Genomic DNA, 57,671 nt, shown 5'->3' on the forward strand with positions numbered 1-57,671 from the left:
TCATGCATGAAGATTTCATGATCGGTTCTGCTGACCTTGATATCGATGGTGTAAAAGAAGACGGCACTACTGTGGCAGTCTTCCGCCAGGGAGCATGGGCATTCGAGTTCAACTGATCAAACCAAATGGAAAATAGAATCCAGCTTTTGGCTGTTCCTGGCTTCCTCATAGGAAGCAAAGGGGCAGCCTTTTTGCCGTATGCGCTCAGGTACAGTGTAAATGGTGAAGTCATCCATTGTAAGGCCTGTGTTTACTTCCTCCCAGAATAACGGAGTGCTGACAGTGCCGCTAGTGCGTATGCGCGCGGTGTAGGGAACCGGTAACGTTTTCCCCTTTCCGAACTGGACATAGTCGATATACAGGCGCTCATGACGATTCTTTTTCATCCTTTCGATTGTAAACAGGTCAGGATGCTGCTGGACAAGTAATCTTGCCAGCGCTTCGGTGAACGTGCCTGCTTGTTCATAACTGAGTTGATTGTCTGGCAAAGGAATGTACAGCTGCAGTCCTTTACTGCCGGAAGTCTTGATGAATGCAGTCAGCTGCATCTGATCTAACCAGACTTTAAGTAGATTTGCAGCCTTGATTGCCAAAGGAAGCGCATCGTCCGCCGGCGGATCAAGGTCGATGGCGATTTCCCGCGGGGAGTCACTGCCGATTTGATGAAAAGGTGCATGGAACTCAATACTCCCATGGTTGGCAAACCAGATCAGAGTCTGCAGATCCGGACATTGCAGCGCCTTCGTATCAGGAATGAAGGAGGGTGCATAATCGGGTCTGTGTTTCTGATAAAAGAAATCTGCTTCGATTCCATCGGGGCAGCGGATAATTGTCATTTCCCGGTTTATCATATGGGGCAGCATGAATGGTGCAACTGTCCGGATATAAAGCAGATAGCGCAATTTATCAATTTGTGCCTTTTGCCAGTAAAGCTTATCCAGCTTGCTTAATTCAACTGTTTCCGGAAACTGGGCCAAATCTATGACTGCTTGCTTTGTCGTACAATCATCTGCTGCTGCAGAAGGCGATAAACGATGGAATCTCGGTTCGCGCAGTTCCTCATCGGCCTGGCCAAGACAATTAATTTTGGCACAAACCGCAGGTGGGAGAATCAGGAGATTATCGGCTGATTTCCCGTTTTCTCTAAAAAAAGCAGTAAGTGTATTCCGCTCTGCCTCTTCCATCCCGTGCTTACATTTCCCGATTGGTACGAAATGACCGCTCTCATCTGCTAACTGGGCATGGAAATAATCATTTTCCTTATCGTACGCTGTCAGCACTGCTGTGATCGTCCGCCAATTCTTTATTTTGTACCAATCATGATGCTGTTTGCCAGCCTTGTAGGTACTGGATGCCCGCTTAGCGATGATACCCTCGCCTTGATGGAGGATGACAGATTCCAATAGTGCTCCTGGTTCTTCATGATAGTCCACGTATTTTATCGCTGCCGGATGCCCCTCGAATGAATGGATGAGTTCTTGCAATGCTTGTTTACGGGAAGTAAGTCGTCGTTTTTCTTGTTTTTTGCCAGCATCGATAAGCAAATCGAACGCCATCAGCACAGCAGGGCGTGCAGCTGCGGTCATTCCGATACGATCAGTCGATTTCATTCGTCCGCGAGTTTGAAGCAGACCGAAGTCACCACTTAATGCGTTTTTCGGAACAATCAACTCCCCATCGATGGAAAAAGGAATATGTGGCTCCACTACATGTTTTTGCTGTTCACAGTAAGTGATGATTTCCGGGAATTGGGTGGTTAAATCAATGCCATTCTTGCTTGTCAGCATCACACTATCTTTGGTAACGTTGAGGACAGCCCGGAAACCGTCATATTTCACTTCATATATCCATTCTTTTCCTACAGGATAGGTATCCTGATAGATCGGTTTCATCACTTGCATTGACATTCCCTCCTTTCTCTCTAGTTTGAAGCATCATGCCGGAATTAAACATCGGATAGACGTACAAACTAGACAAAAAGGAGTGAACAGTCGATGCATACGATGTGGAAGGGAACAATCAGCTTCGGACTCGTGAATATTCCCGTGAAAATGCATGCTGCCACGGAAAATAAAGATGTGAAACTGCGGCAGCTTCATAAAGAGTGCAACACACCGGTCAAATATGAAAAAGTATGTCCGCATTGTGAGAAGGAATTGCAGACAGAAGATATTGTCAAAGCTTATGAGTACACGAAGAATAAATTTGTCGTACTGGATCAGGAAGAACTGCAAGCTTTGCAGAAGGAGCAGGAAGACAAAGCGGTGGAAATCGTTGACTTTGTCAGCTTGGAGGAAATCGATCCCATTTACTTCGAACGCTGCTATTATTTGTCTCCGAATGAAGGCGGGACAAAAGCATACAGTTTATTGCGAAAAGCACTCGAGGAGACGGGGAAAATCGGTGTTGCATCGATGATCATCCGTTCCAAGCAGCAGCTCGCCGTCATCCGTGTGTACCAAAATGTGCTGGTCGTTGAGACGATCCATTACCCGGATGAGGTTCGGAGTGTAGCCGATGTGCCGAATATCCCAGCGGAGGACAGCACTAATGAAAAAGAGCTCAACACAGCTAAGCTGCTCATCGAGCAGCTGACAGCTACCTTTGATCCAGAAAAATATAATGATGAATATCGGGAAGCCTTGCTCGATCTAATACAGGCAAAACGCGATCATGAAGACGTCCATATCCCGACAGCGAAGAAACAGCCGAGCAATGTTACCAATTTGATGGATGCTTTGCAGGCATCGCTGGATAAAGCGAAAAAAGATAAGCCGGCAGCGAAGAAGACGACCAAGAGAAAAACTTCGACACGGGCTAAAAAGAAGCCGGAAGCTGGATAATCCTGCCCGTCATTTTACACATGTATTTCGTATATGACAGTCCTTTGACAGCCTGCTAACAAGTCGATGAAGAAAAGACGTAAGCTATGGCGTTTCTGCTTTTGGCTCCTTACTATGGAGGAATACATCCTGCAGAAGGAAGCGATAGTATGAAACGCGATGCATATTTTGACAATGCAAGACTGCTTATGATTACGTTTGTCGTTTTCGGGCATTTGATACAGCCATACCAGGACATGTTGTTCCTGCAAGTGAGCTATACTTGGATATATACCTTTCATATGCCTGTTTTCATCTTCCTGGCTGGCTTTTTTGCCAAGGGAGCCTGTAAGAGAGCTGCCATTGAAAAACTGGCGAAAAAGCTGCTTTTACCATTTGTATTTTTCCAAGTCATTTACACGATTTACTACTATACCATCGGAAAAGAGGATTGGTTGGCGTCCATCCTTGTACCGCAATGGGCACTATGGTTTTTGCTGAGCTTGTTCTGCTGGCATATGCTGCTTATTCCATTCAAGAAAATCAAGCCTGCACTGGGTATTCCACTTGCTGTTTTTGTCGGTTTACTAGCTGGGTATTGTAATGAGATCGGAGCAGTATTAAGCCTTTCCCGGACATTCGTGTTCTTTCCATTTTTCCTGATTGGCTATTGGGTGACAAAAGAACAGTTGAGTGTGCTGCGACGTCTGCCGATTCGGATAGTGGGGGGAGTATTAATCCTGACAGTGATCTTCTTGCTATGTATGTATCCTGATATTCCGGCAGATTGGCTGTTTGGATCGAAATCCTATACTATGCTCGGCGCTGGCGAGAGTGGCGGCATGATCCGTTTGCTTGTTTATCTCTTCTCCGGGCTCATGATGCTAAGTATATTGGCACTAGTGCCAAGCAAAGAGATGCCTTTTACAAAGTATGGGCAGCGGACATTGTATGTTTATCTATTGCACGGATTTTTCATCCAGTGGATTCGAGTGGATGATTTATTCGAGGTAAGCAATAGTCTCGATATAGCAGGACTAATGATAGTCACTTTTGGCATTGTACTAATCCTCTCCCAGCGCTGGATGCTGCGATTATGGAAACCATTAATTGAGTTGAAAAGCCCATAAAAAAACCGCACAGGTTATATCCTGTGCGGCTCTTTTAACTTGGGCGTGCGTCGCGGAATTGTTTCGGCGTCATCGACGTATAGAATTTGAATTGAGCGGTAAAGTAACTTTGGTTGCAGAAATTGAATTTCTTGGCCAAGTCAGCAATGGACTGATTTGTATGAAGCAGGAAATACTTGGATTCCTCGATCTTTTTCTGGTTGATGAACTGAACGGTGGACACGCCGACTTCTTTTTTGAATAGATGGGAAAGGTAGCTCGGGTTCACGTTGCAATGGGAACTGATTGCCTGTAAGCTCAGATCCTCCAGGATGTGTGATTGGATGTATGCAATTGCTTCATTGATGATATTGGAGTATTGTGTAGCCCGGCTTTTGTTCAGTCCTTCGATGAAACGGACAAGCATATCATATTCCAAGTCGGTAAGCTCCTGCTCTGTCTGACAATTCTCGATTTCCAGCATGTACGTCATATTCAGACTGGAAGCTACTTCCTGGGAAGCGCCGCCCCTAAGGATGGCACGTGTGTATAACGTACAGATGCTGATCAATTGGTTTTTGGCGGATCGTAGCGGTTGAAAGGCATACTTCGGGCGTTCAGAAGTGGAAAGGCTTTCAATTATCGATATTGCCCCATTCAGATCTCCATCCTGTACAGCATCCATCAGCTGGTTCTCAAGCAGGTAGGAAGGGTACAAAAACTGTTTGTTTGACTTCATATCTTCACTGGAACGTTTCTCAGGCAGAACAGCATTTTTAGATATGGTAGACATACTATACCTCCGTTAAGGAATATTGGTTTTATCATCAGTCTTATATATCAATATTGTAAGCGTTTTCCGAGAAAAAATAAACTGTTTTAATAAAAAATATTTATAAAACATTTATTTTAACGTTTTTCGACACGTTGGCAGGTTAATAGACAAGCAGGAGAAAGACTAGCTATAATGGGAATAGCAAGAAAGAAGGCAATTGTCTGAAAAAAAGAGGTGTGCGCATGCGTGTCAGATCCACCCGGCGTATTCTGGCTATTGTTTGGATGGTCATCCGGTTCATGGTGCAGATATATTGGTTTTATTTGCTGCATAGCCGTGTATGGGATGAACAGGATAAACAGGAATGGGAAGCACTGCTTACGAAGCAGGCAAGGGAGTATCGAAAGACTGCTGAAAAGAAGGGCGGATTACTGGTCAAGTTAGGGCAGTTTCTCAGCTCTCGTGCAGATTTACTGCCAAAGGTATTCATCCGGGAAATGGAAGGTCTTGTGGATAAGGTAAAGCCGACGCCGTTTACATATTCGGAGGCGATTTTACGAGAGGAACTTGGCAGCTATTATGAGACAGAGATTAAGGATCTGAACCCTCAGCCGATTGCTTCTGCCTCTATTGGCGATGTGTATGAGGCACGGCTGAAGAACGGAAAGAAAATAGCGGTGAAAGTCCAGCGTCATAATGTCAGGCAAATTTTTCACATGGATTTCAAAGCGCTGCGGATCATCTTTTTCCTGCTCCGCAAGCTCACCAGTATCGGCAAAAAATCGGATATGAAGGCATTGTATGCCGAAGTGGTGACGATCATCAGCAGGGAATTGGACTTTCGCAAAGAACTGGAGCATGCGGATTATTTCAGGAAACGCTACAAAGGGAACCCGGATATCAAAATGCCGGATTATTATCCAGAGCTCTGTACCGGGAGAGTGCTGGTAATGGATTGGGTGGATGGCAGGAAGGTGACGGACACGGATTATCTCGATGCACAGAAGATTCCTCGTGAGCAAGTGGCCAGAGCACTTTTTCAGTTCTTCTCCGATCAGTTTCTCAACAGCGGAATGTTTCATGCCGATCCCCACGCGGGGAATATCATGGTACAGCCAGATGGAAAGATAGTATTGCTCGATTTCGGGATGGTGGGTGAGATCAAAGCAACAGACACTGACTATTTAAGGGAGGCTATCCAAGGGATTGTTCTGGATGACTATGAAGCAGTTATCCAGGCACTCTACAAAATGGAATTCCTGCTCCCATCCGCAGATTCAGAGAAGGTGAAACGAATCATCCGGAAGACGGTGGATTTATATAAAGGCGGACAGCTTGATGTGGGAGACACGGACTCATTCCTTCAATTGATGGAAGAGCTGCAGGTGATCGTGAAAGAGCAGCCGATCCAGCTGCCGGCTGATTTCGCTTTCCTAGGTCGGGCAGTATCCTTGGCGATTGGTTTGGTTGCGATCATTTATCCGCAGGCTGATTTGGTCGAATGGGGCAAGCCTGTCATCCTCCGCTGGATGAGGGGATCGAAAAAACATAGTTCCATCTATACTGGTATTCTCACAAACTCCCTCCGGCCTTTCTTATCTATGCCCAGGGCAGTCGTTGATTGGCTCACGGATGGAGAGAAGCAGCGGAGCTGGGAGCGGGATAGGCAAAAGAACCAGCTGCTGCATCAATTTTATTTCTTTTATACGGTGCTGCTGCTCATGCTGACAGCAGGATCTGCATACACTGGCATCCATGGAATCATCCAGCATACATTATGGTTGATCCTCGTCGGATTCATCCTGATGTTCCTATTTTTGGGATTGGGCTTAATTCTATTCATCAAGCATGTTCTGATGCTAAGATCCATAAATAAGACTAGGAGGTTATGAAAAATGGCGGATTTATTACGTAAAGGATTTCTTTTAGGTGTTGGTGCTGCTTTGGCCGGGAAAGAGAAATTGGATGCAAAACTGAAAGAACTCGTGGCAAAGGGAGAGATTACGCCGCAGCAAGCGAAGGATTTGGTTCAGCGTTTTGTGGAAAAAGGAGAAGCGAAATCCAATGAGTGGAGCGAGAAAAATCAGGGGAACATGCAAAAAAAAGCGAGTGATCTGGGACTTGCGACAAAAGCAGATGTTGATGCCCTGAAGCAGCGAATCAGTCATTTGGAGCTTCGGCTGCAAAATAAGGAAGATTAATGGATTATGTATTAAATGATTAATTTGTCGTGAATATTTTGAAAATTTGTTGTCAAGCTATCCATTCTCCTTTAGAATGATGGAAGAGGCTATAATCAGAGGAGGTAATTAGCAATGATCAGCTTTTTATCTTTTGTCGACCAAGTGGAACAAGATTTGAAACGCCCTTCCACAGCCACGGAATATGATTTTTTGCAATGGATGCATGAACAATATGTCGCCGAACAATCGGATATACTGAAACAAGCGCAGTAACAGAACCAAGTCCCGCCAGAATTGGCGGGCTTTTTTATTTTTGCGCTAGGGAGGAAGAGCTTGGACATTGTTGTGGATTAATCTTTTTCCTCCATATCTGATATAATGCAGGTAGTTGCAAAACGATGGAGGTGTTCGGCTTGTTAAGTGAAGAAGCAGTGCTGCGGCATATGAAAGAGGAACTGGAGCGGGCATTGGGCATGGATGATGTCCAGAAGCAGCGGGAGCATGTTCGGGCGGTCCGTTCGATGTGTGACCTGTTTTTGCAAAGTGAGCAACCAGTCAAGATACAGACGCCCAAACAGACAGCGTCACAAACTGGACCGTCAGCGGCGGAATGGGCAGCGATGACAGGGGAATGGCCAGCCCAGCAGCAGCCCAAGAAGGCATTTGAGGACGATGATGACGAATCGAACGGCAAATCCTTGTTCGATTTTTGATATAAAGGAGCAGAAAAATGAAAGCATTACTTATAATTGCAGCTATCAGTGGTTTCCTTACTGTAGGTCTTGGAGCATTCGGGGCGCACGGACTGGAAGGAAGGTTGACGGAGAAGGCAATCGCCACTTGGGAAAAAGCGGTCCTATACCAGATGTTCCATACACTGGCGCTAATCGGGATAGCATTGCTTTTGCAAAAAATCCAAGCGGGAAGTTTGATGACTGCCGGCGGTTTCTTCATCGCAGGTATCTTGTTATTTTCTGGAACGCTTTATATATACGCTGTCAGTGGTATTACGGTTTTTGCCTTGATCACTCCAGTAGGCGGTGTCGCATTCTTGATTGGCTGGGCGCTGCTCGGTTATTCCGCAATCAAATATCTATAAAGGAAAAACCTCTGCCGCAGCAGAGGTTTTTTCATCGTGGAGGGTATGTGGCCAAGCCGCCCGGATTTCCGATAGGGTAATTATAATTGAGCGGTTCATCGAATGTGACATAATCAAGATAGACCATCAACAATAAGTAGCGGCGGTTATTCTCCGGATCACGCAGGATAAGGTGATCACGTCCGGCAGCTTCGACCGTGCCTTTGAAGATCTTTGCGTTCCAGCGGTCATTGTTTTCGAATGTCATATAGACAGTGGCCAGCTTGCCGCGGTTCAGGCGCAGGATGTTCTCGATGTATGACTGCTCGGTCGGAAGCCCAGGACCTGCACCACCGCCTGGAAATCCACCACCTTGAACTTGTGACGGAACCTGCTGTTGTTGCTGAGGGTAAAACGGCTGATTTTGCTGGCGGTTTGGATAGCTGTAATTCGGGACTTGCGGATAAGCATATGGCTGGCCCTGTTCTTGGTACTGCGGGGTACTCGGAGTCGGATTCTGGTTCTCTTGATTCGGGTTCTTACTCATTTTCATTCCCCTTTCCTGTACATTCACTTAGAAGACACTTGGCAGGCTGGCTGCAGGGGTGAAGAAAATCTTTGTAATTGCTTGTGCTCTTTATCAGCCCGAACTGAACTGATTCTTCTCCTGACAAATGCCATTGCCTAACCTTATGTCAAAGGAACTCATGCCTGTTCTTTGACATGATATGTGACCGGAAAGTAGGGTAGAACAAAAGATATAAAAAAGCTGGACCGACCGGGTCCAGCTTGCATCAAATATGGAAGTAGTCGGAGGCTGCTTCTATTGTCAGGATATTTCCGAAATAGAAGTCGCCGAATTCACCATAGCGTGCGCTTACTTCATCGAAACGCATTTCATAAACCAGCTTCTTGATTGGCAGCGGATCGTGGGCAAACAGCGTGACGCCCCACTCCCAATCGTCGAATCCGAACGAACCTGTGATGATCTGTTTGATTTGACCAGCATATTTACGGCCGGTTTTGCTGTGCTCGTACATCAGTTTTGAACGAGCATCTTTTTCAAGTGAATACCAGTTGTCTTCATTCATCCGGCGCTTATCCATCGGGTAAAAGCACATATAATCCCAGCGCGGCAAGATTGGTTTCAGGCGTGCCTGAACTTCTGGCTTCTGTTCGATATCGACGCCGGGCTTGCTCATATATTTGGAAAGCTCGACGACTGATAGGTAAGAAAAGCTCTTTGTCATGTAGGAAGCTAATTTCGTTTTGTCGAAAGTCGTTTCGATCTCTTGTAGTTCATCCATTGTCGGTCGCATGATCATGAACATCACATCTGCTTTGTGACCGATAATCTTGTAGGCAAGCTGACTGCCTTTATTTGCTTCTTCCACTTGTTCCATATTCGAAAGCCAGTTCTGGAATTCCTCGATTGCCGCTTGGCGCTCATCAACGGATGCCAGTTTCCAGCTTGTCCAATCCATTACTCGAAAATCATGCAGGCAATACCAGCCGTCCATGGTTTCTACTGCTTCTGCCATGCCTAAACACTCCTTTTTCGTTCACATTTTGTATAGTGTAACACAAACGACATCATACCATGCCTGTCGTTGCTTGCTAATCGCATCTCTATTATAACAACTATCCAGCACACTTAACGTGTATACTTTGACAGAAATGGGAACATCTAAAGGGTTGATTATTTTAATTTAAAAAATCAGTGAAAGCTTATATGACTTTAAAAGTAAAACAAAAAGATTTACTATAGAAATGCAGACATATTCTAGGAGGGTTTTAGGATGAGTGATTTATTTCAAACATTGCGGGAAAAAGTGACAGGTCAGAATAAACGTATCGTCTTGCCGGAAGGATTGGACGAGCGCATTTTGGAAGCAGCTGGAAAGCTTGCACAAGAGGGAATTATTGCGCCAGTTTTAATTGGCAACAAAGAGCAAGTGGAGCAAAAAGCAAAAGAACTGTCCATCAATCTACATGGTGCAACCATTGTCGACCCCGATACTTACGAAAAATTCGATGAGCTTGTCGCTGCGTTCGTGGAACGCCGCAAAGGCAAAGCAACAGAAGAAGATGCAAAGAAATTACTAAAAGACGAAAACTACTTCGGTACGATGCTTGTTTACACAGGCGAAGCAGACGGTCTTGTCAGCGGTGCAGCACACTCCACTGCTGATACAGTACGCCCAGCATTGCAAATCATCAAAACGAAGCCAGGATACAAGAAAACTTCCGGTGCATTCGTGATGGTGAGGGATGATGAGCGTTATGTATTTGGAGATTGTGCTATCAACATCGCACCTGACAGCCAGGACCTTGCAGAGATTGCCGTAGCAAGCGCAGAGACAGCGGCTATGTTCGGTATCGATCCGAAGGTTGCCTTGCTTAGCTTCTCTACAAAAGGTTCTGCCAAATCTCCAGAGACAGAAAAAGTAGCAGATGCGTTGACGATTGCAAAAGAGAAAAACCCTAATCTAGTCGTTGATGGTGAATTCCAATTCGATGCTGCTTTCGTACCGTCCGTAGCTGCGAAAAAAGCACCAGACGCTGTGTTGAAAGGTGATGCGAATGTTTTCGTATTCCCTAGCCTTGAAGCTGGTAACATCGGTTATAAGATTGCGCAGCGCCTAGGCAACTTCGATGCTGTCGGTCCGATCCTGCAAGGTCTGAACGCACCAGTGAATGACCTATCCCGTGGCTGTGATGCAGATGATGTGTACAAGCTTACATTGATTACAGCTGCCCAGTCCGTAGAATAAGTGAAATTTTTAAAGGCGCCTTTACTTGGAAAAAAAGGCGTCTTTTTGTTTGTTTTGTCTTTATTTTCGGATTATAGTAGAATAGCTTTGTTTACATGCAAAAGGAGTGAGTATTGTTGGGCAAGGATATCCGCTATTCATCCGAAGTAACAGATCAGTTTGTGAAGCATGCCATCGATTACGTAGGGGCAGGAGTGGTAATCACAGACCCCTCACTTCCTGATAATCCGATTATTTATACAAACAAAGGTTTTGAAAAACTTACTGGATATCCCACAGAAGAAATCCTTGGTCTTAATTGCCGATTTCTTCAGGGTGAAGATACAGATAGGGACGATGTCTCCATCGTCCGTAATGCGATTAGAAATGAAGAAGCTGTCGTGGTGGAGCTGAAGAATTACCGGAAGAACGGCGAAATGTTCTGGAATGAGCTCGAGCTTTATCCGATTTATCTGGAAAGTGAGCAGAAGACATTTTTCGTCGGCGTCCAAAAAGATGTGACAGAGCGAAAGCAGAATGAAGAGCTGGTGTCGCATTATCTGGAGGAAGTATCCCGCTTATCCACACCGATTGTTCCCATCACGGATACGACCTCCATTTTGCCGCTGATTGGTGATGTGGATGATCGCAGACTGAATCAAATACTGGAACGAGTCGGGGAGCATGTCCAGAAGACGGGAGAGCGGAATTTCCTTCTTGATCTGCAGGGTATCAGCCGTTTTCATAGCGGGGTTCATCATGGCGTACTCCGGCTATATCAACTGCTAGATATGATGGGAACCCGCCTGATCGTTACCGGCTTTCATCCGAAGATGGCTATGGAAAGTGTACAACAAGCCGATTTCAGTGACCAAAACATCAAGTTTTATTCGACAGTGAAACAGGCATTATCCTTTTTGGAGAAAGAAAACCGCTGAACCGATACCCGGTCAGCGGTTTTTGTTTAGGAAATTTTCATTGCGTGAGCGCATCAGTTTCATTCGTTCCTGCTGCAGCTCGGCTTCCCGTACCGTCATTTCGCCAGTTGGAATGATGTGCGTGATGGAAGCTAGTCCGTCGACGATTCGCTTACAAACCTGCTCGCTAGAAAGCGGGACATGGAGCAATTCCTCCAATGATGCCATCGTTTCCGGCACTACTTCGGGAAATGTAAAGCGAGTTTCTGCATCCTTTTTGGCCCTTTCATAAAAGCCCCGGACGATTTCGGCACGTGCAGCGCCACTGCCATCCACACATAGATAAATTTGTACAGCAGAACCGTCTTTGACACGACGCTGGGAAATACCAGCGAATTTCCGGCCGTCTATACTCAGATCATAGGTGCCGGGACAATAGGAACCTTCTACCTCGAACGCTTCGATTTTATCAGTAAGGTCACGGAATATATATTGGATGAAGGCAACCATCGCTTGGTAGCCGTCATGGATCCCGATGTGTTTGGCATCAGGAAAGATGAAGGACAGATTGACAACACCTTTATCCAGCAAAACAGCAAGACCGCCAGAGTTCCGGACGACGGCTTTATAGCCTTTATCCCGCAGATATGCGACTCCTTCATCGATGTAAGGCAATCGCGAATCCGGGATGCCGAGCATGATTGTACGATCATGGATCCACAATCTTGCAGTCGGCGGAACAAGAGTTTCGCCAACAGAAATAGCCAGTGCGTCATCAATCGCGAAGGAAGCCATTGCCTGTTCCGGTCCATCTTCACCGGAATGATCGATAATGCGGAATTCAGGTGCATTGAGTAATGTATGTAACACGTAGTACGCGCTCCTTTTCAACGGAATGGCGTAAAATCGCCAATACATAGTATAGCAAAAAATAGGGTAGACAAGAAACGAGTAAAAGTTACGTTTGGTTATTTACTGGGACCCCGATATTTTATAAACTAGTTCTATTGGACAAAAAATAACGAGATAGAATGACATAAAGTGAGGCAGAGGAAATGGCGTATCGAGATGAAAAGCTAGAAGAAGAAAAAGTTTTCAAAGATCCTGTGCATCGCTATGTACATGTTCGTGATCGCGTCATCTGGGATCTGATAGCGACGCCTGAATTCCAGCGGCTTCGGCGAATTAAGCAGCTCGGAACTTCCAATATGACGTTTCATGGTGCCGAACACAGCCGTTTCAATCATTCTTTGGGTGTGTATGAGATTGTCAGGCGGATCGTCGGTAATTTCGAGAATCGGAAGAACTGGAGAAAAGAACAGCGGCTGCTGCTGCTCTGTGCTGCCTTGCTTCACGATCTCGGCCATGGCCCATATTCCCATTCGTTCGAAAAGGTTTTCGGATTGGATCACGAAGAATTCACCCGCAAGATCATACTCGGTGATACCGGTGTCAACCATGTGCTCCGGAAAGTGAGCGCAAGCTTCCCGAAAAAGGTAGCTGAAGTGATCAATAAGACATACGGCGATAAATTGATTGTCAGTATCATCTCCAGTCAAATCGATGCAGACAGGATGGATTATCTGCAGCGGGACGCATACTTCACTGGCGTCAGTTACGGTCATTTCGACATGGAGCGTATACTCCGGGTGATGCGGCCTCGTGAAGACCAGGTTGTCATAAAAGAGTCCGGTATGCATGCGGTGGAGGACTATATCATGAGCCGCTACCAAATGTACTGGCAAGTATATTTCCATCCGGTGACACGCAGTGCGGAAGTGATTTTGACGAAGATCCTGCACCGGGCCAAAGCTCTCTATCAGAGTGATTATACCTTCAAGCTGCGCCCGCAGCATTTCATCTCTTTATTTGACGGAAATGTCACACTGGGGGATTACATACGTCTCGATGAAAATGTGACTTCCTTCTATTTCCAGGCTTGGCTGGAGGAAGAAGATGATATACTGAGGGACTTATGTGAAAGATTCCTGAACCGCAGGCTCTTCAAATACATTGAGTTCAATCCGCTCCTTCATGTAAAGGAGATGGTCGAGCTGTCCAAGCTTTTCAGCGAAGTCGGCATCGATCCTGAATATTATCTGATCGATGATTCGTCATCGGATTTGCCATACGACTTTTATCGTCCGGGAGAAGAAGAGGAGAGGCTGCCGATCCACCTGCAGCTGCCGAACGGAAAACTCAAGGAACTGTCCCGCCAATCGGATATAGTAGAAGCGATTTCGGGTAAGAAACGAACAGACCATAAATTGTATTTCCCACAAGATATTTTAGAAGCTTTGCCGGATGACAGCAGACAGAAACAGCGTATTTACGAGATTTTATTTCAATAAGGAGGAGCAGCTATGCTAGCTAACCACGCAAATCTCCTGCAATTCTTTTCCTCTGTGGAAGAAGTGGTAGGAAGAAAAAAACTGCAGAAGATGATTTACATACTGAAGAAAAATGGAATTCCGTTCGGTGAAAAATATGAATTTCATTTATTCGGTCCCTATTCGGAGGAATTATCCCTGCGTGTGGATGAACTGAGCAACCTCGGTCTGATCAACGAGATGAAAGAGGATAAAAGCAGCTATACTCAATACCGTTACACGATAACGGAAGAGGGGCAGCAGTTCCTCACACATTATGAAAACCAATTCCCCGACTATCAGGAGGCTGTGCGTCTGTTGAAGGATAGAAGCTCCCGGTTCCTTGAACTTGTATCTACCATGCTGTATTTCGAGGAACTTCCGCAGGAGGAAGTGGAAGAAAAGGTACGGACAGTGAAAAAGAAACAAAATTATACAGATGAAGAGATGAAGGATGCTTGGGAATTCATTGGTTCATTGAAAAAGTTGCAAGCATAAGAGAAGCGAAGGATCTAATGGGTCCTTCGCTTTTTCAGTTAATAATCCCAAAAGCAACTTCATCTAGGACACCTTTTATTCAATTTCCACCTAGTTTCATTTAAGTACAAATTTTAGATGGTCATAACTTAGATAGTTTTAGAAGGTCTCGTCATTCGCTCACCCATTATAGCTGTTAATCTACGAGTGATAAATCGACTTGATTGAGCCAGCCAATAATTTTTGTGGCTCTTTGATGGAAAGACTGCGACAGCATTAATGGTTAGACCTGGATATATCCAAATAGTGGAGTATTCCAGTGCTTTCAGATTCCATGATAAAACAATAGAATTGAAGTGATATTCCAGCACATGCTACTATAGAGACAAAAGTCGAGGGAGCGGTTCACGTGGAAAAGAAAAAGAATAATGCTTTCACGATCATGAAAGATGATTCAACAGATGGTCATGGCGGCTATGGTGTAGGTTCCATCAGTTTGGAAAATATGAGTCCGATCATCGTCGATCCGAATGAGAAAACAGCATATGTCGATATGGCAGCAATGCATGCCCGCAGCCAGGTGGAGCGACGTGTTCGTTTCCAGAATGAGAAAGAAAAGGTGCTGAATGGAAAGCTGTACTGGATTGTCTGGGTGACAGTGCAAAATGGCGGGGATGGTCCATATTATTATGGGGCCGCAGCCAGTGAGATTCTCGTCGACCGTCCGAATCGGATTGCCTACAAGTCGATGCCCGAGCACGTAAAGCATATGGAGCAATCCTTGAAAGGTAAGTATGTGCTGGACCATATGGACGATTTATCGAAGGGATTGCTGAGTGATTTCCTCAAGGAATATAAGCCGGAATTCTGGGATCGCACACCTGAAGAATTAAGAGAGCAATTGCAATGAAGCAAAAGCCGCTGCCCTGGTAAAAGGACAGCGGCTTTTTCCATTTTAAAACAACCAATCAAACCAGTGTTTTCGCCTACTCGGCGGTGCTTCCTGCTTGGGCGATAGCGGATTTTCATCCAAATCGGGATGGCAGTATAGCTTTGGTTCCGTACCCCTTACAAAATAGGTGAACCGGCGTTTTTCGCAATAGGAAGTGGAGAGAAGTCCCGAATCAGGGTCGACGAACACACCTCGTACGCCAGCTGGCGGCCGGAACGCTTTGATCGGTTCACCTGCATGAGCTTTTTCCATGAAGCCGGCCCAAATTTCTTTGCTGTAGGCCAATTCCTTTACTTTTTCCATGGAGCGGTTGTCGTCATAGCCTGTCCAGACAGCAGTCACCAAGTCGGGGCTGAATCCGACCATCCAGCTATCAGTAGTCGTCGTTCCTGATTTTCCTGCATAAGGGCGGCTCAGCTGGTCCTTGATCGTCGCGCCAGTGACACGCATATAACTGCTGAGTGAATCGTCGAACATGCCTGTCATCAAGTCTGTAAGCACAAACAGTCTCTTTTTATCCAATTTACTTTTGCGCTTCGGCTGTTGATGGGAATAGATGGTTTTCCCATTGCGGTCGACAATTTTCTCGATCGTATAACTTTTTATCGGCTTGCCGCCATTGGCAATCCGGCTGTAAGCCACGCCCATCTCTTCGACCGTTACAGGTGAAGTCCCAAGAGCGAGAGAAGGGACTGCTTGTAAATCACTTGTGATGCCAAGCTTTTTGGCATCGGCTGCTACTTTTTCTGCACCGACCATCAAATTCGTCTTCACTGCATAGATGTTATCCGACATGGCGATTGCTTCGGCCATCGTGATATCTTCATTGGCATAATAGCCATGATAATTGCCTGGGGCATATTCTCTGTCGTTCGGCAGCTTGAAAGTTGTTTCTTCACTTTTTAATTGTGTCATTGGAGTAAAACCGTTTTTCAGCGCTGTGTAATAGACAAAAGGTTTGAAAGCCGATCCAGGCATCCGTTTGGATGTAGTGGCCCGGTTATAGGTGCTGGCTTTATAATCGGTACCGCCGACCATGGCCGTGATAGCGCCTGAATCCGGGTCCATGGCAATCGCCCCTGTCTGCAGCTCCGTGTCTGTCGGGATGGTGTCAGCTATTTGCATTTCCAGCTGCAGCTGCTGTTTTGGATCCATCGTTGTATGGACGTGGTATCCAGCAGTGGCAGCTTCTTCTTTATCCATTCCCAGTACCTCGGCTAATTCAGCTGTAATATAATCTTGAAAATAACCAGCACGTTTCAGGCTTTCCCGTTCCTGCTCTGTCGAAAGCGACACGGCCGGAAGCGTTTCGGGTTCTGAGATATACCCTGCTTCCTGCAGCAACCCGTAAATATATTCCTGCCGTTCGTCAGCAAGTTCTTCATTTTGAAAAGGGGAGTAATAAGATGGCCCTTTCGGTATGCCAGCAAGCAGGGCAGCCTCAGCAGCTGTTAAGCTGCCTGGATCTTTATCCATATAATAATCGCTTGCAGCCTGGATGCCATACATCCCATGACCGTAATAAATCGTATTCAAGTAACCTTCCAATATCTCATCCTTTGAATAAAACATTTCCAGCCGAATGCTGTATATGGCTTCCTTGAATTTTCGTGTCCATGTCTTATCATTGGTCAGGTAGAGATTTTTGGCATATTGCTGGGTAATGGTACTGGCCCCTTCCACTTTGGCGCCAGCCTTGATGTCTTGCAGGGCGGCAGCGAATATGCGTTTCCAGGCAAAGCCGTGATGTTTGTAAAAGTTCTTGTCTTCTGCCAGGATGGTTGCATGAATCAAATGAGGAGAGACTTCTTCCAATGATACCCAGCGCTTCGTCGTGTTGCCGTACTGTTCGCCGAGAATCGTATCGTCATTTGCGTAGAATGTCGTACTCCATTTATTCGTCATCGGCGGGGGGCCCAACAAGTAACAGATGAGGAGCAATCCGCCAATGGCAGTCAACATGCCTCCGAGAGTAAATGCCGCCAGTCTTTTCGGTTGGAGCCACTTCTGCCAACGGGCTGTCGGAATCCGAATCAAGTCTATCGCCTGCTTCCTTCATGGTGTCAAAAACAGTATCGGCTAACAGTAGGATAATAAACGTCATAAAGGGTTGCTTTTTTTCGGATTTTCTCTATAATTTGATTGTTTAAAGCTATAAAAATGACCAACACTAGTTGCGAGATGATATAGGATTCTACACATAAGGAGTAATGACATCCAATGGAACTTTGGTATACGGAAAAACAGACAGACAGCTTTGGTATCACGGCAAAAGTGAAGCGTTCCTTGCATAGTGAACAAACTGATTTTCAAAGATTGGACATGCTGGAAACAGATGAATGGGGAAACATGCTGACTTTGGATGGTATGGTAATGACGACAGAACGCGATGAGTTCGTCTATCACGAGATGGTAGCGCATGTACCTTTGTTCACGCACCCGAATCCTGAGAACGTGCTGATCGTAGGCGGAGGAGACGGCGGTGTTATCCGTGAAGTACTCAAGCATGACAAAGTGAAGAAAGCGACACTTGTTGATATTGACGGCAAAGTCATCGAGTATTCCAAAAAGTTCTTGCCTTCCATTGCTGGCAAGATGGATGATCCGCGTGCGGACGTGCGCGTCGGTGATGGTTTCATGCATATTGCCGAGAGTGAGAATGCGTATGATGTCATTATGGTCGATTCGACAGAACCGGTGGGACCGGCGGTGAATCTATTCACTAAAGGCTTCTACGCTGGGATTGCAAAAGCGCTGAAAGAAGATGGTTTGTTCGTTGCCCAGACAGACAACCCATGGTTTAAGGCAGATTTGATTTCCCAGGTATATAAAGATGTAAAGGAAATCTTCCCGGTTACCAAGCTGTACACAGCCAATATCCCTACGTATCCGAGTGGTCTGTGGACGTTCACGATGGGAAGTAAAGTGCATCATCCAAGACAAGTGGAGACAGAACGTCTCCAGTCCATCGAGACGAAGTACTATACGCCTGAATTGCATCACGCTGCTTTTGTACTGCCGAAATTCGTGCAGGATCTATTGAAATAAAACAAGAGAGACGCTTCCAAGTGAAGCGTTTTTCTTGCTGAAAGGGAGGAAAGCTGCATGCATCAAACGAAGATTCCGGTATGGATAGAGATGAATACGGCAATAACGGAGGAAGATGAAACGGAACATACAACGTTGCGGGCAGCTGGTACCTATTCTGCAAAAGGTGGATTGACGGTCGTCAGTTTTACGGAGGAGTCAGAGGAAGTTGCTGATACGAAGACGATGATCACCATTTCAGCGGATAAAGTGAGCATCAAACGTTCAGGCGGCTTTGATATGAAGCAAGTTTTCGTAAAGAATCAGCCGACAGAGAACGTATACCGCCATCCTTATGGTACAATGCATATGGAAACAAGCACGCACGCGATGACGTTCTCGCCGCTGGCGGCTGATAGCCCGGCAGAACTTACGATAAGCTATACAGTAACGCTCAATCAGGTGCAGTCCAGGAAGCATGCACTGACGTTGCGTGTGCAGGAGGAGAGTAACGGATGAATATCGTACAACAGACAGAACAAAAATTGAAAGCGGCGATCCAGGATGCCGTAGTGAAGGCTGGCTTGGCTGATGAACAGACCATTCCGGCTATCATTCTTGAACAGCCGAAGGATAAAGCGCATGGTGACTATGCGACGAATATAGCGATGCAGCTTGCCCGTGTTGCGAAGAAAGCACCTCGCGCGATTGCCGAGGAACTACAGCAGAACTTCAATTATGAACAGGCCCCTGTAGAGAAGATCGAAATAGCTGGACCAGGATTCATTAACTTCTTTATGCGGAACGATTATCTTGGTGAACTTGTCTCGACTATTTTGGAAGCAGGCGATAACTTTGGCCGTACCGATGCAGGTAAAGGGGAGAAAGTCCAAGTTGAATTCGTTTCTGCGAATCCGACAGGCGACTTGCACCTTGGGCATGCCCGCGGAGCGGCTGTAGGGGATTCCCTTTGCAACATCCTTGATGCAGCAGGCTATGACGTGGGACGCGAATATTATATCAATGATGCCGGCAATCAGATCGACAATCTTGCCCGCAGTGTACAGGCTCGTTATCTGCAAGCGCTTGGACAAGATGCTGAAATGCCGGAGGATGGTTATCATGGCAAAGACATCATTGGTATCGGTAAACAGCTTGCTGAGGAGCATGGAGACAGCTATGCTTCAAAACCGGAAGAGGAACGTCTTGCTTTCTTCCGTCAATATGGATTAGCTTACGAATTAAAAAAGCTGGAAAAGGATCTTGCTGATTTCCGTGTACCATTTGATGTGTGGTATTCAGAAACTTCCTTGTATCAAGATGGAAAGATCGACACGGCGTTAGCGACGCTTCGTGAAACGGACTATGTTTATGAGAAGGATGGGGCAGTCTGGTTCCGTTCAACAGATTTCGGTGATGATAAAGACCGCGTCTTGATCAAACAGGACGGCAGCTACACATATCTTACTCCCGATATCGCTTATCATAAAACAAAACTGGATCGCGGATTCTCCAAGTTGATCAATGTCTGGGGTGCCGATCACCATGGCTACATCCCGCGGATGCGTGCTGCTATCCAAGCGCTTGGCTATGACGCCGATACGCTGGAAGTCACGATCATCCAAATGGTGAATCTGTTCGAAAACGGCGAGAAAGTGAAGATGAGTAAGCGTACAGGAAAAGCAGTCACATTGCGTGAATTGATGGAAGAAGTCGGCATCGATGCCATGCGTTACTTCTTCGTCATGCGTTCCAGCGATTCCCACCTTGACTTCGACATGGATTTGGCAAAATCCCAATCCAACGAAAACCCTGTGTTTTACGTGCAGTATGCGTACGCCCGCATCAGCACGATGCTGTCGCAAGCAGTTGAAAAAGGATTCCAGACTGAAGGAGCATTCGATGCTGGGCTCTTGACAGCTGAGAAGGAATTGGATCTCTTGAAGCGTCTTGGTGAATTTCCGCAAGTAGTGGCAGATGCAGCCGAAAAACGTACACCGCATCGTATCACTCAATATGCGTTTGACCTGGCATCGGCACTTCACAGCTTCTATAATGCGGAAAAAGTGTTGAACCCGGATAACGAAGACTTGACGAAAGCGCGGATCGCGTTGATGAAAGCAGTGCGCATCACAATCAAAAATGCATTGCGTCTCATCAGTGTCGAAGCACCGGAAAAAATGTGAAAAAACGCCCGCTGGCAGCAATGCTAGTGGGCGTTTTCATAAGTAATTCCGAAGCGGTCTGAAAAGGATACCGGTTGCTTTGGCAATCCACGGGCGCTTTTGCATATCGTGCATGGAGGCATCGATGCTTGATCGTTCGTCTTTGTTCCAAAGGTCAAACAGCTGGGCGTAAAAGAGATCGTTTTGCCGGATTGTTATCGTAATTTCTTTGTTTATCAATAAACTGCGTCCATCGAGGTTGGCGGAGCCGACGGCGCACCAGGAATCATCGCATAGCACGATTTTTGCATGGTAAAAGCCGTTTTGATACAAATTGATCCGCACTCCGTGCTGCAGCAATCGCCTGGCGAAGTGAAAAGATACTTGGTTGACGACGTAATGATCGACTTTGGATGGCAGCATCAGCCTGACATCCACGCCCCTTTCTGAAGCTCGCTTGAGCGCTCTCTCCACACGTCGAGTCGGAACACAATAGGGAGTTCCGATATACAGATAATTCCTTGCATGGTGGATTTGATGTAGCAGCCAATCCTCATAGCCATCAGCTTCTGTTATGACAACTTCCACCTGGGCACCATCGAAGGATGGTGCCTGTTTCGGTAGTATGCGAAACGGAGTTCCCCAATCAGTGGCGAATAGTTGAACGAATGAATAGACAGCTTCTCCTTCGAGCTTGACGACGCAATCACGCCAGAAGCCGAAACGGGGCTCTTTGCTCAAATACTCTTTTCCGATATTGAATCCGCCAATATATACGCTTTTTTGGTCAATGATGGTCACTTTCCGGTGATTGCGAAAGTTCAAGTTATAGAGTAAATATGGAAACCTTGGTATATTGGCGAATCGGAGCATGACACCGGACTGGCGCAGGAGTTTTCGTTCTTTTTGGGGCAGTCGATAGCCGCCGATCCTGTCAAGTAAGAAACGAACTTTGATTCCTTCCTGTGCCCGTTGTTGCAAGAGATCGACCAGCTGCTGGGTTGGTTCATCCCACTTCACGAGAAAGAATTGGATATCGACAGACTGCTGTGCAGCTTTTATATCACGGATCAGCGCATCATAGAAGCTGATCCCATCATCGAATATGGAAACGAAGGCATGTTTATGGCCGATCAGACGATTGACAGCACTTCTTTTGCTGTGCTTCCTGCCCAACGTCAAGTCCACCCAAATAAGCACCACAAGGAGGAACAGGAGAGCCAGCAGGAGGAAGAAGACATACATATCCTGATCTCCTTTCCTAAAGTAATAATAGGCTTTACAAAAATAGCCAATATCATGTATGATAAATACAAAATAAGAGCGAACGGCAATAGCCGGACTCGGAGGGAAAGGGATGATGACTATGTTGACAACTGCGATGAATGAACAGCCGTCCGTCACGATGCACATCCCTTCCGCGCGTCTGGATTAGCGGAAGTATCTCCGCTTGATGACTCCTAGTGGAAGGGCTGTGCGAACAGTCCTTTTTATTATGGCCAAAAATGGCACCACTAGGAGGAAAACATGAACGAAACATGGAACTTATTAGGGTGGAATGACAAATTGCAAGCAGCGAGGCAGGCGCATGATAAGGAATGGACACCTGCGCGTATTGTATTGGAACATAAGCATATGTACAGAGTGCTGGATGAACATGGGGAGCTGCTGGCGACGCCATCAGGAAAGTTCCGGCAACATGGGAATTTTCCGGCAGTCGGTGATTGGGTGCTGGTCGACGCCCGGCATGAGGAAGGGAAAGCGACGATCCATGCTTTGCTGCCGCGAAAGAGCAAGTTCTCCCGAAACGAAGCAGGAGTTGTGACGAAGGAGCAAATCGTTGCAGCGAATGTCGATTATGTTTATGTAGTGATGGCGTTGAACCAAGATTATAATCCTCGCAGACTGGAACGCTATTTATTGGCAGCTTACGATAGCGGAGCAGTACCTGTCATCATTTTGAGCAAGGGAGATTTGTGCAGCGACGTAGAGGAGAAATTGCTTGAAGTGGAGGCAATCGCTCCCGGTGTCGACGTCCATATCACAAGTGCAGTGGACAGAAGGGGCGTCGATGCAATCAGCAATCAGCTTACAGCTGGTATCACAGCAGCTTTCCTCGGATCTTCGGGTGCTGGGAAATCCACGCTTGTGAATATGCTGTATGGGAAGGAAATACAGCTGGCTGGGGACATCCGTAAAGACGATGGCAAAGGCAGACATACGACAACGCATCGGGAACTCATTCAGCTTCCGGGCGGCGGAATGATCATTGATACACCTGGCATGCGTGAGTTGCAGCTTTGGGATCAGCGGCAATCGGGTATGTCCGCGGCTTTTTCTGACATTGAAGCATTGGGAGATGCGTGCCGTTTCCGGGATTGCACGCACAGAAATGAGCCTGACTGCCGAGTGCAGCAGGCAGTGGAGAGTGGTGAGCTTGAGGCAGAACGGCTGCATAGCTATTTCAAGCTGCAGCGGGAGCTCCAGTATCTCGACACGAAATCATCGGCAAAAGCGCAGCTGGAACAGCGAAAACAGTTCAAGCAACTTTCCAAACACGTCAAACAAGTCAAAAAACGCCGCTGACCGGAAGAAACATTGCATTTTGATAGGCCTGGCAATATAATGTAAGGTATGGTTCTAAAACGGTAGACGTGAACATAACCAACTTATTGACAAAGGGAGTGCTGTGACAGTGGGTTTGAAAGAATACAGCCAAGAAGAGCTTGCTGACTTTTCCCTCGTGGAATTGACGAATTTGATTCTTGAGGATGAAAACAAAGCAACCGATTATAAAGAATTATTCAATAAAATAGCTGATATCAAACAATTGAGCGATGTACAGCGTGAAGATTATATGCTGCAATTCTATACGGACTTGAACGTAGATGGTCGTTTCATGACCGCAGGATCCAATCTTTGGGGATTGAAAAGCTGGTATGCAGTAGATCAATTCGACGAAGACGTAACAGTCGAACCTACGAAGAAAAGGAAGAAACGCGCAACAGAAGAAGATCTGGATGATTTGGAGGAAGACTTCACACTCGATGAAGAAGGATTCGACGAAGATTTCAGCGATGAAGATGATGACTTGGAAGATGAGGATATCGCGGATGATGATTACGAAGGTGATTACCAAAGTGATGATACGGACAATGATACCCGCGAAATCGTCGGAGAGGATATGCATCTGACTGGCGACGAAGATGATGAGGATGAAGACCGCTGAGCGAATAATATTCGCTGAATGTTATTGACTTTACAGAAGAGAATCAGTAATATTTTATGTGGGCTCTTTAATTGTCCAAAGACGCGTTCCCTTAACAAAAGGGAGCGCTTTTTATTTTTTATCAAACTTTTTTAAGGACATGGGTATTCTATAAATAAATGCTAGAAATGAGGGATTACGTTGACAAAGTATATCTTTGTTACAGGAGGAGTAGTATCTTCTTTAGGTAAGGGCATCACGGCCGCATCTTTGGGCCGTTTGCTAAAAAATCGCGGATTGCAGGTGACAATCCAGAAATTCGATCCATACATCAATGTGGACCCGGGAACGATGAGTCCATATCAGCATGGAGAAGTCTTCGTTACCGAAGATGGTGCAGAAACGGATTTGGACCTTGGCCACTACGAACGTTTCATCGATATCGATTTGAATAAATATTCCAACGTGACAACAGGTAAGATTTATTCTACCGTGTTGAAAAAAGAACGCCGCGGTGATTATCTTGGCGGAACTGTCCAAGTCATTCCGCATATCACGAATGAAATCAAAGACAAAGTCTTCCGTGCCGGAAAACAGACGAATGCCGATGTTGTCATCACGGAAATCGGCGGAACAGTGGGAGACATCGAATCCTTGCCGTTCTTGGAAGCCATCCGTCAAATAAAATCCGATATCGGCCGTGACAATGTGATGTATCTGCATTGTACGCTTGTACCTTTCATCAAAGCAGCAGGTGAGCTGAAAACAAAACCAACACAGCATAGCGTAAAAGAACTTCGCTCCCTTGGCATTCAGCCGGATGCGATTGTCTTGCGTTCTGAAATGCCGATCAGCAAGGATATGAAAGAAAAAATCGCATCATCCTGTGATTTGGAAATCAATGCAGTCGTGGAATGTATCGATGCCGATACACTTTACGATGTACCGCTTGCCTTGCAGCGCCAAAATCTCGATCAATTCGTCTGTGATCATTTCGGATTGGAGTGCCCGCCGGCTGATATGACCGCATGGTCCGCAATGGCTGCGCATGTGACGAATCTTAAGAAGACTGTCCGAATCGCATTGGTCGGAAAATATGTCGAGCTGCAAGATGCATACATTTCCGTAGTGGAATCTTTGAAGCACGCAGGCTACCCGTATGATACGGACATCGAAGTGAAATGGATCAATTCAGAAGATGTGACAGCCGATAACGCTGATGAACAGCTTGGAGATGCAGATGGTATCCTTGTCCCGGGCGGATTTGGTGATCGCGGAATTCAAGGAAAGATTGAAGCGATACACTACGCGCGAACAAGAAAGATTCCATTCCTTGGTATTTGCCTTGGTATGCAGCTGGCAACTGTCGAATTTGCTCGTAATGTACTCCATCTTGAAGGTGCACATTCAAGCGAAATAGATCCATTGACGCCTCACCCGGTCATCGATTTACTTCCAGAACAAAAAGATATCTCCGATCTTGGCGGTACATTGCGTTTAGGTGTATATCCTTGCCGTCTCCAAGATGGTACGAAGACAAAAGAAGCGTATGGCAACGAAGATGTCATTTACGAGCGGCACCGCCACCGTTTCGAGTTTAACAATCAATACCGTGTACAGATGGAAGAACAAGGATTTGTCTTTTCTGGTACAAGTCCGGATGGCCGTCTGATCGAAACTGTCGAAATCAAGGATCATCCTTGGTTCGTCGCTTCTCAGTATCATCCGGAGTTCAAGAGCCGTCCGAACCGTCCGCACGCGTTATTCCATGGTTTTATCGGTGCATCTATACAGCATAAAGAAAACTGATTGATACGCTGATATGCAATTATTTTGAGTGGAGAAGCAGGAATTTGGTGCTTTTTACTAGAAAAAGGTGTAACTGAGTCAGAGCAGTGAACATTATGTCGAAGCAAGCAGCTGCTTGCTTCGTTTTCTAGGGGGATATGCGGATGAATAAGCGCGTGTTGATCGTGGATGATCAGCCAGGTATTCGGATCTTGCTGGAGGAAGTCATCCGGGAAGAAGGACATGAAGTGATTTCCGTCGGCACAGGGGCAAAAGCACTTGATCAAATGAAAAGACAGAAACCGGATCTGCTGCTGATTGATTATAAGCTGCCAGTACTGGATGGGCCTGCGGTACTGGATAAGCTCAAAGACCAAGGGCATTTCATCCCGACGATCATGATGAGCGGATTGGCTGAGGAAGCAGAAACATTCCGGCAGAATTACGACTTCCTGATTGATGTGCTTGCCAAACCTTTCGATATACTAAGTGTTCGAAAAATGGTGAATCAAGCATTGAAAGAAGGGTCGAATCAAGTATAAAAGTGCGGCAAATGTTGCACCATGGCGGGTGAGTTGGTATTCTTATGTATGGAAGCGATAAAATACACGACTTCACATACATAGTTGCCGACCGTCGTGCAAATTTGAAGGAGGATTTTTGTTATGCCTTTAGTATCAATGAAAGAAATGCTAGATGTAGCAAAAGACAATCACTATGCTGTAGGACAGTTCAACATCAACAACCTTGAATTCACACAAGCAATCCTGCAAGCAGCACAGGAAGAAAGCTCTCCTGTCATCCTCGGTGTATCCGAAGGGGCAGCGAAATATATGGGTGGCTTCAAAACAGTTGTATTGATGGTGAAAGGTCTATTGGAAGACTATAACATCACTGTACCTGTAGCGATTCATCTTGACCACGGTTCCAGTTTTGAAACATGTGCGAAAGCGATTCATGCCGGCTTCACTTCTGTAATGATCGATGGCTCCCACCATCCATTGGAAGAGAACATCGCACTTACGAAGAAAGTAGTAGAGCTTGCACACTTCCACGGTGTATCTGTTGAAGCGGAACTTGGCCGCATCGGCGGACAAGAAGACGATCTTATCGTAGAAGATGCAGATGCAGCGTATGCGATTCCTTCCGAATGTAAACAGCTTGTGGAAGAAACTGGCGTTGACTGCTTCGCACCAGCGCTAGGCTCCGTACACGGTCCTTACAAAGGCGAACCAAACCTTGGTTTCGACCGTATGGAAGAGATCTTCAACACAACAAGCCTTCCATTGGTATTGCACGGCGGTACTGGTATCCCGACAAAAGATATCCAAAAAGCAATCACGCTTGGTACTTCTAAAATCAACGTGAACACAGAGAACCAAATCTCTTCTGCTAAACGCGTTCGCGAAGTACTGGCAGAAAAACCAAATGAATACGACCCACGCAAATACCTAGGACCAGCACGTGAAGCGATTAAAGAAACAGTAATCGGCAAAATGCGCGAATTCGGCTCCTCAGGCAAAGCGTAAATAAAACCATATAAAAACATAAAGAAAACATAAAGAAAACTGACCCTAGGGCCAGTTTTCTTTGTTTTATATACAAAGAAAAGCGGAGGTGACCGGTCAGAAACGGAGGAATAAGCGGGGAGCCCGGAGAGGGTGTTCTCCCCACGCAGGGATTCATCGCTTATACCGAAGTTTCTGGTCACCGTAGCTGGACCACAAAGAAAAGCGGAAGAAACCGCTTAGGAACGGAGAAGTAAGCAAGGGAGCCCGGAGTGGGGCCTTTCCCACACAGGGATACATTGCCTACAGCGTAGTTCCTGGCTTTCGGAGCTGGACACAAGAAAAGCGGAAGAAACCGCTTAGGAACGGAGAAGGAAGAGAGAAAGCCCGTAGGGAGTCGTACTATCCTTCCGAATGGATTTATCACTTCCGGCGCAGTTCCTGGCTTTTGAAGCTGGACACAAGAAAAGCATAAGAAACCGCTTAGAAACGGAGAGGTAAGCAAGGGAGCCCGGAGTGGGGGGCTTTCCCACGCAGGGATTCATTGCTTACAGCGCAGTTTCTGGTTTCAGGAGCTGGACACCATAAAACCAAAAATCCAAAAAAGCAATTCACCACCCAAAAAACAGAAACATGTTTAAAAAAATAGGAAGAGGTAAGAAAACTGTACGGTGCTGTCTTTGGATAGAACGCAAAAACAGCATTGGAAACCGAGGGAATTTACTGTAACCCCTTTACCATTTACAGAGAGTCCTGCATAAACTACTTCGGAACTATTTAAGGAGTGGAAACGATGAAATTCTTTTTGGATACTGCAAACCTGGAGGAAATCAAGCTTGCCAATGCATTTGGCGTTTTGGCAGGAGTAACGACAGAACCGACGCCGGTGGTCAAGGAAAATGTGTCGTTTCATGATAGAATTCGGGAGATAACCGAAGAGGTGTCCGGTTCTGTCAGTGTAGCGGCAGTTTCTGAACAAGCAGATGAAATGGTGGCAGAAGGCAAAGTGCTTGCAGAAATTGCTCCTGATGTTACTGTAGGGATACCGATGACTTTAGAAGGTCTGAAGGCAGTCAAGGTCCTTTCTGCATGGAATATCAAGACAAATGTGACACTTGTCTTTAATGCGAATCAAGCGCTGCTTGCTGCTCGTGCCGGGGCTACATATGTATCGCCATTCATTGGAAGGCTCGATGATATCGGTCATAGTGGTATGGAGCTGATTGGTGTCATAAAGGAGATTTTCACTCAGCACAAAATCCAGACAGAAATCATTGCGGCTTCTATCCGGCATCCGATGCAAATAACAGAAGCTGCCCAGCAGGGAGCGCATATCGCTACCGTTTCTTTTGATGTCTTGGAGAAATTGGTGGAGCACCCGCTGACAGATGCTGGGGTCAAAAGATTTCTTGCAGACTGGAACAGTCGTATATAGTATAATTATGGTAAAATAGAGGAAACTAACGTTGCTGTTATCCTAAATGTGAGGAGTTCCTTATGCAGAAAATACTTGTAGAGGGCGGAAACCTTCTTAGAGGAAGAGTAAAAATCAGCGGAGCGAAAAACAGTGCAGTAGCATTGCTGCCTGCTGCTATACTGGCTGAATCTCCGGTATCAATAGAAGGGCTGCCCGAAATTTCAGATGTTGAGACGTTAAGTCACTTGCTTGAAGAAATCGGCGGCAAAGTATCCAATACCGATCACGTTCTTACGATCGATCCATCTGCCATGACGTCCATGCCTCTTCCGAACGGAAAAGTGAAGAAACTCCGAGCTTCCTATTATTTCATGGGTGCGATGCTCGGGCGGTTCAAGCAGGCAGTCATTGGTTTACCTGGCGGCTGCTATCTAGGCCCTCGACCTATCGATCAGCATATCAAGGGCTTTGAAGCATTAGGAGCGAAGGTGACGAATGAGCAAGGTGCCATTTACCTGCGGGCGGATGAACTGCGTGGAGCACGTATTTACTTGGATGTGGTGAGTGTTGGTGCAACAATCAATATCATGCTTGCCGCGGTGCGAGCAAAGGGTAAGACAGTGATTGAGAACGCAGCAAAGGAACCGGAGATAGTGGATGTAGCGACCCTTTTGACCAGTATGGGCGCGAAAATCAAAGGTGCCGGTACCGATGTGATTCGCATCGAGGGTGTGGATCATCTCCATGGATGCCGCCATACGATCATCCCTGATCGGATCGAGGCGGGAACTTATATCATCCTGGCTGCTTCCCAAGGGGAAGAAGTGGTCATAGATAATGTCATCCCCGAGCATTTGGAGTCTTTGCTCGCTAAACTGCGGGAGATGGGTGTAGAGATCGCAGAAGGTGAGGAACAGCTTACCGTGCGGCCTGGGGCAAAGCTGAACAGTGTGGACGTGAAGACACTTGTGTATCCTGGTTTCCCGACGGATCTGCAGCAGCCTTTTACGGCTCTTTTGACTAAGGCGCATGGAACTGGTGTCATTACGGATACCATTTATCAAGCCCGCTTCAAGCACATCGATGAACTGCGCAGGATGAATGCACAGGTCAAAGTGGAGGGAGGAGCCTCCATTGTAAGTGGTGCTGTGCAGCTGGAAGGAGCAAAAGTGAAAGCTAGCGATCTTCGAGCTGGGGCGGCACTGATCATCGCTGCATTGATGGCCGATGGTGTAACTGAAATCACTGGTGTGGAGCATATTGATCGCGGCTATGAGAATATTACGGATAAACTGCATGCACTCGGTGCCAACATCTGGCGGGAAGAAATGAGCGAACAAGAAGTCGAACACTTTCAGAATTCTTGATTACACAAAAAAACGAAAGACGTTTTAAACACAAGGACAATAAGCGGCAAATATTTTCAGATGTGATCTGCTTAAGATATCGAATTTTGTCGTCTGAACTTCATGATGTAGAGACTGGCGCAAGCCAGTCTTTTTGAATACTTCAATCAACTGAAAAATACAGTTGAATATTCAAGTACGAAAATGTATGATTAGATATGCTAAAAAACGCAGCAAGTTTAAAAAAGCTGTATTGTGGTAAAAAATGATAGTTATAATCTTCTATTCTAGTTATACACTACCATCCTTCCTTTTCTTCCAGAGCTATGCGGGGACTATAGGCAAAACCTTGCACCTCTCTCGGTCCAAGATTGAATTAGATTCCACCAGTTTTGAAGCACCAATGAAGGATCATGAATTTATACAGCCAAACAGATAAGGACAAGTCCTTAAATACAATAGGTGTGGTGATTTTGTGGCTGAACTATCCATTTCTCATCTAGAAACATTGACATTGAAAGAATTATACGCGATGGCGCGCGAATACCGTGTTTCCTATTATGCGAAACTGACGAAACGTGAATTGATTTTCGCGATCCTGAAAGCACAGGCGGAAAAGGATGGCTTTCTTTTCATGGACGGTATCCTGGAGATCATTCCATCCGAAGGTTTCGGATTCCTCCGGCCGATCAATTATGCACCGAGTGCGGAAGATATCTATATCAGCGCATCACAAATCAGACGCTTCGATTTACGTAATGGGGATAAAGTTTCCGGCAAGGTCCGTCCGCCAAAAGAGAACGAGCGTTACTACGGTCTACTGCATGTAGATGCCGTGAATAATGAAGATCCGGAAGTGGCGAAGGAGCGTGTGCATTTCCCAGCACTGACCGCTTTGTATCCGGATAAGCAGATGAAACTCGAAACCGAGACCCGCAAAGTTTCCACACGGATCATCGATTTGATGACGCCGGTTGGTTTCGGTCAGCGTGGTTTGATCGTGGCTCCGCCAAAAGCGGGGAAGACGATGCTGCTGAAACAGATCGCCAACAGCATTACAACCAATCATCCGGATGCCAAACTGATTATCCTGCTTGTGGATGAACGTCCGGAGGAAGTGACGGATATCGAGCGTTCCGTTCACCCGGATGTCGATGTGGTCAGCTCCACATTCGATGAAGTACCGGAAAACCATATCAAGGTTTCCGAACTCGTGCTGGAACGTGCGATGCGCTTGGTAGAGCATAAAAAGGATGTCATCGTGCTGATGGACAGCATTACACGCCTTGCTAGAGCGTATAACTTGGTAATTCCACCAAGCGGGCGTACGCTTTCCGGCGGTATCGATCCAGCTGCTTTCCACCGTCCGAAACGTTTCTTCGGTGCTGCGCGTAATATCGAAGAAGGCGGCAGCTTCACGATTCTCGCAACGGCTCTTGTTGACACGGGGTCCAGGATGGACGATGTCATTTATGAGGAATTCAAAGGAACAGGTAATATGGAACTGCATTTGGATCGTTCCCTTGCAGAAAGACGTATCTTCCCGGCAATCGATATGCTTCGCTCCGGCACGCGGAAAGAAGAGCTGCTCGTACCTAAAGGTCAGCTGGATAAGATGTGGGCAATCCGCAAAACCATGCAGGATTCCCAAGACTTCGCTGAGCGCTTCCTGCGTCGCCTGCGGTCATCCAAAAACAATGAGGAATTCCTAGCAAACATGGAAGACGAAATGAAGCGAAAAGGCACGAATAAGCGCGTCTGATTACATGGATTTCCTCTTGCATTGGGATAGGGAGACTGTTATAATCACGTTATGTGAGCTTTCACGACAGTTATCGGTCTCTCACAATAAACTCTGTTTCCAAGGGATTCAGGGCAAAAAGGAGTGCTAACGAATGAAAGAACAAATCCATCCGAAATATAACAAAGTTGTATTTCTAGATACTAGTTCTGACTACAAATTCTTGACTGGTTCTACTCAGAGTTCTGACGAAACAATCGAATGGGAAGATGGCAACACTTACCCATTGATTCGTGTGGAAATCAGCTCAGCTTCTCACCCGTTCTACACTGGTAAGCAAAAAGCTGACAAAGCTGGCGGCCGCGTAGATCGTTTCAAGAAGAAATACAACTTGAGCTAATAGCTTAAGATATGAAGAAGAAAACAGGCAAACACCCTTTGCCTGTTTTTTCTGCTTCTAACCCCTTTTAAAGATTACCATTACATGTACACTGATCATCCAGATATACATAAGTGGGATAGATATAGTATGGATAAAGATAGTGTATTGTGGCACTATCTTTTTTATTTGACAAGGAGAAATGACATGGCACAATTATTCTTCAAATATGGCGCAATGAACAGCGGAAAGTCGATTGAAATATTGAAAGTGGCCAATAATTACGAGGAACAAAACAAATCGGTGTTAATCTTTACTTCCGGAATCGATACAAGGGATGAAGTCGGCTATGTTTCAAGCCGGGTTGGATTACGTCGTAAAGCTATTCCGATTTTCGAAGAAACCGATATCTTGAAAATTGTAAAAGAACATGAACCGACGCCGCATTGTGTACTGATTGATGAAGTACAGTTTTTAAGCAAGGAGCATGTGCTTCAGCTGGCAGCGATCGTCGATACATTCGGCATTCCTGTCATGGGCTTCGGACTTAAGAATGATTTCCAGAATGAGTTGTTTGAAGGAAGCCGGTATATGCTCATTTATGCGGATAAAATCGAGGAAATGAAGACGATTTGCTGGTTCTGTGAACGGAAGGCAACAATGAACCTGCGGGTGGATGATCATGGCAAGCCTGTGTACACAGGAGACCAAATTCAAATCGGCGGCAATGATTCCTATTACCCTGTCTGCCGCAGATGTCATAGCAATCCGCCGCTTTGATCTTTACTCAATTGCCCAAGATCCGGTGAGAGGCTATAATAAAGCAAGGAAAGGGTGTTGTTATGCTAGATCGTTTACAAGCACTAGAAGACCGATATGAGAAACTGAACGAATTATTAAGTGATCCGGATGTGATCAGTGATACGAATAAATTACGCGAATTCTCCAAAGAACAAGCTGGGCTGACAGATGTGGTCCAGGCTTATCGCGAATACAAAGATATCAGCTCACAAGTGGAAGATGCCAAAACAATGCTTGCTGAAGAGAAGGATCCGGAAGTCCTGGAAATGGCCAAAGCGGAGATTGCGGAATTGTCACCGCGTCTGCCGGAATTAGAAGAACAGATGCGTATTTTGATGCTGCCGAAGGATCCGAATGATGATAAAAACGTCATCATGGAAATTCGCGGAGCAGCTGGCGGAGATGAAGCAGCGCTTTTCGCAGGCGATTTGTATCGTATGTACAGCAGATTTGCGGAAATGCAAGGCTGGAAGACGGAATTGATGGAAGCGACATCGACTGGAGTAGGCGGCTACAAGGAGATCATTTTTATGATCAACGGCGCAAATGCTTACTCCAACTTGAAATTTGAAAACGGGGCTCATCGAGTCCAGCGAGTGCCGGAAACGGAATCCGGCGGTCGGATCCACACTTCCACGGCGACGGTAGTGGTTATGCCGGAAGCGGAAGAAGTCGAAGTGGACATCCACGACAAAGACATCCGCGTAGATACATTCGCATCAAGCGGTCCAGGCGGACAAAGCGTAAACACGACAATGTCTGCAGTCCGTTTGACGCACATGCCGACCGGAATCGTCGTATCGATGCAGGATGAGAAATCACAAATCAAGAACAAAGAAAAAGCGATGAAAATCCTGCGAGCCCGTATATATGACAAGTTCCAGCAGGAAGCCCAGTCTGAATATGATGATGCACGCAAATCAGCTGTAGGTACGGGTGACCGTTCCGAGCGTATCCGGACATATAATTTCCCGCAAAACCGCGTTACGGATCACCGAATCGGACTTACGATTCAGAAGCTGGATCAGATCCTTGAAGGAAAGCTTCATGAAGTTATCGATGCATTGATCATGGAAGAGCAGGCGAAAAAACTTGAGCAAATCGGAGAATAAGCAGCCGACCATAATGGAAGCGATGCAGGAGGCCATGGCATATTTACAAGCTCATAAGCGTGAAGATAGGGTGGCAGAGCATTTACTCTTATTCCATCTTGGAATCGATAAGACACAGCTTTTGATGAATATGAGGGAATCCATGGATCCTGTCCTCTATGCTGCTTTCCGAAAAGATATCGAAGAACACGCTAAAACAGGCATCCCGCTGCAGCATCTGACAGGAGAGGAAGAATTCCTTGGCAGACGCTATTATGTGAATCGCGATGTGCTCATTCCCAGGCCGGAAACCGAAGAGCTGGTTCTGGGTGTGGAAGCAATGATCAAAAAGCATCTTGCCGAACGGGATTTGACCATTGCCGATATCGGGACGGGAAGCGGAATCATCGCCACTTCTTTGAAGCTTGCTTTTCCGGAAGCTACCGTCATTGCCACGGACATTTCCGAGCGTGCTTTGCTGATTGCAAAGAGCAACAGCCGTACGTTGGGCGCTGACCTTACTTTGAGGCTTGGCAGTTATCTGGAGCCGATTCTGCAGCTTGGCAAACGCGTCAATGTGGTCGTTTCCAATCCCCCTTATATCGATGAGGCGGACAAAGAGCATATGACAGACACGGTGAAAAACTTTGATCCGAGTCTTGCTTTGTTTGCAGACGACAATGGGCTTGCTGCTTACAAGGAAATCATCGCCGCTTTACCGGAAGTACTTGCTTTTCCGGCAGTTGCAGCCTTTGAAATCGGCTGGCAGCAAGGAGCACAGGTGCGCGATTTGTTACTGGCGACGTTTCCAACAGCGGAAGTGGAAGTAAGGCAGGATATCAATGGCAAGGATCGTATGGTGTTTGCTTGGATATGTGAATGAGAACTGTGCGCAGCACGGTTCTTTTTTTATGGGAAAATGTAGAGGGGCATATGTGTATTGTGATTTTTAGAACGACGTCATATAGTTTAAGATTTGTCCATTTCATTGCATATAGTTAATACCATGAGAAAAGTCCTTCGCATTGTTTTTTATAATTCACGAATTAAGAAAACATAGAGATAAAAGACTATTTTTTTGAAAAAAATGGTCTTTTTTCTTTGCTTTGATGGTAAAATTGGCATGAATTATATTTAACCATCAAGGAGAGACACGAATGAAATTTCTTAAGAAAAACTGGAAGTATGTCTTGACGGCCGCTGTTGCACTTATTATTGGATTATTGTTTGGGCCTACTCAAGGTCAGCTTGACGAAGTTAATGCTGAATCAACGAACTTGGAGAAAAAGTTAACGACCGAAACCGATACCGTAGCTAGTCTTAAAAAGGAAAACGAAGACCTGCAAGCAAAAGTAGATGAAGCAGCTCCTTGGTTCAAGTTATCTGATGAAGAGAAAAAGCAGAAAGAGGCAGAAGCTAAGGAAGCTGAAGAAAAACGTAAAGCAGAAGAGAAAGCTAAAGAAGAAGCAGAAGCTAAGAAGAAAGCCGAAGAAGAGGCTAAGGAAAAAGCGGAAGCTGAAGCGAAAGAGAAACAGGGATACGATACGGGGATTACATATGATCAACTGGCTAGAACACCGGATGATTATGTTGGTGAAAAAGTGAAATTCAGTGGTAAAGTAGTCCAGGTTATGGAAGGTGACGGAATCACTCAAATTAGATTTGCGGTTGGGGATGACTACGATACAATCCTTCTAGGAGAATTTGATGCTTCTGTTGTAGATTCAAGAGTTCTTGAAGATGATGAACTTACAATCTATGGTACATCAGGTGGTGTAATTACTTACGAGTCTACAATGGGTGGTAATATCACTATTCCAAGTATGGCTATTGATAAAATCGATCAATAAATTAGCCTGTGAAAGATACACTTTTTGAAAAGGTTAGGCAGTAGAAAGCGGAAGGTGATTCCTGTATAAAACAGGGGTCACCTTTTTTAGGTTCCAATAAGTATTGGTCACGGTTTTATCTCTGAGGGGTAACTCTTTCCCTGTTCTCCACCTTCGCCGTATGCGATCGTCTTTTTACAGGGCTGATTACCCAAGAACCAAATGAGGATGTCCCTATTGTAATAATTCCTTAATGTAGTTTAAATAAAACTAGATTCATAGGTTTAAATCTCCTCCATCTGTTCATACTGGTACCATCACACAAAAGGAATGAGGTACCAAATATGAAGAAGCTTTGTTTTTCTCTGACTGCAATCTTTCTATTATTTTTATATATATTCTATCCGGGAAATGGTACAGAGGCTCAAGTGAGCAATGATTCCCAAGCAGTGAAAGAAATACCCGATGAAGCAATCCGTCTACGGATCCTGGCTAATAGTAATTCCGATGATGATCAAGATCTGAAGCGTCTCATTCGGGATGAAGTGAATGCACAGATCAATAGCTGGGTGAAGGATATTGCAGATATCGAGGAGGCCCGTACGCTCATTGAAGAACAGCTTCCCGAAATCAGGAAGACTGTCGCCAGGGTGTTGAATGAAGAAGGAAAAGCTCAAGGGTTCCAAGTGGAATATAGTGATAAGATTTCTTTTCCGGCGAAGCTTTACGGTTCTTATCTGTATCCGGCAGGTCAATATGAAGCTGTATTGATCACGCTTGGAGAAGGTGAAGGCGAAAACTGGTGGTGTGTGCTGTTTCCGCCACTCTGCTTTTTGGATTTCTCAAGCGGTACAAGTGTAGCAGAGGCTGAGGAAAATGCCGATGCTGAGCCTGTGGAAGTAGCCTCGGAAGAGCCACCTGAAGAAGGGAAACCAAAGGTGAAGTTTTTTCTATTAGAATGGTTCAGCTAGACTCATATCGTGTTCCTTTCGTTCATATAATCTATCAACTAGAAGTAGACGGGAGGAATTTTTATGCAGTTAATACCCGCTCAAGCGTTTGAGCTTTCCGAACTGGATGCTTTTTTCGATAACAGTCTGCCACGTTGGAAGGTGGAGCAGCAGAAACTCTATGAAGAAGGCTATATCATAGAAACAGAGCAAGGATGGCGAGCTTTTTTCTGTCTGGAGCAGCAGGACAAAGCAGTCCGAATCCATTCCATGTACGTCAAGCCGCCAGCAAACGGGAGCATCATTTTGACTTGCATGGAGCTTGCCAGCATGGAAGCGAGGAGGCGCGAAGCGAGCAGTTTACGGCTGATCAGCCATCATGAAACACTGGATCAGCTGATGGCCTTATACGGTTTTGAAGCCAAGCAAGGCTGGTGGGAGAAAACGCTCTGACATTGGGGAATGGTGTTCCTTGTGGTATCATAGCTCTTAGTGATATTTAGCAGAAGGAGCATCTGATCCATATGGAAACGAAGCACTGGACTGTTTCACAGCAGTCTTTCGATACAAACGTGATGGAGGAGGCAGCGGCCCTCCTTAGAAAAGGGGAAGCTGTCGCTTTTCCGACAGAGACCGTTTATGGCCTTGGCGCTGATGCGACAAATCAACAAGCTGTCCGGAAAATATTCGAAGCCAAAGGACGTCCATCTGATAATCCGCTCATCGTCCATGTAGCGGATAAAGAACAGCTGAAGGATCTTGTCGACGACGTTCCAGAAGTTGCTTATAAGCTTTTGGAAGCGTTCAGTCCAGGTCCGATTACAATCATTTTGAAGAGTAAGGGCAGAGTGGCGCCGAATGTCAGCGCTGGATTGGATTCCATCGGTATCCGGATACCAAGTCACCCAGTCGGCTTGCGCCTTTTGCAAGAAGTGGCTTTGCCGATTGCTGCCCCAAGTGCGAATATTTCGGGCAGGCCGAGCCCGACAAAAGCGGAGCATGTGACCCATGACTTGGATGGAAGAATTGCCGGGATCATGGATGGTGGCCCGACTGGTATCGGCTTGGAATCTACCGTGATTGACTGCACGGAAGCAGTGCCGGTCATTCTCCGACCAGGCGGCGTAACAGCCGAAGCAATTCAAGACGTGATCGGGACGGTGATGGTAGATCCGGGACTAGCTAAAGGGGAGAAGGAGAAACCGAAAGCCCCCGGTATGAAATATACACATTATGCGCCCGAAGCGCCGCTATATCTGGTGGAGGAAAATATGGTGCTGCATGCAAACAAGCTTAGCGAAGCAGGTGAGAAGGTTGGCATCATTGCGACAGAGGAGCTTGCACAGACGCTACAGGACAAGCATGTTCAAGTCTGTGGATCAAGACAGGATCTTTCCACTGTGGCGGAACATCTGTATGATGCACTCCGACATTTCAAAAAATCGGATGTATCGGTAATACTTTGTGAAAGTTTCGAAAAGACAGGAGTCGGAGCAGCTATAATGAATAGACTGGAAAAGGCCGCGACAGGATGGATTTAAGCGGAAAGGAACGTACCGGATGGTATCGTTCCTTTTTTTATTCCAGCACAATGAGCGAGAGGATGTATTGAGTCTCCGGCAAATACGTGATTTGTACAGTTTGCCCTGTCATATCCTGGTCATATAAGTACTGGAAAGATTCATATTGTTCGTTGCCATCTTTAGTATCGACCCCTATTGTCTGTCCGATATTTTTATAATGTTCCCCATCGGATATATAGGTTACAGTTCCTCTTGCTGTCTCAAATGACTTATTGGCATAATGACTGATATCCATTACATCGGAGGCAGTGAAAGAAAAGCATATTCCCGCTCCAAGCGCCACCCCAGCACATATGGCTAGCGTCTTCCATTGCCGCTCAAGGCAAGTCTTTATCGATGCCCAAATGCCAAAACAGGTGATGGGCAGTAATACCAAATAAGGTATGAAGATGGTCGAGTAGAGGAAGAGATGAATATTATTCCGATATAGAAAGAAGATTGCGCTTAAAAGATAAAATAACATGATGCTTATCAACGCGGCTATTTTCCAAACCAATCATCATCACCTCCTGTAGTCTATTCTATTACGGCTTGACGGCAATAAGGTTCCATTCCCCATGTAAGAAATTCTCTCCTGTTGTATACTACTAGTAGCACCATTTTAGAAGCAAGGAGATATTTGGATGAAACTATTACTTGTTTGTACTGGCAATACGTGCAGAAGCCCGATGGCCGAAGCACTTGTACGGAAACGGCTTCCGCAGGTGGAGGTGCAGTCAGCTGGTATATTCGCACATGATGGATCACCTGCCTCTCATCAGGCAGTGACAGTCATGCAGGAGGCGGGGGTGCTGTTCAATCACCAATCCAAACCTGCTACGAAAGAACGTGTCGATTGGGCGGATTTGATCCTGACGATGACAGAACAGCATAAGCAGTTATTGCTGGAACAATATCCGCATGCTGCCGGAAAACTGTATACATTGCCCGAATATGCTTCCCAGGAGGCAGCAGCCTCCTGGAAATCGCTACAGGAAGCTTATGCAGACTTGGAAACGAAGCGAGTGCGGTTCGCCAGCAGTTATCAAGGGGATCCCGATCGTTTCCAGAGTGAATTCATGCAATCCCATCAGCGAGAGATCCAGCATATCCAGGAGCTGGAGGCAGGTATGCCGGCTGCGGATATCATGGATCCTTTCGGACGTTCTGTAGAAGTTTATCGGAACACGCTGAAGGAATTGGAATTCTATGTTGATAAATTGGCAGAAAAGATTCACAATGAGAAGTAGGTAAAAAGACTCTCATACCAAAATATCAGCATGGATGGTGGATTATGTCATGAAGAGCTTCAGTCTGCGTTTCAAACTGGCGATTTTCGCCACAGTTTTGGCATTGGTGACATATAGTGTGAGCGGAGTGTTCATCTATATCGTACACCCCTTTGTACAGCAGTATTGGGATGTTGCAGCACCAGTGCTCGTTATCGGCACATTGTTTCTCGGTGTCTTGTGGACCGGGATACTGGCCTTTTCTGCAGCGCGTTTCATCACGAAACCATTAAAGGATTTGGAGAAGGTTGCAACAAAGGCGGCGGATGGCAGCTTGGATGAAGAATGGGAGGTTATCCCTTCCAACGATGAGATTGGTGCACTGACAAGCGCATTTCAAAAAATGCTGCATAATCTGAAATCGATGATAAGTGACATCGATGCGAATGCAAAAGCAAATGATCAGTATGCCAAACAGATTCAAAACGAGACATTGACAGCTTCTGAAAAAGTAGTCGAGATCGATGAGATCATGCAGACGATGGCCGAGGGAGCTCAGACTACTTCCGGGGCGGTCGGCAGTATTGTTCAGTCTCTGGACAACGCGACGGCTTTATCCGAAGATGTACGGACAAAAGCGGATCAATCACAGGACTTATCCAATGGGATGGTCGTAAAATTACACAGCTCACAGACTGTGGTGATGGATTTGGTGCATGGTATTCAGCGTATTGCCGAGAAACAGGAGCATTCGATCGGGAATGTGAAGCAGCTGGAAAATAATGCGTCACAAATCGAGCAGATTATCCGCTTTGTCAGTGACATAGCAGAACAAACGAATTTGCTTGCGCTCAATGCATCCATCGAGGCCGCACGTGCAGGTGAGCAAGGGCGGGGCTTCGCGGTAGTGGCGGATGAAGTACGGAAACTCGCCGATGAAAGCAGGCAGGCAGCACAGGACATTTCCGTTAACATCAAGGAAATCCAGCAGAATATTGGACAGGTCGTCACGGAGATCGACGAGCAATTGGCACTTGCGCGAAGTGAAGCAGAAAAAGGCTCCGAAAGCAGTGTCGTCATGGAAGAAATGACAACAGCCATCGCGCAGGTAGTTGCATCGATTCAGGAAATCGGCAAGCTCACCCAGCAGCAACGGGAAGAGATTGCCTCAGTTACGGATCAGTCCAAAGGCGTCGCGCAACTGGCTGAGCAAGCATCGGCAGGAGCGCAGGAGGTAAGTGCATCCGTGCAGGATCAAGCCTCCGTTATGCATAACCTGGAACAATTATCAGCATCGCTTGAGGAACAGGCAGGCAAACTGAGAGATCAGATGAAACAGTTCCAGCTAACAAAACAAACATCCGTACAACATGCGGAATTCGGAAAGAAGGATGAACAAAATGAAAGTGATTCTGACATCGGACCACGGTGGAGTAAATCTTCGTAAGGAAATTGCAGATCTTCTGACAGAGTTGAATATTGAGTTTGTGGATACAGGTTGTGATTGTGAAGGCTCTGTCGACTATCCTGATTATGGAATCCCGGCAGCGGAGCGAGTTGCAAACGGTGAATTCGATCGTGGTATCCTCATTTGCGGTACAGGTATCGGTATGAGTATTTCGGCAAACAAAGTACCAGGCATCCGGGCAGCGCTCGTACACGATGTGTTTAGTGCCAAAGCAACCCGCGAACACAATGACAGCAACATGCTGGCAATGGGTGAACGAGTAATCGGGCCAGGTTTGGCACGCGAAATTGTTCAAACATGGCTTGGAACGGAATTTACGGCAGGACGTCACCAGAACCGTGTGAACAAAATCACGGAATACGAAAACAAGTAAGAGCGAGGGTGTACATGGAAGCATTCGCAGATCACATCAACATTGTTGTAAGGGAGCTTGCATCATGTGGACATTTACATGAGGGAGACTTGTTCCTGGTAGGCTGTTCGACAAGTGAGATCGCCGGGGAGCGGATCGGCAGTGCAGGGAATATGGAAATTGCAGAACTGCTTTACCAGCAGCTGGAATGGCTGAAAAAAGAAACTGGCATAAATCTCGTATTTCAGTGCTGTGAACACTTAAATCGTGCTATTGTAGTAGAGAAGCATATCAGTCGGCAATACGGTTTGACCGAAGTTTCCGCGAAACCTGTTGCAAGAGCCGGTGGCAGCATGGCCGCCTGCGCCTATGAGCGATTCGAGAACCCAGTATTGGTCGAGGCTGTTCGGGCAGATTCCGGAATTGATATCGGGGAGACGATGATCGGGATGCATCTGAAGAATGTGGCAGTTCCATTCCGTCTCAAACAGCGATATATCGGTAGCGCCCGGATCAATACAGCCTATACAAGACCTAAACTGATCGGCGGCGTAAGGGCTGTGTACCCTGACTGACATCGGCTACGACATACATCAACAATACACGAGGAGGCATGTTTCGATGAAACATATTCAAGCGAATGATCCAGAACTATTCCAAGCTATAGAAGACGAAAGAGGGCGCCAGCATGACAAAATCGAGCTGATTGCATCTGAGAACTTCGTATCACAAGCTGTCATGGAAGCGCAAGGCTCCGTACTTACGAACAAATATGCGGAGGGCTATCCAGGCCGCAGATATTATGGCGGTTGTGAATATGTTGATGTAGCAGAAAATCTCGCAATTAACCGAGCAAAGGAAATCTTCGGTGCAGAGCATGTCAATGTACAGCCGCACTCCGGTGCACAGGCTAACATGGCAGTCTATTTCGCATTTTTGGAGCCAGGCGATACAGTTCTTGGTATGAATCTTAGTCATGGCGGCCATTTGACCCACGGCAGTCCGGTGAACTTCAGCGGTAAGCTGTATAACTTCACGGAATATGGTGTGGATCAGGAAACAGAGCAGCTTGACTACGATGTTGTACGTGCAAAAGCACTTGAAGTAAAGCCAAAGCTGATTGTAGCTGGAGCAAGTGCATATCCGCGTGAAATCGATTTTGCGAAATTCCGTGAAATCGCTGATGAAGTCGGTGCGTATCTTATGGTCGATATGGCGCATATTGCTGGTCTTGTGGCAGCGGGCGTACACCAATCTCCAGTTCCTTATGCGGATGTTGTGACAACAACAACGCATAAAACATTGCGAGGACCACGCGGCGGTATGATCCTGACAAAAGAGAAGTACGCGAAACAGATCGATAAAGCTGTCTTCCCGGCAATGCAAGGCGGCCCGCTGATGCACGTCATCGCAGCGAAAGCAGTGAGTTTCAAAGAAATCCTGGATAATGATTTCAAAGCTTATGCCCAGCAGATTGTGGATAACGCACAGCGTCTTGCAGAAGGTCTGACCAAAGAAGGTGTCCGTCTTGTTTCGGGCGGTACAGACAACCACCTGCTTCTTCTTGATGTAAGCAAGCTGGGTCTTACAGGTAAAGACGCAGAGCATGCATTGGATGAAGTTGGTGTCACAACGAACAAAAACACGATTCCATTTGATAAAGAAGGTCCATTCATCACAAGCGGCGTCCGGATTGGTACAGCAGCTGTCACTACCCGTGGCTTTAAGCTGGAGGAAATGGATGAGCTTGCCGGCATCATTGCTGATACATTGAAACATCATGATGATGAAGCTAAACTCAAAGCAGTGAAAGATCGCGTCGAAGCATTGGCTGATCGTTTCCCTCTTTATAAGTAAGAGATAAAAGACAGTCGCATGAGCGGCTGTCTTTTTTGATTATGGTGATATAAGCAAATGGTCGAAACACAAATAAGTGCCCATTGGGATTGGCTTCCCATTGCTGATGATGACAGGCTTATTTATATTCTAAGCGTCTTTTTCCGTTTTTCGGTTGTGTCTAGCTCCAAAGACCAGAAACTGCGCTGTAAGCAATGAATCCCTTCGTGGCAAGGACACCACTACGGGCTTCCTTGCTTACCTCTTCGTTTCTAACCGGTCTTTTCCGCTTTTCGGTTGTGTCTAGCTCCAAAAGCCAGGAACTGCGCCGGAAGCGATAAATCCCTGCGGAAGGAAAGGACACCTACCTCCGGGCTTTCTCACTTCCTTCTCCGTTCCTAAGCGTCTTTTTCCGCTTTTCGGGTTTTTATTGCGTTCCTAATTCTCTTTCTGTATACTATTAAAGATTTGAATATTTTTAGAGGGAGTGTTCGGAATGGGTAATGTTTTTGTTTTGGATCATCCGTTAATTCAGCATAAGCTTACGTACATACGTGATAAGAATACAGGTACGAAGGAGTTCCGCGAGTTGGTGGATGAGGTTGCGGCGCTTATGGCGTTTGAGATCACACGTGATCTGCCGATGGAAGAGACAACGATTCAGACACCTGTCGTGGAAACGAAAACGAAGGTACTTGCTGGGAAGAAAATCGGACTTGTACCGATCTTGCGTGCCGGTCTTGGTATGACAGAAGGTATCCTGCGCCTTATTCCTGCTGCGCGTGTGGGACATGTCGGTATGTACCGAGATCCAGAGACAATGCAGCCAGAGGAGTACTTTATCAAACTCCCATCTGATATTGAAGAACGTGAATTGATTGTGATCGATCCGATGCTTGCAACGGGGGGATCTGCCAATGATGCTATCCACTCTTTGAAAAAGCGTGGGGCGAAACAGATTCGCTTGATGTGTCTGATTGCAGCTCCCGAAGGCGTGGAAGTGATCAAAAAGGAGCATCCGGATGTGGATATCTATCTAGCTGCAATGGATGAGAAACTTGATGATCACGGTTATATCGTACCAGGTCTTGGCGATGCAGGGGACCGTCTGTATGGCACCAAGTAAAAAGAAAGTCATGCTTGTCTTCGGGACGCGTCCGGAAGCAGTCAAGATGGCGCCGCTTGTACTTGAATTGAAAAAGCGTACGGAGCAGTTCGAGACGATTGTGGCGGTGACGGCACAGCAGCGGGAAATGCTCGATCAAGTACTGGATATATTTGATATCAAACCGGATTATGATTTGAATATCATGAAAGCACGCCAGAGCCTGGCGCATATCACAACGAAGGTGATGGAGGGGCTGGATGAGCTTTATCAAAAAGTAAAACCGGATATCGTTCTCGTCCATGGAGATACGACCACGAGTTTTGCAGCATCGCTGGCTGCTTACTATAACCAGATTCCAGTCGGGCATGTCGAAGCAGGCTTGCGTACATGGGATAAGTACTCACCGTTTCCTGAAGAGCTCAATCGGCAGCTGACCGGGGTGATTGCCGATTTGCATTTCTCCCCGACTGCTCAAGCCAGACAAAATCTGCTTGAGGAAAATAAAAACGCAGAAACTATTGCCGTTACAGGCAATACGGCGATTGATGCCTTACAGACTACCGTTGCCGCGGATTATCAGCATCCAATTCTGGAACAAGCTGGTGGCAGACGTTTAGTGCTTATCACTGCGCACCGACGGGAAAATCTTGGTGAGAATATGGAGCATATGTTCACTGCAATCAGAAGGATTGCAGATGCACATCCGGATACACTGATCGTCTATCCGGTACACTTGAATCCGGCGGTACGTGAGATAGCAAACCGGATACTTGGGAACCATGAACGGATTCAGCTGATCGAGCCGCTTGGGCTGATCGATTTCCATAACTTTGCTTCCCGGGCATATTTGCTCCTGACGGATTCAGGCGGTGTCCAGGAAGAAGCGCCATCACTTGGTGTTCCTGTGCTTGTATTGAGAGATACGACAGAACGCCCGGAAGGAATTCAAGCCGGAACGCTGAAGCTTGCCGGAACAGATGAGGAAACGATATTCAATATGGCAGATCAGCTTCTGACAGATGAACAAGCACATAAAGAAATGTCGCAAGCATCCAATCCATATGGAGATGGACGAGCTTCGATTCGTATTGCCGATTATCTACAATATTATTTCGGGCTGCAGACGGAACGACCTGCACCTTTAGAGCCAGCTGACTGAGTCAGCTGGTTTTTTGTATAGGGACTCCTTACTCGTGCATCCTAATGGCACAAGGGGGAGTGGTTGTGAAACGATGCAGCTGGTTGTTTATATTTGTATTCATCTTAATCGGTTTCCAGCCAATTCAGGCAGCTGAGCAAAGGACAGTGATTATCGAACTGGATGAGGATGTATCTTCTTATCGTGCGTATTTGGAACTGCATCACCCATTCATTGAGATCGTGGAAGAATTCGATACTTTATTTCAAGGAATGGCACTTCGCGGGACAGATGCCCAGCTGCGTGCATTATCTCAAACTGGTCATCTAGTGCATATTCATCCTGTCCAAACCTATGAAGCGACAACAAGCAAAGCGGATGTTCCATTTGTGACACAAGAGTTCCTCGGAACCAAAGCAGCAGGTGCAACTGGCAAAGGAGTGAAGGTCGGCGTCATCGATACTGGCATCGATTACACGCATCCCGATTTAAAGCAAAATTATAAAGGCGGCTTTGATGTGGTTGATTGGGACGATGATCCGATGGAGACAACACCCGAAGAAGGGGAAGCAACCATTCATGGGACGCATGTCGCTGGCATCATCGGTGCCAACGGTAAGATGAAAGGCATCGCCCCGGATGCAGAGTTATATAGCTACCGGGCATTGGGACCGGGCGGGACCGGAACATCGGTCCAAGTGATTGCCGCCATCGAAAAAGCGGTCGAAGATAAGATGGACATCATCAATTTATCCTTGGGAAGTTCTGTCAATGGCCCTGATTGGCCAACGAGCCTGGCAGTGAATAAAGCGGTGGAGATGGGGGTGAGTATCGTGACAGCCAATGGCAATGAAGGACCTGCCAATTGGACGGTAGGGTCCCCGGCAACTGCCACAAAGGCATTGTCAGTCGGTGCCATCACCACACCGCAAAAGTCAGCTGTTTTGTATGATAGCTTTCATAAGAAACTGATTCCGATTTTGCCGATGCAAGGTTCGGTACCGTGGCAGCAGCGTCGCACCTTGCCAATATTGGATGGCGGTACAGGGGAAAAAGAGCTTCCAGATGCAGCAGGGAAGATCGTCTTATTTAAAAGAGGGAAGATTCCGTTTGCGGAAAAAGCAAGGGCAGCCGAGCGTGCTCATGCTGCCGCCGTCCTTATTTATAATGATGGCAGCGGTCCTTTGGAAGCTTCCATCGAGGATGGAGGACAGCCGATATCCATTCCAGTTGCCGCTGTGACAAAAAAGGACGGTCAATGGCTCTTAAAAAATGAGCAGACTGTACAATTGGCGGCAAAGCAGATAGAGCTTCAGAATCGGATGGCTGCTTTCAGTTCAAGAGGTCCAGTCACCAGGAACTGGGCCATCAAGCCAGAGATAGCAGCACCAGGAGCACCGGTTTGGAGTACGGTGCCCGAATCGGGGTATCAGGCTTTGCAAGGTACAAGTATGGCCGCTCCTTATGTAGCCGGGGCGCTTGCATTGGTCAAAGAAGCCCATCCGGAATGGACGGACGAGCAGCAGATCGGTGCATTACTGACAACAGCCCAGCCGCTCCTGAGGCCGGATGGGAGTCACTATGATCCCATTGAGCAAGGCATGGGCAAAATGCAGCCAGCCAAAGCAATTGCAACACCGCTGATCATCGAAAATCCACTGCTGCGGTTCGGGAAGATCGATTCAAAGCAAGAAGTCGAATATATACTCGTTATCCACAATGTCAGCGATGTCCAGCAGCAGCTGCAATTCAATCAGCCAAAAGCAGACAGCGGAATCCGCTGGCAGCTGCCGCTGACCGTCAACGTGAATCCACATGAAACGAAACGATTAAAAATCAGTCTTTCTGTCAATCCTGATATACAAAAGGCAGGTTTGCACCAAGGCTATATCTCAGCCAGATTTGGTGCACAAGAGTTGCAGCTGCCTTATTTGTTTCTTGTGAAACAAGCAGACTATCCGAAGGCGATGGGACTCGAAATGGAGTGGAGACCTCTTAACCAACGAGGCGAATATCGCTATCAGATTTATTTGCCTGAAGGTGCCGCTGAACTTCGGATAGACTTGTATGATCCGGATACACTCGTTTATGACAGACGACTGTTGATCCGAAAACAAGTGGAGGCAGGGCTGCTGGAAGGAAGCATGAGTAAAAGGGAGGCAGGGAAAGCTGGTGTCTATTTAGCATTGATACAGCTTCGTACACATGATGGACAGTTCGCAAACATCGAGCTGCCATTGTATTTGTCAGACCAGATGCTCGTGAAATAGTACAGATAAGTGAATTATGTGTCACAGAATTGTCAAATATGAGCTGTTGATAATCCTATATAATAATAAACGGAGGCCTATGCGTTTGAAGACGGATAGTCCTTTGTTTATAATATATTGTGGAAGCGTATCCAACACCATTGTGGAAGGTAATTATTAACTTTGTAATTTATTTCACAATCTTGTATTGACACCATGAATAAGCCTATTGTATTCTATACAGTGCGTGTGGTGGGCATTGGACAAGCAGGCAGATGACGTGGTTAGCGCGCAGCGTTTCAGATGCCAGCTTCCCGAGCAACCGACGCGAAGCGTATGGCAACGCAGAAGAATTACTGAAAAAGTACTTTTTGTGGTTTGTTGGTTGGGATATGATTACTGCGCCGCTTTCCATACATAAGTATCTGCAATTTTAAGTACGTCTTTCACGCATGGGAGTAAAGAAGATGCAGCAAGCCAATAAGATGATTGACGCACGACAAAGAAAATGGATGTACAGCCTCCTGGTTATTTTTATACTTGGAGCAGCATTCACACCTTATCAACGCATTTTCCTCGGCCTATTACTGGGAACTGCCTTTAGTCTTTTCATGCTATGGTCACTACAGACTAAGATTACAAGATTTGTAAACGCGGCCGCGAAAAAACAGAGGAGCTCCGGAATAGGCACATTTACCCGATTAGCAGCAGCAATACTCGCTGTAGCAATCGCACTTCGTTTTGAAGAGTATTTCCATCTTATTGGAGTAGCTGTTGGTATAGCTACTTGCTACATCGTTATCTTAATAGATTCTCTAATTTTCAGGCTTAAAGACTAGCAACGAAAGAGGTGAATTAATTGAATCACGAATCACCAATGTGGAATGATGCCTTTGGCATCGAGTGGCTGGATTTCAACCTTTCCACATCCCTGATGACCATCATTTCCTCGATCATAGTCTTTATCATTTGTGTTATGGGAAGTCGTCATCTGCAACGGAGACCTGGGAAATTCCAGAATTTCATGGAGATGATAGTCGATTTCGTAAAAGGTGTAGTCGGCGGATCCATGGATTGGAAAACCGGCAAGCATTTCTTGCCTCTTGGATTGACCCTGTTCATGTATATCCTGGTAAGTAATATGCTGGGAGTCATCGTGATGGGGGTATCCAGCGACCATACGCTATGGTGGAAATCACCAACATCCGACGCCGTCACAACATTGACGCTGTCATTCATGGTCGTTTTACTTGCTCATTTCGCAGGTATCCGGATGCATGGCATGAAGCACTATCTGAAAGGATATGTTTCGCCTATACCATTCATGCTTCCTTTGAACCTTATCGAGGAAGTGGCAAACGTACTGACATTAGGTCTTCGTTTGTTCGGTAATATTTTTGCCGGTGAGATTCTTCTATCCTTGATAGGTGAGTCGCTGGCATTCACTGCACCGCCGTATACAACTGTCTTGGCAGTAATTCCTATGGTGGCATGGCAGGCGTTCAGCTTGTTCATCGGTGCAATCCAGGCATATATCTTCATCGTACTGACGATGGTTTATCTGTCACACAAGGTCTCAAAAGACCACTAATCACAAATTTGTATTCAATAACAAGGAGGAAATTATATTATGGGTTCATTAGCAGCAGCAATTGCAGTAGGTTTGGCAGCACTTGGCGCAAGTATCGGTAACGGTCTTATCATCAGTCGCACAGTAGAAGGTGCTGCAAGACAGCCAGAGCTTGTAGGAACACTTAGAAACTTGATGCTACTTGGGGTTGCATTGGTTGAGGTTATTCCGATTCTAGCAGTAGTTATCGCGTTTATCGTAATGTAATAACTCACCTTATAATTTGAATGAATGGCGAAATTCTATCTGTTGAATATTCGCCATTCTTTTTGTAAGTCATGAACAAGTAAGCACCCGGATTACATATGTAACTGTGGTCAGAAGCTTGAAAGGAGTGGAACTGTTGCAAACACTTATCATCGGTGCTGCCATTGGCGGTGCACCTGTAGGCAGTATGCTGGTACAGATAATTAGTTTTATCATCCTGCTGGCACTTTTGGGCAAATTTGCTTGGAAACCTTTACTGAAAGTCATGCAAGATCGTCAAGAGTTTATTTCAAGTGAAATAGACGCGGCGGAGCAAAGCCGTAAAGATGCAGAGGCAGCAGCAAAAACAGCCGCTGAAGAACTGAAGAAAACGCGTGCGGAAGCACATTCGATTATAGAAGAAGCAAGAAAAGCGGGTCAACAGCAGGAAGAGAACATCATTGCTGCAGCACGCCGCGAGGCTGAACGCCTGAAAGAGGCAGCGGTCGAGGATATCGCCAACGAAAAGGAAAAAGCAATGCAGGCATTGCAGGCACAAGTGGCATCCCTTTCCGTACAGATCGCAAGCAAAATCATCGAGAAGGAAATTTCCTCCGAAGATCAGGATAAGCTTATTAGTGACTATGTGAAAGAATTGGAGCGATAAGCCATGCGTGATGTGACCATTGTAAAACGATACGCAGAAGCGCTATTCGAAGTGGCAGAGAATCGCGATATCGTGGAAATCGTGAAAGCGGAATTGCACACAGCGAAGCAAGTGGCACAAAACGATGCTGCTTTCCTCCGTTACCTGTCAGAGCCAAAGATAAGCTTGGATAAAAAGAAAGCTTTGATTGAAACGAGTTTTGCAGCGGGTAGCATCGAAATTCGCAATACATTGAAACTGCTTTTGGATGCAGGACGCATCAGCAGTATTCCGCAGGTGGCGGATGTTTTCCAGACGCTGTATGACGAAAAGCAAGGTACCGCCCAAGCGACAGTTTATTCTGTCCGGGCACTATCAGAAGCAGAGAAAAAGACAGTGGCAGCGACTTTTGCGAAGAAGCTCGATAAGAAAGCTGTTTCCATCGATAATAAGATCGATCCGACACTGCTTGGCGGATTGAAAGTACGGATCGGCAATACAATCTACGATAGCTCGATTAAAAATCAGCTGACTCGTATCGAACGAAATTTAGTAAATGTGAGCAAATAAGGATAGAGGTGAGACCGCATGAGCATGAAAGCTGAAGAAATCAGCGCGTTGATCAAACAGCAAATCGAAAGTTATGACACTGAACTAGAAGTAAGTGATGTTGGTACTGTTATTCAAGTTGGTGACGGTATCGCACGTGTCCATGGCCTGGACAATGTAATGTCAGGAGAACTGATCGAGTTCGCCAACGGTGTCATGGGACTTGCACAGAACTTGGAAGAATCAAATGTCGGTGTCGTTATTCTTGGAGAATACAAAGGCATCCGTGAAGGTGACGAAGTACGTCGTACGGGACGCATCATGCAGGTTCCTGTTGGACAGGAACTAGTAGGCCGCGTAGTGAATCCACTAGGTCAGCCTATCGATGGGAAAGGTCCGATCGAAGCAAGCAAGACACGCCCGATCGAATCCCCGGCACCAGGCGTAATGGATCGTAAATCCGTACATGAACCGCTTCAGACCGGTATCAAAGCAATTGATGCCCTAGTGCCGATCGGCCGCGGTCAGCGTGAGCTGATCATCGGTGACCGTCAGACTGGTAAAACATCTGTAGCTATTGATGCAATTCTTAACCAGCATGATCAAGATATGATCTGTATCTACGTTGCAATCGGCCAGAAGGAATCCACTGTACGCGGTACAGTAGAAACACTTCGTAAACACGGTGCACTTGATTACACAATCGTAGTAGCAGCAGGTGCTTCTGATCCTGCACCATTGCTTTACCTAGCACCATATGCAGGTGTGGCTATGGGGGAAGAATTCATGTACAACGGCAAGCACGTCTTGATCGTATACGATGATCTTTCCAAACAAGCAGCAGCATACCGTGAGCTTTCCTTGCTTCTTAAACGTCCTCCAGGCCGTGAAGCATTCCCAGGGGATGTTTTCTACTTGCACTCCCGTCTATTGGAGCGTGCAGCGAAGCTAAGTGACGCAAAAGGCGGCGGTTCCATCACTGCGTTGCCTTTCGTAGAAACGCAAGCTGGCGATATTTCCGCGTATATCCCGACAAACGTCATTTCCATCACCGATGGACAGATTTTCTTACAGTCGGATCTATTCTTCTCCGGAGTGCGTCCTGCGATCAACCCAGGACTTTCCGTATCCCGTGTAGGTGGATCTGCACAGATCAAAGCGATGAAGAAGGTTGCCGGAACATTGCGTCTTGATTTGGCTGCATTTCGTGAGCTTGAATCATTCGCACAGTTCGGATCTGACTTGGATGCATCCACACAAGCTCGTCTGAACCGTGGAGCACGCACAGTGGAAGTTCTGAAGCAAGGCCTGCATCAGCCGCTATCTGTTGAAAAACAAGTAACGATCATTTATGCGCTTGTAAATGGCTACTTGGATGATATTCCGGTCGAGCAAGTCGTTCGTTTCGAGAATGAATTCCACACATGGTTCGCTGCGAATCAAGCGGACTTGCTGAAAGGCATCCGTGAGACAGGCAACCCTGCTGATTCTGAGCAGTTGAACAATGCGATCGAAGCATTCAAGAAGACATTCGTCGTAAACTAACATTTCTATAAATTTCGGAATGCTGCACGTATTCCTTAGCGAAGGGAGGCTGCATGCGCCTTGGCATCCTTAAGAGATATCCAGAGTAAAATCAACTCTACCAAAAAGACGAAACAAATTACAAAAGCGATGCAGATGGTTTCAGCGTCCAAATTGAGTCGTGCTGAGCAGAATGCAAAAGCTTTCGTACCATATAGCGAGAAAATGCAGGAGGTTGTGACGCAGATCGCCGCATCAGACGACGCTACACACCCAATGCTGCAAACACGCGCAGTCAAAAAGACAGGTTACTTTGTCATCACGGCTGATCGTGGTCTTGCTGGGGGATACAATAATAACGTCATTCGTGAAGTATATCGTACCATCCAGCATCAGCATGCTTCTGCAGATGAATATACGGTGATTGCTGCTGGTCGATTCGGCCGTGACTTCTTCAGGAAGAACAATCTGCCAGTCGCCAAAGAAATCATCGGACTGCCTGATCAGCCTGACTTTGCTGACATCAAGCAGATTGCATCCGAAGCAGTGGAAATGTTTCTGGAAGAGGAAATCGATGAATTGGTATTGTTCTATAACCATTTTAACAGTGCCATTTCCCAGGAAGTTACTTCCCAGAAGCTTCTTCCATTAACAGACCTTTCTGTGGAAAGCGGACGATCTGTACAGAGCATGTACGAATTCGAGCCGGATGCAGAAAGTATTTTAAAAGTATTGCTGCCTCAATATGCCGAGAGTTTGATTTACGGCGCGTTGCTGGATGCAAAAGCAAGTGAACACGCTGCCCGTATGACAGCGATGAGAAGTGCAACAGACAACGCGAATGAACGGATTGATGATCTGACACTTACTTATAACCGGGCACGTCAAGCAGCTATTACACAAGAAATCAGTGAGATTGTCAGCGGAGCGGCTGCGCAGCAATCTTAAGAATACAGATAGGAGGGGTCCAGATGAGCAAAGGTATCATTACACAGGTTATGGGTCCGGTTGTGGACGTACGTTTCCCGAACGGCCACCTGCCTGCCATCTATAATGCACTAGTTGTCCAAGTGAACGAAACATCTTCTTTGACATTGGAAGTAGCTCTTCACCTTGGCGACGACAGTGTTCGTACAATCGCGATGTCTTCTACGGAAGGCGTACAGCGCGGAAAAGAGGTAGTAGATACAGGAGCAGCAATCAGCGTGCCTGTAGGTGAAGCTACACTAGGACGTATTTTCAACGTATTGGGTGAGACGATCGATTTGGATGAGCCTATCCAAGGCGAAATCAAAAAAGACCCTATTCACCGAGAAGCACCAGCATTCGAAAACCTTGCAACTGAAACAGAGATCCTGGAAACAGGTATCAAAGTTGTCGACTTGCTTGCTCCATATATCAAAGGTGGTAAGATCGGTCTATTCGGTGGTGCAGGAGTAGGTAAAACTGTACTTATCCAGGAACTGATCAATAACATCGCACAAGAACACGGCGGTATTTCCGTATTCGCTGGTGTTGGGGAACGTACTCGTGAAGGTAACGACTTGTACTTCGAGATGAAGGACTCCGGCGTTATCGCGAAGACTGCAATGGTCTTCGGTCAGATGAACGAACCACCTGGAGCACGTATGCGTGTTGCCTTGACTGGTTTGACAATGGCAGAGCACTTCCGTGACCAAGAAGGTCAGGATGTACTTCTGTTCATCGATAACATTTTCCGTTTCACACAAGCAGGTTCCGAGGTATCCGCATTGCTTGGCCGTATGCCATCAGCAGTAGGTTACCAGCCGACACTTGCTACAGAGATGGGTCAGCTGCAAGAGCGGATCACATCAACAAACGTAGGTTCCGTTACTTCCATCCAAGCAGTATATGTACCAGCCGATGACTATACAGATCCGGCTCCGGCTACGACTTTCGCTCACTTGGATGCTACAACAAACCTTGACCGTAAACTATCTGAACAAGGCATCTACCCTGCGGTGGATCCACTGGCTTCCACTTCCAGAGCATTGGATCCGAATGTGGTTGGCGAAGAGCACTACAATGTAGCACGTCAAGTGCAGCAAACATTGCAGCGTTACCGTGAATTGCAGGATATCATTGCGATCCTGGGTATGGATGAGCTTAGTGATGAGGACAAACTGGTCGTTGCCCGTGCGCGCCGCGTACAGTTCTTCCTTTCACAGAACTTCCACGTTGCCGAGCAGTTCACAGGCCAAAAAGGTTCCTATGTACCTGTAAAAGAAACAGTTGCAGGATTCAAAGGAATCTTGGAAGGCAAATACGATCATATTCCGGAAGATGCCTTCCGTCTTGTTGGACGTATCGAAGAAGTGCTTGAACAAGCTGGCGTTAACCAATAAACAGCAATCATGTAATAGTAGGATAGGAGGGGCTCCTGATGAGTACCGTAACAGCAAGCATTGTTACTCCTGATGGCCCTGTTCTGGAAGAAGACTATGAAATGGTTAGCTGTACAGCGGAAAATGGGGAACTCGGCATCCTGCCAGGCCACATTCCGTTGGTAGCACCATTGAAGGTTAGCTCGGTTCGTCTACAGATCCAAGGTCGTACGGATTGGGTTGCTGTCAGCGGAGGATTCCTCGAGGTCCGTCCTGACAGAATCACAATTCTTGCTCAGTCTGCTGAAAGAGCAAGTGACATTGATGTGGACCGTGCAGAACAGGCGAAGCAACGCGCTGAGAAACGTCTGCAGGAAAAGCAGGCCAACTTAGATAAAATCCGCGCTGAACAAGCGCTTAACCGGGCAATCAATCGACTTGATGTCGCAACTAATGCCCGTTGATGAAAAACAGCATTCCATGTCGGAATGCTGTTTTTTTCTGCATGATTTCCTGGGCAATAATGATGGCGGACTATGACAAATGCCGGTATAATTTGAAAGATAAGCGTTTAATGAAACGGAATTTAGGATAACAGAGAATTACATGTCTGAGGCAGCATGTATCTGCTTATCCACAAAGGAGTGTAAGTTATGTTTGCTGTATTAGGACAGGACGCGCTGCTTGGGATAGCTTCCCATGTTGCGTTCATGGCGATTACTTGGCGTATTTTGATGGGGGTCAATGTAGATGCTTTGATAAAGAAAGGAAAGGTCTTCGAAGCACGGATGCTGACCATCTTCCTGACCATTGTGATAGGGACGAGTGTCAGTAATGCTTTCCTTCAATTGGTCAGCTGGACAAAACAGCTCCATTACCTATTCTAGTAATCTAGCAGAAATGTATAATCCTGATTCCCCGTGTTCATACTGTTTCTAAAATGAACGGACAGGGGAGAAAGAAAATGAAACATTATCTTGCATTAATCGTAGTAATCATTATGCTGGTCGGCAATGGTCTGGAATCCCAGGGGGCTGGTAGAACAGATGTATCAGATGATTTGAATCGCATGTACTCGGTACTGAACAGCGAAGGGACAGAAATGATTTCATTTGAAATCATGATGCGTGAAACAATTTCCCGGGACGATGTTGATACGTATTTATCGGAACTCGATAAAATGGGCGATAGTTCCGAACAGAAAACGGATAAAGCTTCTAAATTTGTGGTACATACCCCCCATAAACAAAAGACCATTGACGAACGTATATTGTTGGTAGTACCTACAGATAAGGAATACCAGGCTGAACTCATCTATACCATTTCCGGTACGGATTGGACGGAGAAAATACACCGTTATGTCCAAGACTTGACAACTGATGCCCAATTGCGATTTTTCACACAGGATGCGACAAAATTCGCTTGTCTCAAAGCGGGTTTCGGTGATAAAATAAGCGGTGGTGTTTTGTTTCAGAATGTCATGGAAAAATTAGATGTTCAACCACTAACGAATATGCAAGATAACGTTTACACTACAACAACAGGGCACACAACACAATTGAAAGCCAGCCGTTCCTTAGCAGACAACATGAATATCCAGCTTGCGCTGCATGATGGGAATGGGCAATCAACCGTAACTGTAGGAACGCCTATCATAACGACTGAATATTAATATAGTGAAATTGGACGCGGAGGAGAATGAAACTTGGAAAAAATCATCGTCCGTGGTGGAAGGCAGCTTAAGGGATCTGTTAAGGTCGAAGGCGCGAAGAATGCCGTACTGCCTGTCATCGCAGCAAGTATAGTTGCTAGTAAAGGAAAAAGTGTTATTCATAATGTCCCGGCTTTAGCCGATGTATTTACGATTAATGAAGTATTGCGCAGCATGGGTGCGGAGGTAGCATTCGATAATGGAGCAATCACTGTCGATGCCACTAAAGAGATGACGACGGAAGCACCTTTCGAATACGTTCGGAAGATGCGGGCATCTGTATTGGTTTTAGGCCCATTATTGGCACGTTTCGGTCATGCGAAAGTTGCACTGCCCGGCGGCTGTGCAATTGGTTCCCGACCGATCGATCAGCACCTGAAAGGTTTCGAAGCGATGGGTGCAAGTGTGCAAGTAGGCAATGGTTTTGTTGAATTACGGACTGAAGGACGCCTACAGGGCGCTAAAATATATCTGGACGTACCTAGTGTAGGTGCAACAGAGAATATCATCACAGCAGCTGCATTAGCTGAAGGTACGACTATCTTGGAGAACTGTGCGAAAGAGCCTGAGATTGTCGATTTAGCAAACTATCTGAACAAGATGGGTGCAAAAATCGTAGGTGCCGGTACGGAAACAATCCGCATCGAAGGCGTCGAAGAGTTGACGGGCGCTGAGCATACAATGATTGCCGACCGTATCGAAGCTGGTACCTTCATGGTAGCTGCAGCAATCACGCAAGGCGATGTTCTGATTGAAGGCATCGAGATTGAACATGTGCGTGCCGTTGTTTCCAAGATGGAAGAAATGGGTGTCATCATTAAAGAAGAAGCAAATGGCATTCGTGTCATCGGACCTGAGAAGCTGACTGCGATAGATGTAAAAACGCTGCCTCATCCAGGATTCCCAACAGATATGCAATCGCAGATGATGGCTTTGATGCTTTGTGCGGAAGGTACTAGTATCATCACCGAAACGGTATTCGAAAACCGTTTCATGCATGTGGAGGAATTCCGCCGCATGAATGCAAAAATTAAAATCGAAGGTCGCAGTGTGATCATGGAAGGTCCGACAGATTTGCAAGGTGCTGAAGTAGCAGCAACAGATTTGCGTGCTGGAGCAGCTCTCATTCTGGCAGGATTGATTGCGGATGGATATACTCGCGTAACGGAGTTGAAGCATCTGGATCGCGGCTATGTGAATTTCCATGGCAAACTGGAAGCACTTGGCGCAGATATCGAACGTGTGAATGATGAAGTGTTCGAAGAAGCAGCTGCCGCAATGGAAGAAACAACAACTTATTAAATGAAAACAGATAAGAGGCTGAGGCAAGAGTGTTTCAGCTAAATGAAAACCCGAACTATGACGTGAATCTTGAAACAAAAGATATGCGCAGATTCGGGTTTTTTGATGTTAATCTATTGCAGCGTAAGTGTTCTGCTGAAGCGCTGCTTAG

At 46.3% G+C, this 57,671-nt stretch carries 61 protein-coding genes (1 of these 61 only partly in view); 53 read left to right on the forward strand and 8 right to left on the reverse strand.

The features are described 5' to 3' along the window. Positions 1 to 116: the 3' portion of an aminopeptidase gene (locus BLQ53_RS00820; RefSeq protein WP_093725044.1), read on the forward strand. 1,129 nt of this gene lie to the left of the window's left edge; the window shows 116 of its 1,245 coding nt (coding positions 1,130–1,245); its start codon lies beyond the left edge, outside the window; its stop codon occupies positions 114 to 116. Here the strand turns inward: BLQ53_RS00820 and ligD are convergent, their stop codons facing one another. After that, on the reverse strand, positions 117 to 1,901 hold the full coding sequence (gene ligD / locus BLQ53_RS00825; protein ID WP_170829529.1) for a DNA ligase D: 1,785 nt from the start codon (positions 1,899 to 1,901) through the stop codon (positions 117 to 119). It abuts the gene before it with no gap. A 93-nt stretch (positions 1,902 to 1,994) separates the two neighbouring features. On the opposite strand from ligD, the gene ku reads away from it, so the two are divergent. Both ku and BLQ53_RS00835 read left to right on the forward strand, forming a co-directional pair. After that, a complete protein-coding gene (ku, locus tag BLQ53_RS00830) occupies positions 1,995 to 2,843 on the forward strand; it encodes a non-homologous end joining protein Ku (protein WP_093725048.1) in 849 nt (282 codons plus the stop codon). 149 nt (positions 2,844 to 2,992) lie between these two features. Continuing rightward, positions 2,993 to 3,952: an acyltransferase family protein gene (locus BLQ53_RS00835; RefSeq protein WP_093725831.1), complete on the forward strand. Its 960-nt coding sequence runs from the start codon at positions 2,993 to 2,995 to the stop codon at positions 3,950 to 3,952. 34 nt (positions 3,953 to 3,986) lie between these two features. Here the strand turns inward: BLQ53_RS00835 and BLQ53_RS00840 are convergent, their stop codons facing one another. Beyond that, on the reverse strand, positions 3,987 to 4,724 hold the full coding sequence (locus BLQ53_RS00840) for a helix-turn-helix domain-containing protein (protein WP_093725050.1): 738 nt from the start codon (positions 4,722 to 4,724) through the stop codon (positions 3,987 to 3,989). Between the two features lie 224 nt (positions 4,725 to 4,948). On the opposite strand from BLQ53_RS00840, the gene BLQ53_RS00845 reads away from it, so the two are divergent. From BLQ53_RS00845 to BLQ53_RS00860, 5 genes are all read left to right on the forward strand, one after another. Further along, on the forward strand, positions 4,949 to 6,598 hold the full coding sequence (locus BLQ53_RS00845) for an ABC1 kinase family protein (RefSeq protein ID WP_093725052.1): 1,650 nt from the start codon (positions 4,949 to 4,951) through the stop codon (positions 6,596 to 6,598). Between the two features lie 3 nt (positions 6,599 to 6,601). Beyond that, a complete protein-coding gene (locus BLQ53_RS00850; protein ID WP_093725054.1) occupies positions 6,602 to 6,907 on the forward strand; it encodes a phasin family protein in 306 nt (101 codons plus the stop codon). A gap of 114 nt (positions 6,908 to 7,021) precedes the next feature. Further along, complete coding sequence (locus BLQ53_RS18805; protein ID WP_170829530.1) at positions 7,022 to 7,162, forward strand: hypothetical protein; 141 nt, start codon at positions 7,022 to 7,024, stop codon at positions 7,160 to 7,162. Positions 7,163 to 7,302: 140 nt separating this feature from the next. Further along, a complete protein-coding gene (locus tag BLQ53_RS00855; RefSeq protein WP_093725056.1) occupies positions 7,303 to 7,602 on the forward strand; it encodes a YwdI family protein in 300 nt (99 codons plus the stop codon). 17 nt (positions 7,603 to 7,619) lie between these two features. Beyond that, entirely contained in the window at positions 7,620 to 7,988 is a 369-nt protein-coding gene (locus BLQ53_RS00860; RefSeq protein ID WP_093725058.1) for a DUF423 domain-containing protein, read from the forward strand. 31 nt (positions 7,989 to 8,019) lie between these two features. On the opposite strand, the gene gerQ is transcribed toward BLQ53_RS00860, so the two are convergent. Together gerQ and hemQ are read right to left on the reverse strand one after the other, a co-directional pair. Next, complete coding sequence (gene gerQ / locus BLQ53_RS00865) at positions 8,020 to 8,520, reverse strand: spore coat protein GerQ (RefSeq protein WP_093725060.1); 501 nt, start codon at positions 8,518 to 8,520, stop codon at positions 8,020 to 8,022. Between the two features lie 241 nt (positions 8,521 to 8,761). Continuing rightward, a complete protein-coding gene (gene hemQ / locus BLQ53_RS00870) occupies positions 8,762 to 9,508 on the reverse strand; it encodes a hydrogen peroxide-dependent heme synthase (protein WP_093725062.1) in 747 nt (248 codons plus the stop codon). Positions 9,509 to 9,766: 258 nt separating this feature from the next. On the opposite strand from hemQ, the gene pta reads away from it, so the two are divergent. Then, on the forward strand, positions 9,767 to 10,741 hold the full coding sequence (gene pta, locus BLQ53_RS00875; RefSeq protein WP_093725064.1) for a phosphate acetyltransferase: 975 nt from the start codon (positions 9,767 to 9,769) through the stop codon (positions 10,739 to 10,741). Positions 10,742 to 10,857: 116 nt separating this feature from the next. Beyond that, on the forward strand, positions 10,858 to 11,658 hold the full coding sequence (ytvA, locus tag BLQ53_RS00880) for a YtvA family blue-light photoreceptor (protein WP_244499194.1): 801 nt from the start codon (positions 10,858 to 10,860) through the stop codon (positions 11,656 to 11,658). Between the two features lie 12 nt (positions 11,659 to 11,670). Here the strand turns inward: ytvA and BLQ53_RS00885 are convergent, their stop codons facing one another. Continuing rightward, positions 11,671 to 12,507 carry a lipoate--protein ligase family protein gene (locus tag BLQ53_RS00885; RefSeq protein ID WP_244499195.1) on the reverse strand — a complete coding sequence of 279 codons (837 nt, stop codon included), beginning with the start codon at positions 12,505 to 12,507 and terminating at the stop codon, positions 11,671 to 11,673. Between the two features lie 185 nt (positions 12,508 to 12,692). Between BLQ53_RS00885 and BLQ53_RS00890 the strand changes: the two genes are divergently transcribed. The 3 genes from BLQ53_RS00890 to BLQ53_RS00900 all read left to right on the forward strand — a co-directional run bounded on the left by BLQ53_RS00890 (position 12,693) and on the right by BLQ53_RS00900 (position 15,393). Continuing rightward, positions 12,693 to 13,988, forward strand: a complete 1,296-nt coding sequence (locus tag BLQ53_RS00890; protein WP_093725070.1) for an HD domain-containing protein — start codon at positions 12,693 to 12,695, stop codon at positions 13,986 to 13,988. A gap of 12 nt (positions 13,989 to 14,000) precedes the next feature. Continuing rightward, positions 14,001 to 14,504 carry a YwgA family protein gene (locus BLQ53_RS00895; protein ID WP_093725072.1) on the forward strand — a complete coding sequence of 168 codons (504 nt, stop codon included), beginning with the start codon at positions 14,001 to 14,003 and terminating at the stop codon, positions 14,502 to 14,504. Between the two features lie 388 nt (positions 14,505 to 14,892). After that, a complete protein-coding gene (locus BLQ53_RS00900; protein ID WP_093725074.1) occupies positions 14,893 to 15,393 on the forward strand; it encodes a YwhD family protein in 501 nt (166 codons plus the stop codon). Positions 15,394 to 15,438: 45 nt separating this feature from the next. Here the strand turns inward: BLQ53_RS00900 and BLQ53_RS00905 are convergent, their stop codons facing one another. Beyond that, complete coding sequence (locus BLQ53_RS00905; protein ID WP_244499196.1) at positions 15,439 to 17,472, reverse strand: transglycosylase domain-containing protein; 2,034 nt, start codon at positions 17,470 to 17,472, stop codon at positions 15,439 to 15,441. 183 nt (positions 17,473 to 17,655) lie between these two features. Between BLQ53_RS00905 and speE the strand changes: the two genes are divergently transcribed. Genes speE through argS form a run of 3 tightly spaced genes read left to right on the forward strand, consistent with a single transcriptional unit; the run spans position 17,656 to position 20,648 of the window. Continuing rightward, the gene (gene speE / locus BLQ53_RS00910) at positions 17,656 to 18,483 is read left to right on the forward strand and encodes a polyamine aminopropyltransferase (RefSeq protein WP_093725076.1); all 828 of its coding nucleotides are present in this window, start codon (positions 17,656 to 17,658) and stop codon (positions 18,481 to 18,483) included. Between the two features lie 57 nt (positions 18,484 to 18,540). Continuing rightward, entirely contained in the window at positions 18,541 to 18,981 is a 441-nt protein-coding gene (locus tag BLQ53_RS00915) for a YwiB family protein (RefSeq protein ID WP_093725078.1), read from the forward strand. Further along, positions 18,978 to 20,648 (forward strand): arginine--tRNA ligase, encoded by a 1,671-nt coding sequence (gene argS, locus BLQ53_RS00920; RefSeq protein WP_093725080.1) that lies wholly within the window; start codon positions 18,978 to 18,980, stop codon positions 20,646 to 20,648. The genes BLQ53_RS00915 and argS overlap by 4 nt, the downstream gene beginning before the upstream one ends. A gap of 36 nt (positions 20,649 to 20,684) precedes the next feature. Here argS and BLQ53_RS00925 read toward each other — a convergent pair whose 3' ends face one another. Further along, positions 20,685 to 22,031, reverse strand: a complete 1,347-nt coding sequence (locus tag BLQ53_RS00925) for a phospholipase D-like domain-containing protein (protein WP_170829531.1) — start codon at positions 22,029 to 22,031, stop codon at positions 20,685 to 20,687. Between the two features lie 123 nt (positions 22,032 to 22,154). Here BLQ53_RS00925 and rsgA point away from each other — a divergent pair, with 123 nt between their 5' ends. The 16 genes from rsgA to BLQ53_RS01005 all read left to right on the forward strand — a co-directional run bounded on the left by rsgA (position 22,155) and on the right by BLQ53_RS01005 (position 38,226). Beyond that, complete coding sequence (rsgA, locus tag BLQ53_RS00930) at positions 22,155 to 23,213, forward strand: ribosome small subunit-dependent GTPase A (protein WP_093725084.1); 1,059 nt, start codon at positions 22,155 to 22,157, stop codon at positions 23,211 to 23,213. A gap of 109 nt (positions 23,214 to 23,322) precedes the next feature. Continuing rightward, positions 23,323 to 23,856, forward strand: coding sequence for a DNA-directed RNA polymerase subunit delta (rpoE, locus tag BLQ53_RS00935; RefSeq protein ID WP_093725086.1), 534 nt, complete (start codon positions 23,323 to 23,325; stop codon positions 23,854 to 23,856). A 180-nt stretch (positions 23,857 to 24,036) separates the two neighbouring features. Next, positions 24,037 to 25,644 (forward strand): CTP synthase, encoded by a 1,608-nt coding sequence (locus BLQ53_RS00940; RefSeq protein WP_093725088.1) that lies wholly within the window; start codon positions 24,037 to 24,039, stop codon positions 25,642 to 25,644. Positions 25,645 to 25,787: 143 nt separating this feature from the next. Continuing rightward, a complete protein-coding gene (locus BLQ53_RS00945; RefSeq protein WP_170829532.1) occupies positions 25,788 to 26,165 on the forward strand; it encodes a response regulator in 378 nt (125 codons plus the stop codon). Between the two features lie 123 nt (positions 26,166 to 26,288). Further along, entirely contained in the window at positions 26,289 to 27,152 is an 864-nt protein-coding gene (locus tag BLQ53_RS00950) for a class II fructose-bisphosphate aldolase (protein ID WP_093725093.1), read from the forward strand. 772 nt (positions 27,153 to 27,924) lie between these two features. Continuing rightward, complete coding sequence (gene fsa / locus BLQ53_RS00955) at positions 27,925 to 28,566, forward strand: fructose-6-phosphate aldolase (RefSeq protein ID WP_093725095.1); 642 nt, start codon at positions 27,925 to 27,927, stop codon at positions 28,564 to 28,566. A 62-nt stretch (positions 28,567 to 28,628) separates the two neighbouring features. Then, on the forward strand, positions 28,629 to 29,915 hold the full coding sequence (locus BLQ53_RS00960; protein WP_093725097.1) for a UDP-N-acetylglucosamine 1-carboxyvinyltransferase: 1,287 nt from the start codon (positions 28,629 to 28,631) through the stop codon (positions 29,913 to 29,915). Between the two features lie 454 nt (positions 29,916 to 30,369). Next, entirely contained in the window at positions 30,370 to 31,656 is a 1,287-nt protein-coding gene (gene rho, locus BLQ53_RS00965) for a transcription termination factor Rho (RefSeq protein ID WP_093725099.1), read from the forward strand. A 133-nt stretch (positions 31,657 to 31,789) separates the two neighbouring features. Continuing rightward, on the forward strand, positions 31,790 to 32,035 hold the full coding sequence (locus BLQ53_RS00970; protein WP_038564035.1) for a type B 50S ribosomal protein L31: 246 nt from the start codon (positions 31,790 to 31,792) through the stop codon (positions 32,033 to 32,035). A 186-nt stretch (positions 32,036 to 32,221) separates the two neighbouring features. Further along, positions 32,222 to 32,794 (forward strand): thymidine kinase, encoded by a 573-nt coding sequence (locus BLQ53_RS00975; protein ID WP_093725101.1) that lies wholly within the window; start codon positions 32,222 to 32,224, stop codon positions 32,792 to 32,794. A gap of 62 nt (positions 32,795 to 32,856) precedes the next feature. Next, a complete protein-coding gene (gene prfA, locus BLQ53_RS00980) occupies positions 32,857 to 33,927 on the forward strand; it encodes a peptide chain release factor 1 (RefSeq protein WP_093725103.1) in 1,071 nt (356 codons plus the stop codon). Beyond that, positions 33,908 to 34,789, forward strand: a complete 882-nt coding sequence (prmC, locus tag BLQ53_RS00985) for a peptide chain release factor N(5)-glutamine methyltransferase (protein ID WP_244499197.1) — start codon at positions 33,908 to 33,910, stop codon at positions 34,787 to 34,789. The genes prfA and prmC overlap by 20 nt, the downstream gene beginning before the upstream one ends. A 274-nt stretch (positions 34,790 to 35,063) precedes the next feature. Further along, on the forward strand, positions 35,064 to 35,756 hold the full coding sequence (locus BLQ53_RS00990; RefSeq protein WP_093725105.1) for a toxin regulator: 693 nt from the start codon (positions 35,064 to 35,066) through the stop codon (positions 35,754 to 35,756). Between the two features lie 323 nt (positions 35,757 to 36,079). Further along, positions 36,080 to 36,706, forward strand: coding sequence for a stage II sporulation protein R (gene spoIIR, locus BLQ53_RS00995; protein ID WP_093725107.1), 627 nt, complete (start codon positions 36,080 to 36,082; stop codon positions 36,704 to 36,706). 63 nt (positions 36,707 to 36,769) lie between these two features. Beyond that, positions 36,770 to 37,138, forward strand: coding sequence for a hypothetical protein (locus BLQ53_RS01000; protein WP_093725109.1), 369 nt, complete (start codon positions 36,770 to 36,772; stop codon positions 37,136 to 37,138). Between the two features lie 71 nt (positions 37,139 to 37,209). Next, positions 37,210 to 38,226 carry an L-threonylcarbamoyladenylate synthase gene (locus BLQ53_RS01005; protein ID WP_093725111.1) on the forward strand — a complete coding sequence of 339 codons (1,017 nt, stop codon included), beginning with the start codon at positions 37,210 to 37,212 and terminating at the stop codon, positions 38,224 to 38,226. A gap of 37 nt (positions 38,227 to 38,263) precedes the next feature. Here BLQ53_RS01005 and BLQ53_RS01010 read toward each other — a convergent pair whose 3' ends face one another. After that, positions 38,264 to 38,764: a hypothetical protein gene (locus BLQ53_RS01010; RefSeq protein ID WP_093725113.1), complete on the reverse strand. Its 501-nt coding sequence runs from the start codon at positions 38,762 to 38,764 to the stop codon at positions 38,264 to 38,266. A gap of 127 nt (positions 38,765 to 38,891) precedes the next feature. Between BLQ53_RS01010 and BLQ53_RS01015 the strand changes: the two genes are divergently transcribed. The 21 genes from BLQ53_RS01015 (at position 38,892) to murA (ending at position 57,520) form a co-directional block, all read left to right on the forward strand. Next, positions 38,892 to 39,497 carry a low molecular weight protein arginine phosphatase gene (locus BLQ53_RS01015; protein ID WP_093725115.1) on the forward strand — a complete coding sequence of 202 codons (606 nt, stop codon included), beginning with the start codon at positions 38,892 to 38,894 and terminating at the stop codon, positions 39,495 to 39,497. A 49-nt stretch (positions 39,498 to 39,546) separates the two neighbouring features. Then, the gene (locus BLQ53_RS01020; protein ID WP_170829533.1) at positions 39,547 to 40,923 is read left to right on the forward strand and encodes a methyl-accepting chemotaxis protein; all 1,377 of its coding nucleotides are present in this window, start codon (positions 39,547 to 39,549) and stop codon (positions 40,921 to 40,923) included. Next, positions 40,877 to 41,317 carry a ribose 5-phosphate isomerase B gene (rpiB, locus tag BLQ53_RS01025; RefSeq protein WP_093725119.1) on the forward strand — a complete coding sequence of 147 codons (441 nt, stop codon included), beginning with the start codon at positions 40,877 to 40,879 and terminating at the stop codon, positions 41,315 to 41,317. Before BLQ53_RS01020 ends, rpiB begins: the two co-directional genes overlap by 47 nt. A gap of 14 nt (positions 41,318 to 41,331) precedes the next feature. Beyond that, the gene (locus BLQ53_RS01030; protein ID WP_093725121.1) at positions 41,332 to 41,871 is read left to right on the forward strand and encodes a TIGR01440 family protein; all 540 of its coding nucleotides are present in this window, start codon (positions 41,332 to 41,334) and stop codon (positions 41,869 to 41,871) included. A gap of 46 nt (positions 41,872 to 41,917) precedes the next feature. Further along, positions 41,918 to 43,153: a serine hydroxymethyltransferase gene (locus tag BLQ53_RS01035; RefSeq protein ID WP_093725123.1), complete on the forward strand. Its 1,236-nt coding sequence runs from the start codon at positions 41,918 to 41,920 to the stop codon at positions 43,151 to 43,153. Between the two features lie 475 nt (positions 43,154 to 43,628). Further along, entirely contained in the window at positions 43,629 to 44,258 is a 630-nt protein-coding gene (gene upp, locus BLQ53_RS01045; RefSeq protein WP_093725127.1) for a uracil phosphoribosyltransferase, read from the forward strand. Then, the gene (wecB, locus tag BLQ53_RS01050; RefSeq protein WP_093725129.1) at positions 44,245 to 45,399 is read left to right on the forward strand and encodes a non-hydrolyzing UDP-N-acetylglucosamine 2-epimerase; all 1,155 of its coding nucleotides are present in this window, start codon (positions 44,245 to 44,247) and stop codon (positions 45,397 to 45,399) included. The genes upp and wecB overlap by 14 nt, the downstream gene beginning before the upstream one ends. Positions 45,400 to 45,464: 65 nt before the next feature. Next, complete coding sequence (locus tag BLQ53_RS01055; protein ID WP_170829534.1) at positions 45,465 to 47,648, forward strand: S8 family serine peptidase; 2,184 nt, start codon at positions 45,465 to 45,467, stop codon at positions 47,646 to 47,648. A gap of 254 nt (positions 47,649 to 47,902) precedes the next feature. Then, positions 47,903 to 48,064: a hypothetical protein gene (locus BLQ53_RS18810; RefSeq protein ID WP_170829535.1), complete on the forward strand. Its 162-nt coding sequence runs from the start codon at positions 47,903 to 47,905 to the stop codon at positions 48,062 to 48,064. 30 nt (positions 48,065 to 48,094) lie between these two features. Then, positions 48,095 to 48,466 carry an ATP synthase subunit I gene (locus BLQ53_RS01060; protein ID WP_093725133.1) on the forward strand — a complete coding sequence of 124 codons (372 nt, stop codon included), beginning with the start codon at positions 48,095 to 48,097 and terminating at the stop codon, positions 48,464 to 48,466. A gap of 20 nt (positions 48,467 to 48,486) precedes the next feature. Continuing rightward, positions 48,487 to 49,218, forward strand: a complete 732-nt coding sequence (gene atpB, locus BLQ53_RS01065; protein ID WP_093725135.1) for a F0F1 ATP synthase subunit A — start codon at positions 48,487 to 48,489, stop codon at positions 49,216 to 49,218. A gap of 39 nt (positions 49,219 to 49,257) precedes the next feature. Beyond that, a complete protein-coding gene (atpE, locus tag BLQ53_RS01070; RefSeq protein WP_038564072.1) occupies positions 49,258 to 49,464 on the forward strand; it encodes a F0F1 ATP synthase subunit C in 207 nt (68 codons plus the stop codon). A gap of 127 nt (positions 49,465 to 49,591) precedes the next feature. Continuing rightward, the gene (gene atpF, locus BLQ53_RS01075) at positions 49,592 to 50,110 is read left to right on the forward strand and encodes a F0F1 ATP synthase subunit B (protein ID WP_342005049.1); all 519 of its coding nucleotides are present in this window, start codon (positions 49,592 to 49,594) and stop codon (positions 50,108 to 50,110) included. A gap of 3 nt (positions 50,111 to 50,113) precedes the next feature. Next, positions 50,114 to 50,659 (forward strand): F0F1 ATP synthase subunit delta, encoded by a 546-nt coding sequence (locus BLQ53_RS01080; RefSeq protein WP_093725137.1) that lies wholly within the window; start codon positions 50,114 to 50,116, stop codon positions 50,657 to 50,659. Positions 50,660 to 50,677: 18 nt separating this feature from the next. Further along, positions 50,678 to 52,183 carry a F0F1 ATP synthase subunit alpha gene (gene atpA / locus BLQ53_RS01085; RefSeq protein ID WP_093725139.1) on the forward strand — a complete coding sequence of 502 codons (1,506 nt, stop codon included), beginning with the start codon at positions 50,678 to 50,680 and terminating at the stop codon, positions 52,181 to 52,183. A gap of 60 nt (positions 52,184 to 52,243) precedes the next feature. Continuing rightward, the gene (gene atpG / locus BLQ53_RS01090) at positions 52,244 to 53,110 is read left to right on the forward strand and encodes an ATP synthase F1 subunit gamma (protein WP_093725141.1); all 867 of its coding nucleotides are present in this window, start codon (positions 52,244 to 52,246) and stop codon (positions 53,108 to 53,110) included. A 23-nt stretch (positions 53,111 to 53,133) separates the two neighbouring features. Beyond that, positions 53,134 to 54,528: a F0F1 ATP synthase subunit beta gene (gene atpD, locus BLQ53_RS01095; protein ID WP_093725143.1), complete on the forward strand. Its 1,395-nt coding sequence runs from the start codon at positions 53,134 to 53,136 to the stop codon at positions 54,526 to 54,528. Positions 54,529 to 54,566: 38 nt separating this feature from the next. Next, positions 54,567 to 54,971: a F0F1 ATP synthase subunit epsilon gene (locus tag BLQ53_RS01100; protein ID WP_139180823.1), complete on the forward strand. Its 405-nt coding sequence runs from the start codon at positions 54,567 to 54,569 to the stop codon at positions 54,969 to 54,971. 189 nt (positions 54,972 to 55,160) lie between these two features. Further along, positions 55,161 to 55,394 carry a DUF1146 family protein gene (locus BLQ53_RS01105; RefSeq protein ID WP_093725147.1) on the forward strand — a complete coding sequence of 78 codons (234 nt, stop codon included), beginning with the start codon at positions 55,161 to 55,163 and terminating at the stop codon, positions 55,392 to 55,394. A gap of 77 nt (positions 55,395 to 55,471) precedes the next feature. After that, positions 55,472 to 56,179, forward strand: a complete 708-nt coding sequence (locus BLQ53_RS01110; RefSeq protein WP_170829536.1) for a YwmB family TATA-box binding protein — start codon at positions 55,472 to 55,474, stop codon at positions 56,177 to 56,179. A 33-nt stretch (positions 56,180 to 56,212) separates the two neighbouring features. Further along, positions 56,213 to 57,520 (forward strand): UDP-N-acetylglucosamine 1-carboxyvinyltransferase, encoded by a 1,308-nt coding sequence (murA, locus tag BLQ53_RS01115; RefSeq protein WP_093725151.1) that lies wholly within the window; start codon positions 56,213 to 56,215, stop codon positions 57,518 to 57,520. The last annotated feature ends 151 nt before the right edge of the window (positions 57,521 to 57,671 follow it).

This window comes from Terribacillus halophilus, from assembly GCF_900101385.1.
Classification (GTDB): Bacteria; Bacillota; Bacilli; order Bacillales; family Amphibacillaceae; genus Terribacillus; species Terribacillus halophilus.

Bases quoted from the DNA above. Each gene is read 5' to 3' on its own strand.
- ligD (WP_170829529.1), bottom strand. From the start codon at position 1,901: ATGCAAGTGATGAAACCGATCTATCAGGATACCTATCCTGTAGGAAAA.
- ku (WP_093725048.1), top strand. From the start codon at position 1,995: ATGCATACGATGTGGAAGGGAACAATCAGCTTCGGACTCGTGAATATT.
- BLQ53_RS00835 (WP_093725831.1), top strand. From the start codon at position 2,993: ATGAAACGCGATGCATATTTTGACAATGCAAGACTGCTTATGATTACG.
- BLQ53_RS00840 (WP_093725050.1), bottom strand. From the start codon at position 4,724: ATGTCTACCATATCTAAAAATGCTGTTCTGCCTGAGAAACGTTCCAGT.
- BLQ53_RS00845 (WP_093725052.1), top strand. From the start codon at position 4,949: ATGCGTGTCAGATCCACCCGGCGTATTCTGGCTATTGTTTGGATGGTC.
- BLQ53_RS00850 (WP_093725054.1), top strand. From the start codon at position 6,602: ATGGCGGATTTATTACGTAAAGGATTTCTTTTAGGTGTTGGTGCTGCT.
- BLQ53_RS18805 (WP_170829530.1), top strand. From the start codon at position 7,022: ATGATCAGCTTTTTATCTTTTGTCGACCAAGTGGAACAAGATTTGAAA.
- BLQ53_RS00860 (WP_093725058.1), top strand. From the start codon at position 7,620: ATGAAAGCATTACTTATAATTGCAGCTATCAGTGGTTTCCTTACTGTA.
- gerQ (WP_093725060.1), bottom strand. From the start codon at position 8,520: ATGAAAATGAGTAAGAACCCGAATCAAGAGAACCAGAATCCGACTCCG.
- hemQ (WP_093725062.1), bottom strand. From the start codon at position 9,508: ATGGCAGAAGCAGTAGAAACCATGGACGGCTGGTATTGCCTGCATGAT.
- pta (WP_093725064.1), top strand. From the start codon at position 9,767: ATGAGTGATTTATTTCAAACATTGCGGGAAAAAGTGACAGGTCAGAAT.
- BLQ53_RS00890 (WP_093725070.1), top strand. From the start codon at position 12,693: ATGGCGTATCGAGATGAAAAGCTAGAAGAAGAAAAAGTTTTCAAAGAT.
- BLQ53_RS00895 (WP_093725072.1), top strand. From the start codon at position 14,001: ATGCTAGCTAACCACGCAAATCTCCTGCAATTCTTTTCCTCTGTGGAA.
- speE (WP_093725076.1), top strand. From the start codon at position 17,656: ATGGAACTTTGGTATACGGAAAAACAGACAGACAGCTTTGGTATCACG.
- BLQ53_RS00915 (WP_093725078.1), top strand. From the start codon at position 18,541: ATGCATCAAACGAAGATTCCGGTATGGATAGAGATGAATACGGCAATA.
- argS (WP_093725080.1), top strand. From the start codon at position 18,978: ATGAATATCGTACAACAGACAGAACAAAAATTGAAAGCGGCGATCCAG.
- rsgA (WP_093725084.1), top strand. From the start codon at position 22,155: ATGAACGAAACATGGAACTTATTAGGGTGGAATGACAAATTGCAAGCA.
- BLQ53_RS00945 (WP_170829532.1), top strand. From the start codon at position 25,788: ATGAATAAGCGCGTGTTGATCGTGGATGATCAGCCAGGTATTCGGATC.
- BLQ53_RS00950 (WP_093725093.1), top strand. From the start codon at position 26,289: ATGCCTTTAGTATCAATGAAAGAAATGCTAGATGTAGCAAAAGACAAT.
- fsa (WP_093725095.1), top strand. From the start codon at position 27,925: ATGAAATTCTTTTTGGATACTGCAAACCTGGAGGAAATCAAGCTTGCC.
- BLQ53_RS00960 (WP_093725097.1), top strand. From the start codon at position 28,629: ATGCAGAAAATACTTGTAGAGGGCGGAAACCTTCTTAGAGGAAGAGTA.
- BLQ53_RS00970 (WP_038564035.1), top strand. From the start codon at position 31,790: ATGAAAGAACAAATCCATCCGAAATATAACAAAGTTGTATTTCTAGAT.
- BLQ53_RS00975 (WP_093725101.1), top strand. From the start codon at position 32,222: ATGGCACAATTATTCTTCAAATATGGCGCAATGAACAGCGGAAAGTCG.
- prfA (WP_093725103.1), top strand. From the start codon at position 32,857: ATGCTAGATCGTTTACAAGCACTAGAAGACCGATATGAGAAACTGAAC.
- BLQ53_RS00990 (WP_093725105.1), top strand. From the start codon at position 35,064: ATGAAATTTCTTAAGAAAAACTGGAAGTATGTCTTGACGGCCGCTGTT.
- spoIIR (WP_093725107.1), top strand. From the start codon at position 36,080: ATGAAGAAGCTTTGTTTTTCTCTGACTGCAATCTTTCTATTATTTTTA.
- BLQ53_RS01000 (WP_093725109.1), top strand. From the start codon at position 36,770: ATGCAGTTAATACCCGCTCAAGCGTTTGAGCTTTCCGAACTGGATGCT.
- BLQ53_RS01005 (WP_093725111.1), top strand. From the start codon at position 37,210: ATGGAAACGAAGCACTGGACTGTTTCACAGCAGTCTTTCGATACAAAC.
- BLQ53_RS01015 (WP_093725115.1), top strand. From the start codon at position 38,892: ATGAAACTATTACTTGTTTGTACTGGCAATACGTGCAGAAGCCCGATG.
- BLQ53_RS01020 (WP_170829533.1), top strand. From the start codon at position 39,547: ATGAAGAGCTTCAGTCTGCGTTTCAAACTGGCGATTTTCGCCACAGTT.
- rpiB (WP_093725119.1), top strand. From the start codon at position 40,877: ATGAAAGTGATTCTGACATCGGACCACGGTGGAGTAAATCTTCGTAAG.
- BLQ53_RS01030 (WP_093725121.1), top strand. From the start codon at position 41,332: ATGGAAGCATTCGCAGATCACATCAACATTGTTGTAAGGGAGCTTGCA.
- BLQ53_RS01035 (WP_093725123.1), top strand. From the start codon at position 41,918: ATGAAACATATTCAAGCGAATGATCCAGAACTATTCCAAGCTATAGAA.
- upp (WP_093725127.1), top strand. From the start codon at position 43,629: ATGGGTAATGTTTTTGTTTTGGATCATCCGTTAATTCAGCATAAGCTT.
- wecB (WP_093725129.1), top strand. From the start codon at position 44,245: ATGGCACCAAGTAAAAAGAAAGTCATGCTTGTCTTCGGGACGCGTCCG.
- BLQ53_RS18810 (WP_170829535.1), top strand. From the start codon at position 47,903: ATGACGTGGTTAGCGCGCAGCGTTTCAGATGCCAGCTTCCCGAGCAAC.
- BLQ53_RS01060 (WP_093725133.1), top strand. From the start codon at position 48,095: ATGCAGCAAGCCAATAAGATGATTGACGCACGACAAAGAAAATGGATG.
- atpE (WP_038564072.1), top strand. From the start codon at position 49,258: ATGGGTTCATTAGCAGCAGCAATTGCAGTAGGTTTGGCAGCACTTGGC.
- BLQ53_RS01080 (WP_093725137.1), top strand. From the start codon at position 50,114: ATGCGTGATGTGACCATTGTAAAACGATACGCAGAAGCGCTATTCGAA.
- atpA (WP_093725139.1), top strand. From the start codon at position 50,678: ATGAGCATGAAAGCTGAAGAAATCAGCGCGTTGATCAAACAGCAAATC.
- atpD (WP_093725143.1), top strand. From the start codon at position 53,134: ATGAGCAAAGGTATCATTACACAGGTTATGGGTCCGGTTGTGGACGTA.
- BLQ53_RS01100 (WP_139180823.1), top strand. From the start codon at position 54,567: ATGAGTACCGTAACAGCAAGCATTGTTACTCCTGATGGCCCTGTTCTG.
- BLQ53_RS01105 (WP_093725147.1), top strand. From the start codon at position 55,161: ATGTTTGCTGTATTAGGACAGGACGCGCTGCTTGGGATAGCTTCCCAT.
- BLQ53_RS01110 (WP_170829536.1), top strand. From the start codon at position 55,472: ATGAAACATTATCTTGCATTAATCGTAGTAATCATTATGCTGGTCGGC.